Source organism: Mycobacterium sp. E2238 (genome assembly GCF_001672665.1).
Classification (GTDB): domain Bacteria; phylum Actinomycetota; class Actinomycetes; order Mycobacteriales; family Mycobacteriaceae; genus Mycobacterium.
In genome coordinates this window covers 1-56,027 of record NZ_LZKF01000165.1, presented here as the reverse complement: position 1 = coordinate 56,027, position 56,027 = coordinate 1, and the positions used below count along the sequence as shown (strand labels likewise).

At 68.5% G+C, this 56,027-nt stretch carries 57 protein-coding genes; 19 read left to right on the top strand and 38 right to left on the bottom strand.

Annotation, left to right across the window (positions count from 1 at the left end; translation table 11 throughout):
* Positions 1 to 163: 163 nt before the first annotated feature.
* Complete coding sequence (locus A5711_RS14850; RefSeq protein WP_067947708.1) at positions 164 to 1,660, top strand: DEAD/DEAH box helicase; 1,497 nt, start codon at positions 164 to 166, stop codon at positions 1,658 to 1,660.
* Positions 1,661 to 1,675: 15 nt separating this feature from the next.
* On the top strand, positions 1,676 to 2,896 hold the full coding sequence (locus A5711_RS14845; protein ID WP_067947706.1) for a hypothetical protein: 1,221 nt from the start codon (positions 1,676 to 1,678) through the stop codon (positions 2,894 to 2,896).
* A 7-nt stretch (positions 2,897 to 2,903) separates the two neighbouring features.
* On the opposite strand, the gene A5711_RS14840 is transcribed toward A5711_RS14845, so the two are convergent.
* Positions 2,904 to 3,707, bottom strand: a complete 804-nt coding sequence (locus A5711_RS14840) for a ParA family protein (RefSeq protein WP_067947703.1) — start codon at positions 3,705 to 3,707, stop codon at positions 2,904 to 2,906.
* A 119-nt stretch (positions 3,708 to 3,826) separates the two neighbouring features.
* Here A5711_RS14840 and A5711_RS14835 point away from each other — a divergent pair, with 119 nt between their 5' ends.
* The 3 genes from A5711_RS14835 to A5711_RS14825 are packed head-to-tail and all read left to right on the top strand — an operon-like array spanning position 3,827 to position 6,005.
* Positions 3,827 to 4,438 carry an acid phosphatase gene (locus tag A5711_RS14835; RefSeq protein ID WP_067947702.1) on the top strand — a complete coding sequence of 204 codons (612 nt, stop codon included), beginning with the start codon at positions 3,827 to 3,829 and terminating at the stop codon, positions 4,436 to 4,438.
* Positions 4,435 to 5,532 carry an isochorismate synthase MenF gene (locus tag A5711_RS14830; protein ID WP_067947701.1) on the top strand — a complete coding sequence of 366 codons (1,098 nt, stop codon included), beginning with the start codon at positions 4,435 to 4,437 and terminating at the stop codon, positions 5,530 to 5,532. The genes A5711_RS14835 and A5711_RS14830 overlap by 4 nt, the downstream gene beginning before the upstream one ends.
* Complete coding sequence (locus A5711_RS14825; RefSeq protein ID WP_067947700.1) at positions 5,529 to 6,005, top strand: GNAT family N-acetyltransferase; 477 nt, start codon at positions 5,529 to 5,531, stop codon at positions 6,003 to 6,005. The genes A5711_RS14830 and A5711_RS14825 overlap by 4 nt, the downstream gene beginning before the upstream one ends.
* Here A5711_RS14825 and A5711_RS14820 read toward each other — a convergent pair.
* Entirely contained in the window at positions 5,957 to 6,403 is a 447-nt protein-coding gene (locus A5711_RS14820; RefSeq protein ID WP_156673452.1) for a hypothetical protein, read from the bottom strand. The two genes, A5711_RS14825 and A5711_RS14820, sit on opposite strands and share 49 nt — an antisense overlap.
* 78 nt (positions 6,404 to 6,481) lie before the next feature.
* Here A5711_RS14820 and A5711_RS14815 point away from each other — a divergent pair, with 78 nt between their 5' ends.
* Positions 6,482 to 7,453: a diacylglycerol kinase family protein gene (locus A5711_RS14815; protein WP_067947696.1), complete on the top strand. Its 972-nt coding sequence runs from the start codon at positions 6,482 to 6,484 to the stop codon at positions 7,451 to 7,453.
* A 282-nt stretch (positions 7,454 to 7,735) separates the two neighbouring features.
* Positions 7,736 to 7,990 (top strand): transcriptional regulator WhiB1, encoded by a 255-nt coding sequence (gene whiB1 / locus A5711_RS14810; RefSeq protein WP_007168139.1) that lies wholly within the window; start codon positions 7,736 to 7,738, stop codon positions 7,988 to 7,990.
* 57 nt (positions 7,991 to 8,047) lie between these two features.
* Here the strand turns inward: whiB1 and A5711_RS14805 are convergent, their stop codons facing one another.
* A complete protein-coding gene (locus tag A5711_RS14805; RefSeq protein WP_067947694.1) occupies positions 8,048 to 9,547 on the bottom strand; it encodes a sensor histidine kinase in 1,500 nt (499 codons plus the stop codon).
* 57 nt (positions 9,548 to 9,604) lie between these two features.
* Positions 9,605 to 9,820 carry a biotin/lipoyl-binding carrier protein gene (locus A5711_RS14800; protein ID WP_066956294.1) on the bottom strand — a complete coding sequence of 72 codons (216 nt, stop codon included), beginning with the start codon at positions 9,818 to 9,820 and terminating at the stop codon, positions 9,605 to 9,607.
* A 200-nt stretch (positions 9,821 to 10,020) separates the two neighbouring features.
* Between A5711_RS14800 and A5711_RS28035 the strand changes: the two genes are divergently transcribed.
* Entirely contained in the window at positions 10,021 to 10,095 is a 75-nt protein-coding gene (locus tag A5711_RS28035; RefSeq protein ID WP_011728008.1) for a 50S ribosomal protein bL37, read from the top strand.
* A 6-nt stretch (positions 10,096 to 10,101) separates the two neighbouring features.
* On the opposite strand, the gene rsrA is transcribed toward A5711_RS28035, so the two are convergent.
* Positions 10,102 to 10,404: a mycothiol system anti-sigma-R factor gene (gene rsrA, locus A5711_RS14795; protein WP_067947692.1), complete on the bottom strand. Its 303-nt coding sequence runs from the start codon at positions 10,402 to 10,404 to the stop codon at positions 10,102 to 10,104.
* On the bottom strand, positions 10,401 to 11,048 hold the full coding sequence (locus A5711_RS14790) for a sigma-70 family RNA polymerase sigma factor (protein ID WP_066956169.1): 648 nt from the start codon (positions 11,046 to 11,048) through the stop codon (positions 10,401 to 10,403). The genes rsrA and A5711_RS14790 overlap by 4 nt, the downstream gene beginning before the upstream one ends.
* A 283-nt stretch (positions 11,049 to 11,331) precedes the next feature.
* Here A5711_RS14790 and A5711_RS14785 point away from each other — a divergent pair, with 283 nt between their 5' ends.
* The 3 genes from A5711_RS14785 to A5711_RS14775 are packed head-to-tail and all read left to right on the top strand — an operon-like array spanning position 11,332 to position 12,983.
* Complete coding sequence (locus A5711_RS14785) at positions 11,332 to 12,180, top strand: NAD(P)-dependent oxidoreductase (RefSeq protein ID WP_067205464.1); 849 nt, start codon at positions 11,332 to 11,334, stop codon at positions 12,178 to 12,180.
* 13 nt (positions 12,181 to 12,193) lie between these two features.
* On the top strand, positions 12,194 to 12,679 hold the full coding sequence (locus A5711_RS14780) for a YbaK/EbsC family protein (protein WP_067947691.1): 486 nt from the start codon (positions 12,194 to 12,196) through the stop codon (positions 12,677 to 12,679).
* 52 nt (positions 12,680 to 12,731) lie between these two features.
* A complete protein-coding gene (locus A5711_RS14775) occupies positions 12,732 to 12,983 on the top strand; it encodes a hypothetical protein (RefSeq protein WP_067947732.1) in 252 nt (83 codons plus the stop codon).
* On the opposite strand, the gene A5711_RS14770 is transcribed toward A5711_RS14775, so the two are convergent.
* Positions 12,980 to 13,741, bottom strand: coding sequence for an SOS response-associated peptidase (locus A5711_RS14770; RefSeq protein ID WP_067947689.1), 762 nt, complete (start codon positions 13,739 to 13,741; stop codon positions 12,980 to 12,982). The two genes, A5711_RS14775 and A5711_RS14770, sit on opposite strands and share 4 nt — an antisense overlap.
* A 44-nt stretch (positions 13,742 to 13,785) precedes the next feature.
* Between A5711_RS14770 and aroA the strand changes: the two genes are divergently transcribed.
* A complete protein-coding gene (gene aroA, locus A5711_RS14765) occupies positions 13,786 to 15,069 on the top strand; it encodes a 3-phosphoshikimate 1-carboxyvinyltransferase (protein WP_156673453.1) in 1,284 nt (427 codons plus the stop codon).
* On the top strand, positions 15,066 to 16,046 hold the full coding sequence (gene rsgA / locus A5711_RS14760; RefSeq protein WP_067947686.1) for a ribosome small subunit-dependent GTPase A: 981 nt from the start codon (positions 15,066 to 15,068) through the stop codon (positions 16,044 to 16,046). Before aroA ends, rsgA begins: the two co-directional genes overlap by 4 nt.
* Here rsgA and A5711_RS14755 read toward each other — a convergent pair.
* Positions 16,033 to 16,506, bottom strand: coding sequence for a helix-turn-helix domain-containing protein (locus A5711_RS14755; RefSeq protein ID WP_067947685.1), 474 nt, complete (start codon positions 16,504 to 16,506; stop codon positions 16,033 to 16,035). The genes rsgA and A5711_RS14755 overlap by 14 nt on opposite strands.
* Before the next feature lie 94 nt (positions 16,507 to 16,600).
* Here A5711_RS14755 and A5711_RS14750 point away from each other — a divergent pair, with 94 nt between their 5' ends.
* From A5711_RS14750 to A5711_RS14740, 3 genes are read left to right on the top strand one after another with little or no spacing between them, the layout of a single operon-like run.
* Positions 16,601 to 17,773, top strand: a complete 1,173-nt coding sequence (locus A5711_RS14750) for a thiolase family protein (RefSeq protein ID WP_067947684.1) — start codon at positions 16,601 to 16,603, stop codon at positions 17,771 to 17,773.
* Positions 17,773 to 18,855, top strand: a complete 1,083-nt coding sequence (locus A5711_RS14745) for an NmrA family NAD(P)-binding protein (RefSeq protein ID WP_067947683.1) — start codon at positions 17,773 to 17,775, stop codon at positions 18,853 to 18,855. The genes A5711_RS14750 and A5711_RS14745 overlap by 1 nt, the downstream gene beginning before the upstream one ends.
* A 5-nt stretch (positions 18,856 to 18,860) precedes the next feature.
* Positions 18,861 to 19,352 (top strand): DUF302 domain-containing protein, encoded by a 492-nt coding sequence (locus A5711_RS14740; protein WP_067947682.1) that lies wholly within the window; start codon positions 18,861 to 18,863, stop codon positions 19,350 to 19,352.
* A 42-nt stretch (positions 19,353 to 19,394) separates the two neighbouring features.
* Here the strand turns inward: A5711_RS14740 and A5711_RS14735 are convergent, their stop codons facing one another.
* The gene (locus A5711_RS14735; protein WP_067947681.1) at positions 19,395 to 20,744 is read right to left on the bottom strand and encodes an NAD(P)/FAD-dependent oxidoreductase; all 1,350 of its coding nucleotides are present in this window, start codon (positions 20,742 to 20,744) and stop codon (positions 19,395 to 19,397) included.
* Positions 20,745 to 20,968: 224 nt separating this feature from the next.
* On the opposite strand from A5711_RS14735, the gene A5711_RS14730 reads away from it, so the two are divergent.
* Positions 20,969 to 21,469 (top strand): nitroreductase/quinone reductase family protein, encoded by a 501-nt coding sequence (locus tag A5711_RS14730; RefSeq protein WP_067947680.1) that lies wholly within the window; start codon positions 20,969 to 20,971, stop codon positions 21,467 to 21,469.
* A gap of 28 nt (positions 21,470 to 21,497) precedes the next feature.
* Here the strand turns inward: A5711_RS14730 and A5711_RS14725 are convergent, their stop codons facing one another.
* The 8 genes from A5711_RS14725 to A5711_RS14690 form a co-directional block, all read right to left on the bottom strand.
* The gene (locus tag A5711_RS14725) at positions 21,498 to 22,034 is read right to left on the bottom strand and encodes a hypothetical protein (protein WP_067947673.1); all 537 of its coding nucleotides are present in this window, start codon (positions 22,032 to 22,034) and stop codon (positions 21,498 to 21,500) included.
* 33 nt (positions 22,035 to 22,067) lie between these two features.
* Positions 22,068 to 23,570, bottom strand: a complete 1,503-nt coding sequence (locus A5711_RS14720) for an NAD(P)/FAD-dependent oxidoreductase (protein ID WP_067947671.1) — start codon at positions 23,568 to 23,570, stop codon at positions 22,068 to 22,070.
* A gap of 75 nt (positions 23,571 to 23,645) precedes the next feature.
* Complete coding sequence (locus A5711_RS14715; protein WP_082975740.1) at positions 23,646 to 24,710, bottom strand: AraC family transcriptional regulator; 1,065 nt, start codon at positions 24,708 to 24,710, stop codon at positions 23,646 to 23,648.
* A gap of 51 nt (positions 24,711 to 24,761) precedes the next feature.
* A complete protein-coding gene (locus A5711_RS14710) occupies positions 24,762 to 26,057 on the bottom strand; it encodes a fatty acid desaturase (protein WP_067947669.1) in 1,296 nt (431 codons plus the stop codon).
* 97 nt (positions 26,058 to 26,154) lie between these two features.
* The gene (locus tag A5711_RS14705) at positions 26,155 to 27,351 is read right to left on the bottom strand and encodes a ferredoxin reductase (protein ID WP_369829940.1); all 1,197 of its coding nucleotides are present in this window, start codon (positions 27,349 to 27,351) and stop codon (positions 26,155 to 26,157) included.
* Positions 27,352 to 27,445: 94 nt separating this feature from the next.
* Positions 27,446 to 27,925: a hypothetical protein gene (locus A5711_RS14700; protein WP_067947667.1), complete on the bottom strand. Its 480-nt coding sequence runs from the start codon at positions 27,923 to 27,925 to the stop codon at positions 27,446 to 27,448.
* A 33-nt stretch (positions 27,926 to 27,958) separates the two neighbouring features.
* Entirely contained in the window at positions 27,959 to 28,825 is an 867-nt protein-coding gene (gene ppk2, locus A5711_RS14695; protein WP_067947666.1) for a polyphosphate kinase 2, read from the bottom strand.
* Between the two features lie 41 nt (positions 28,826 to 28,866).
* A complete protein-coding gene (locus A5711_RS14690) occupies positions 28,867 to 30,288 on the bottom strand; it encodes a wax ester/triacylglycerol synthase family O-acyltransferase (RefSeq protein ID WP_067947664.1) in 1,422 nt (473 codons plus the stop codon).
* Positions 30,289 to 30,471: 183 nt separating this feature from the next.
* Between A5711_RS14690 and A5711_RS14685 the strand changes: the two genes are divergently transcribed.
* Positions 30,472 to 31,014, top strand: coding sequence for an Rv3235 family protein (locus tag A5711_RS14685; RefSeq protein ID WP_197520089.1), 543 nt, complete (start codon positions 30,472 to 30,474; stop codon positions 31,012 to 31,014).
* A gap of 7 nt (positions 31,015 to 31,021) precedes the next feature.
* Here the strand turns inward: A5711_RS14685 and A5711_RS14680 are convergent, their stop codons facing one another.
* The 18 genes from A5711_RS14680 to A5711_RS14595 all read right to left on the bottom strand — a co-directional run bounded on the left by A5711_RS14680 (position 31,022) and on the right by A5711_RS14595 (position 51,212).
* Positions 31,022 to 32,179 (bottom strand): cation:proton antiporter, encoded by a 1,158-nt coding sequence (locus A5711_RS14680; protein WP_067947659.1) that lies wholly within the window; start codon positions 32,177 to 32,179, stop codon positions 31,022 to 31,024.
* Positions 32,180 to 32,183: 4 nt separating this feature from the next.
* Entirely contained in the window at positions 32,184 to 32,666 is a 483-nt protein-coding gene (locus A5711_RS14675; protein WP_067947657.1) for a cation:proton antiporter regulatory subunit, read from the bottom strand.
* A 71-nt stretch (positions 32,667 to 32,737) separates the two neighbouring features.
* The gene (gene mddA / locus A5711_RS14670; protein ID WP_067947655.1) at positions 32,738 to 33,493 is read right to left on the bottom strand and encodes a methanethiol S-methyltransferase; all 756 of its coding nucleotides are present in this window, start codon (positions 33,491 to 33,493) and stop codon (positions 32,738 to 32,740) included.
* 69 nt (positions 33,494 to 33,562) lie between these two features.
* Positions 33,563 to 35,113, bottom strand: a complete 1,551-nt coding sequence (locus A5711_RS14665) for an HD domain-containing phosphohydrolase (RefSeq protein WP_082975739.1) — start codon at positions 35,111 to 35,113, stop codon at positions 33,563 to 33,565.
* Positions 35,114 to 35,146: 33 nt separating this feature from the next.
* A complete protein-coding gene (locus tag A5711_RS14660) occupies positions 35,147 to 35,893 on the bottom strand; it encodes a hypothetical protein (RefSeq protein ID WP_067947651.1) in 747 nt (248 codons plus the stop codon).
* Positions 35,894 to 36,032: 139 nt separating this feature from the next.
* A complete protein-coding gene (gene secA, locus A5711_RS14655; RefSeq protein WP_067947649.1) occupies positions 36,033 to 38,855 on the bottom strand; it encodes a preprotein translocase subunit SecA in 2,823 nt (940 codons plus the stop codon).
* A gap of 97 nt (positions 38,856 to 38,952) precedes the next feature.
* The gene (hpf, locus tag A5711_RS14650) at positions 38,953 to 39,621 is read right to left on the bottom strand and encodes a ribosome hibernation-promoting factor, HPF/YfiA family (RefSeq protein ID WP_067947648.1); all 669 of its coding nucleotides are present in this window, start codon (positions 39,619 to 39,621) and stop codon (positions 38,953 to 38,955) included.
* Between the two features lie 323 nt (positions 39,622 to 39,944).
* Positions 39,945 to 40,586: a ComF family protein gene (locus tag A5711_RS14645; RefSeq protein ID WP_067947647.1), complete on the bottom strand. Its 642-nt coding sequence runs from the start codon at positions 40,584 to 40,586 to the stop codon at positions 39,945 to 39,947.
* Between the two features lie 96 nt (positions 40,587 to 40,682).
* Positions 40,683 to 42,440: an MtrAB system accessory lipoprotein LpqB gene (gene lpqB / locus A5711_RS14640; protein WP_197501119.1), complete on the bottom strand. Its 1,758-nt coding sequence runs from the start codon at positions 42,438 to 42,440 to the stop codon at positions 40,683 to 40,685.
* Positions 42,440 to 44,113 (bottom strand): MtrAB system histidine kinase MtrB, encoded by a 1,674-nt coding sequence (gene mtrB / locus A5711_RS14635; RefSeq protein ID WP_082953600.1) that lies wholly within the window; start codon positions 44,111 to 44,113, stop codon positions 42,440 to 42,442. The genes lpqB and mtrB overlap by 1 nt, the downstream gene beginning before the upstream one ends.
* A 49-nt stretch (positions 44,114 to 44,162) precedes the next feature.
* Positions 44,163 to 44,849 (bottom strand): two-component system response regulator MtrA, encoded by a 687-nt coding sequence (gene mtrA, locus A5711_RS14630; protein ID WP_046187325.1) that lies wholly within the window; start codon positions 44,847 to 44,849, stop codon positions 44,163 to 44,165.
* Between the two features lie 80 nt (positions 44,850 to 44,929).
* Complete coding sequence (locus tag A5711_RS14625) at positions 44,930 to 45,619, bottom strand: dTMP kinase (protein WP_067947644.1); 690 nt, start codon at positions 45,617 to 45,619, stop codon at positions 44,930 to 44,932.
* A gap of 92 nt (positions 45,620 to 45,711) precedes the next feature.
* Positions 45,712 to 47,184 (bottom strand): adenosylhomocysteinase, encoded by a 1,473-nt coding sequence (gene ahcY, locus A5711_RS14620; protein WP_067947643.1) that lies wholly within the window; start codon positions 47,182 to 47,184, stop codon positions 45,712 to 45,714.
* A 106-nt stretch (positions 47,185 to 47,290) separates the two neighbouring features.
* On the bottom strand, positions 47,291 to 47,887 hold the full coding sequence (locus A5711_RS14615) for a TetR family transcriptional regulator (RefSeq protein WP_156673457.1): 597 nt from the start codon (positions 47,885 to 47,887) through the stop codon (positions 47,291 to 47,293).
* 68 nt (positions 47,888 to 47,955) lie between these two features.
* Positions 47,956 to 48,138: a rubredoxin gene (locus A5711_RS14610; protein WP_066956259.1), complete on the bottom strand. Its 183-nt coding sequence runs from the start codon at positions 48,136 to 48,138 to the stop codon at positions 47,956 to 47,958.
* Positions 48,135 to 48,362 carry a rubredoxin gene (locus A5711_RS14605; RefSeq protein ID WP_067947642.1) on the bottom strand — a complete coding sequence of 76 codons (228 nt, stop codon included), beginning with the start codon at positions 48,360 to 48,362 and terminating at the stop codon, positions 48,135 to 48,137. The genes A5711_RS14610 and A5711_RS14605 overlap by 4 nt, the downstream gene beginning before the upstream one ends.
* Positions 48,359 to 49,600 carry an alkane 1-monooxygenase gene (locus tag A5711_RS14600; protein WP_067947641.1) on the bottom strand — a complete coding sequence of 414 codons (1,242 nt, stop codon included), beginning with the start codon at positions 49,598 to 49,600 and terminating at the stop codon, positions 48,359 to 48,361. Before A5711_RS14600 ends, A5711_RS14605 begins: the two co-directional genes overlap by 4 nt.
* A gap of 103 nt (positions 49,601 to 49,703) precedes the next feature.
* Complete coding sequence (locus A5711_RS14595) at positions 49,704 to 51,212, bottom strand: APC family permease (protein WP_067947640.1); 1,509 nt, start codon at positions 51,210 to 51,212, stop codon at positions 49,704 to 49,706.
* 99 nt (positions 51,213 to 51,311) lie between these two features.
* Here A5711_RS14595 and A5711_RS14590 point away from each other — a divergent pair, with 99 nt between their 5' ends.
* On the top strand, positions 51,312 to 52,688 hold the full coding sequence (locus A5711_RS14590; RefSeq protein WP_197520093.1) for an NAD(P)/FAD-dependent oxidoreductase: 1,377 nt from the start codon (positions 51,312 to 51,314) through the stop codon (positions 52,686 to 52,688).
* On the opposite strand, the gene manA is transcribed toward A5711_RS14590, so the two are convergent.
* The 3 genes from manA to manB all read right to left on the bottom strand — a co-directional run.
* Positions 52,666 to 53,892, bottom strand: a complete 1,227-nt coding sequence (gene manA, locus A5711_RS14585) for a mannose-6-phosphate isomerase, class I (protein WP_067947638.1) — start codon at positions 53,890 to 53,892, stop codon at positions 52,666 to 52,668. The two genes, A5711_RS14590 and manA, sit on opposite strands and share 23 nt — an antisense overlap.
* Before the next feature lie 8 nt (positions 53,893 to 53,900).
* Positions 53,901 to 55,001, bottom strand: coding sequence for a TobH protein (locus tag A5711_RS14580; RefSeq protein ID WP_067947637.1), 1,101 nt, complete (start codon positions 54,999 to 55,001; stop codon positions 53,901 to 53,903).
* A partial coding sequence (gene manB, locus A5711_RS14575; protein WP_067947629.1) for a phosphomannomutase/phosphoglucomutase occupies positions 54,998 to 56,027 on the bottom strand: 1,030 nt, incomplete at its 5' end. The genes A5711_RS14580 and manB, both read right to left, overlap by 4 nt.

Here is a 56,027-nt window from a genome sequence, read left to right as displayed (position 1 = left end):
CAAGCCGCTATCTGCGAAATGTGCGTGCACAGCTGGCCCGCCCAGATTGAGCAGGGGCCCGCGACTCGGCGACGTATTCGGAGTCGGAACTCGTGCGCGCGTGACCGCGACAGAGAAACACCGACACAACCCGATACGTCACCGAAAGGCTTACTAACCACGCATGAGCGAACTCACCAGCACAACTGAAATGACCTTTGCCAACCTCGGCGTCCGCGACGAAATCGTCCGCGCCCTCGCCGAAAAGGGCATCGAACGCCCCTTCGCCATCCAAGAACTGACCATGCCGCTGGCGCTCGCCGGCGACGACGTGATCGGCCAGGCCCGCACCGGCATGGGCAAGACCCTCGCCTTTGGCGTCCCGCTGCTGAACCGCATCACGTCCGGAGTCGGCGTGCGGGAGCTCAACGGCACACCACGGGCCCTGGTCGTGGTGCCGACCCGTGAACTGTGCCTGCAGGTCACCGAGGACCTGGCCGCCGCGGCCAAGTACCTCACCGCCGACGAGGGTCGCCGGCTGTCCGTCGTCTCGATCTACGGCGGGCGGGCCTACGAGCCGCAGCTCGAGGCGCTGCAGGCCGGCGCCGACGTCGTGGTCGGCACCCCCGGCCGGCTGCTCGACCTGGCCCAGCAGGGCCACCTGCAGCTGGGCGGGCTGTCCATGCTGGTCCTCGACGAGGCCGACGAGATGCTCGACCTGGGCTTTCTGCCCGACATCGAGCGCATCCTGCGCCAGATCCCCGAGGACCGGCAATCCATGCTGTTCTCGGCGACCATGCCGGGCCCGATCATCACGCTGGCCCGCACCTTCATGAACCAGCCCACCCACATCCGGGCGGAGGCGCCGCACTCGGCCGCCACGCACGACACCACCGAGCAGTTCGTCTACCGGGCCCACGCGCTGGACAAGGTCGAAATGGTCAGCCGAATTCTGCAGGCCGAGGGCCGCGGCGCGACGATGATCTTCACCCGCACCAAGCGCACCGCCCAGAAGGTCGCCGACGAGCTGGCCGAGCGCGGCTTCAAGGTCGGCGCCGTGCACGGCGACCTCGGGCAGATCGCCCGCGAGAAGGCGCTCAAAGCCTTCCGCAGCGGCGACATCGACGTCCTGGTCGCCACGGACGTGGCCGCCCGCGGCATCGACATCGACGACATCACCCACGTCATCAACTACCAGATCCCCGAGGACGAGCAGGCCTACGTGCACCGCATCGGCCGCACCGGCCGCGCCGGCAAGACGGGTATCGCCGTCACCCTGGTGGACTGGGACGAGCTGCCCCGGTGGTCGATGATCGACAAGGCGCTGGGCCTGGAGACCCCCGAGCCCGCCGAGACCTACTCGAACTCGCCGCACCTCTACGAAGAGATGGGCATCCCGGCCGGCGCGGGCGGCGCCATCGGCTCGCCGAAGAAGCCGCAGGGCCAGCGCCGCACCAGCGAGCGCGACGGCCAGAAGGCCGACCGGTCCGGGCGTGCCCGCTCCGGCGCGCCGCGGCGGCGCACCCGCGGCGGCCAGCCCACCACCGCACACCCGGGCGGGAATGCCGCGGCCGGCGTCCCCAGCGGCGAAGCCGCCGCGGAAGCTTCCGGTAACGGCGGGACCAGCCGCCGCCGCCGTCGGCGCCGCAAGCCCGCCGAAGCCGGCGCCAACGCCAGCTGAGTCGCCCGCCCGCGGATGGTCAGACCCGAACGCCGGACCAAGGGCGACGTCTTGGCCGCCGCGGCAATAGCGGTCGCGGTTGCCGCCGTCGCCTCGCTGATCTGGTGGACCAGCGACGCCCGGGCCACCATCAGCCGGCCGGCCGCCGTCCCGGCGCCCAACCCGAGCCCGGCCCGGCAGGTCCCGGCCACGCTCAAGGAGCTGTGGACCGCGTCCAGTCCGGCCACCACTGCACCCGTGGCGGTCGGCGGCACGGTCGTCACCGGCGACGGCCGCCGGGTCGACGGGCGCGACCCCGCCTCGGGCCAGTCCCGATGGAGCTATGCGCGCGACTCCGCCCTGTGCGGGGTCTCCTGGGTGTATCACTACGCCGTCGCCGTCTACCGGGACGATCGCGGGTGCGGGCAGGCGAGCACGCTTGACGGGTCCACCGGTCGCCGCGGGCCCGCCCGCAGCGGCTATGCCGACCCTCATGTGCAGCTGTCCTCCGACGGCACGACGGTGTTGGCGGCCGGCGACACCCGGCTGGAGCTGTGGCGCTCCGACATGGTCCGGATGGTGGCGTACGGCGAGACGGACGCCCGGGTCAAGCCCTCGGCACGCGGGTTGCACTCCGGCTGCAAGCTGGTCTCGGCGGCGGCCAGCTCCTCGGCGGTGTCGGTACTGGAGAGCTGCGTCAACCAGGCCGACCTGCGGCTAGTGCTGCTGCGGCCGGGCAAGGACGACGACGAACCCCAGCAGCGCATCGTGGCCGAACCCGGGATCACGGCGGATTCGGGCGCTCGGGTACTGGCCGTCTGGGAAAGCAACACCGCGGTGTACCTGCCGTCCCCGCAGCCGCGGGTGGACGTGATCGACGAGACCGGCACCACCGTGTCGAGTGCACTGCTGCCCAAGCCGCCGACGAGCCCCGGGGCCGTAACGCACGCGGGCAGCCTGATCACTTGGTGGACCGGCGATTCCGTCATGGTCTTCCAGACGAGCAACCTGTCGCTGCGCTACACGATCGCCGCCGGCTCCACGACGGCGCCGCTGGGGCCGGGCGCGATGATGGCGGGCCGCCTGCTGGTGCCGGTCACCGGCGCGATCGGGGTCTACGACCCGGTCAGCGGCGCCAACGAGCGCTACATCCCGGTCAACCGGGCGCAGAGTACGCCCGGACGGGCGGTGGTCCCGACCGTCGCGGGGTCCCAGGTGTTCGAGCAGCGGGGCGACACCGTGGCGGCCCTGGGCTGACGCCGAACTACACCTCGACGGCGAACGTCGGCAGCGGCTTGCCGGTCTTCCAGTGCTTGAGCAACGCCTTCGCCAGGTCGGCATAGGCCGACGCGCCCTTGTTCTTGCGCCCCGCCATCACGGACGATCCCGACGCGCTGGCCTCGGCGAAGCGCACGGTGCGGGGTATCGGCGGGGCGAGCACCGGCATTTCGTAACGGTCGGCGACGTCGAGCAACACGTCGCGGGTGTGGGTGGTGCGGGAGTCGTACAGCGTCGGCAGCGCGCCGAGGAGCCGCAGATCCGGGTTGGTGATCTGCTGGACGTCGGCGACCGTGCGCAGGAACTGGCCGACGCCGCGATGCGCGAGCGTCTCGCACTGCAGCGGCACAATCACCTCGTCGGCGGCGGTCAGTCCGTTGAGGGTGAGCACACCGAGCGACGGTGGGCAGTCGATGATGACCACGTCGAAGTCGTCGGAGAGCTTGGCCAGCGCGCGTTTGAGCGCGTACTCGCGACCCGCGCGCATCAGCAGCATCGCCTCGGCTCCCGCCAGGTCGATGTTGGCCGGCAGCAGCGTCATCCCTTCGATGGTCGTGACCAGCGCGGCGCTGGGCTCGACCTCACCGAGCAGCACCTCGTGCACCGACACCGGGAGTTTGTCAGGATCCTGGCCGAGCGAGAAGGTCAGGCAGCCCTGCGGATCCAGGTCGACCAGGAGCACGCGTTGTCCCTCGTCGGCCATCGCGGCGCCCAGCGAGGCGACCGTCGTCGTCTTGGCTACGCCGCCCTTCTGGTTGGCCACTGCCAGTACCCGGGTCTTAGCGGCCATAGGCGCGGCTCTCCCCTCTGCATTGTCGCCATGCGGTCAACAGTGCCCATCCTGGCACGTTCGCCCGCCGCGCGCTGCGGCCGACGTGCCCGGCATGTCGTCCGGCAGAATCGGTCGATATGGGCTTGCACAATCATCGACTGGTCCTCCTCCGCCACGGCGAGACCGAGTGGTCGAAGTCGGGCCAACACACGGGCCGGACCGACCTCGAGCTGACCGACACCGGCCGCGTCCAGGCCGAGCTCGCGGGCCGCGTCCTCAGAGAACTGAACCTCACCGACCCGTTGGTGATCAGCAGCCCGCGCATCCGTGCCCTGACCACAGCGAAGCTGGCCGGCCTCGCCGTCGACGAGGTCTCTCCCCTGCTCGCCGAATGGGATTACGGCTCCTACGAGGGGCTGACGACCCCGCAGATCCACGAAAAGGTGCCCGATTGGCTGGTCTGGACGCACGGCTGTCCCGGTGGCGAGAGCGTGCAGCAGGTCAGCGACCGCGCCGACCGTGCCGTCGCGTTCGCGCTGGAGCACATGAGCGACCGCGACGTGGTGTTCGTCGGGCACAGCCACTTCTCCCGCTCGGTCATCACCCGCTGGGTGGAGCTGCCGCTCGTCGAGGGCAGCCGTTTCTGGATGCTGGCCGGCTCCATCGCGGTGTGCGGTTTCGAGCATGGCGTGCGACAGCTCGCCGCCCTCGGATTGACCGCCCAGCCGCAGGCGATCAAACCCGGGTGAGCACCCAACCGCCGTTCGCGCTGTGTGGACCGAAGCAGACCCTCCTCGCCGAGGGCGTGCGAAAGCGCTACCGCGACGTGGCGGCGGCGCAGGACGCGCTGCGTTCGGGCTCCGCCGCAATAGTGTTGGGCGCGTTGCCTTTTGACGTGAACCGGCCCGCAGCGCTGCTGACGCCCGACGCGGTGCGGCGCACCGACGCGCCGCCCGACTGGCCGACCGGCCCGCTGCCGCGCGTGCGTGTCGCCGCCGCCGATCCGTCGCCGGCCGACTACCGCGGCCGCATCTGCCGGGCCCGCGACCAGCTCACCGACCCCGACAGCCTGCTGAGCAAGGTGGTGCTGTCCCGCGCGCTGCGGCTGGTCGCCGACGCCCCCCTGGACGCCCGCGTGATCCTGCGCCGGCTCATCGCCGCGGACCCGGCCGCCTACGGATATCTGGTCGACCTGACCGCTGCCGGCGAGGAGTACTCCGGTGTGGCGCTGGTGGGCGCCAGCCCGGAACTTCTGGTGGCGCGCAACGGAGATCGAGTCACGTGTCGGCCGTTCGCTGGTTCGGCGCCCCGCGCCGCCGACCCGGACGTCGACGCCGCCAACGGCGCCGCGCTGGCGGGTTCGGCCAAGGACCGGCACGAGCACCAGCTGGTCATCGAAGCCATTCGCGCCGCCCTCGAGCCGCTGTGCGACGAGTTGACGATCGCCGCCGAGCCCGAGTTGAGCCGCACCGCGGCAGTGTGGCACCTGTGCACCCCGATCAGCGCTCGGCTTCGCGATACGTCCACCACGGCAATCGATTTGGCCCTGGCGCTGCATCCCACCCCGGCGGTCGGCGGGGTGCCGACCAAGGCCGCGGTGGAGCTCATCGCCGAGTTGGAAGGCGACCGCGGGTTCTATGCGGGGGCGGTCGGTTGGTGTGACGCCCGGGGCGATGGCCGCTGGGTGGTCTCCATCCGCTGCGCGCAGCTGTCGGCGGACCGCCGCACCGCGCTCGCCCGCTCCGGCGGCGGCATCGTCGCCGAATCCGACCCCGACGAAGAAGTCGCGGAAACCACAACGAAATTCGCGACGATCCTGCGCGCATTGGACGTCGAGCAATGACCATTCGCCGCGCCACGCCGGAAGACGCCGCCGCAATCACCGCAATGATCCACGAATTGGCGGAATTCGAACACGCCGCCGAGCACTGCACGGTCACCGAAAAGCAAATTGCGGCAGCGCTTTTCGGAGCCGCCCCGACGGTGTATGGGCATGTCGCGGAAGTCGAGGGCGAGATCGCCGCGATGGCGCTGTGGTTCCTCAACTTCTCCACCTGGGACGGCGTGGCGGGCATCTACCTCGAAGACCTGTTCGTGCGGCCGGGATTTCGCCGCCGCGGCCTGGCCCGCGCGCTGCTGGCGACGCTGGCGGCCGAATGCGTCGACAACGGCTACTCGCGGTTGTCCTGGGCCGTGCTGAACTGGAACGCCGACGCCCTCACGCTGTACGACGGTGTCGGGGGCGAGCCCCAGCGCGAGTGGACCACCTATCGGCTGTCCGGCTCCCGGTTGGCCGAGCTGGCGGAATCGCGCTGATCGCCGGCGGCCCACCGGACTCCCGGGGGGCTGAAGAGCAGGCCCAACACGGTCAGCGCCGCGATGCCCGCGGGAATCCCGAAGCCGGGCCGGTGCGAGTCCACCGTTAGGTACCAGGCCACCGGCAGCAGCAGCAGCTGGGTGATCACGGCCAGCCCGCGGCCCCAGCGCTTGCCGGCCGTCAGCGCCCGTCCGGCGGCCAGCACAACCGCGCCGACCAGCACGAAGAACGCCGCCGTGCCCAACCCGTTGACCACGCGCTGGTCGGCGCCCGCGACGCCCCGCACCACCAGCACAGCCGCCACCACCAGCGCGGCCAACCCCTGCACCACCACGAGGAGGCCAGCGCCGCGCACGGCGGCCGGCGCGGCCCCCGGGTCGCGGCGGAAAGCTGTCACCCGCGTCAGCGTAGTCACCCGGCTGCCGGGGAGTTCCCCACAGCGTGGCCTTAACCGGCCCGCATAAGCTCGTGCTCCATGCGCGCCGTGCTGATCGTGAACCCCACCGCCACCACTACCACCCCGGCCGGTCGCGACCTGCTGGCGAACGCGCTCAAGAGCCGGCTGCAGCTCACCGTCGAACACACCAGCCACCGCGGACACGGCGCCGAACTCGCGGAGAAGGCGGTCGCGGACGGCGTCGACCTGGTGGTGGTGCACGGCGGCGACGGCACGGTGAGCGGGGTGGTCAACGGCCTGCTCGGCCGTCCCGGTGTGGTTTCCGGGCACACCGGCCCGGTGCCGGCGGTCGCGGTGGTCCCGGGCGGTTCGGCGAATGTGCTGGCACGGTCGCTGGGCATCTCGCGGGACCCGGTGGCCGCCACCAACCAGCTCATCCAGCTTCTCGACGACTATCGCCACCACCACACCTGGCGCCGCATCGGCCTGATCGACTGCGGCGAGCGCTGGGCGGTGTTCAACACCGGCATGGGGGTCGACGCCGAGGTGGTGGCCGCGGTCGAGGCCGAACGCGACAAGGGCGGCAAGGTCACGGCGTGGCGCTACATTCGCGCAGCGGTGCCCGCCGTGTGGGGCTACACGCGCCGCGAACCGATGCTCACGCTCGAACTGCCCGGCCGCGAACCTATCGCCGGGGTGAGTTTCGCGTTCGTGTCCAACTCCAGCCCGTGGACGTTCGCCAACGAGCGGCCGGTGTGGACCAATCCCGGCTGCACCTTCGAGTCGGGCCTGGGCGTGTTCGCGCCCAAGAGCATGAAGACAATCCCCACCCTTCGCATCGTGCGGCAGATGTTCGCCAAGCGGCCCAAGTTCGACTTCGACCACCTCATCACCGAGGACGACGTGCCCTGCTTGCGGGTCACCTCGACCGGCGGCCCGGTCGCCTGCCAGTTCGACGGGGATTACCTCGGCGTGCGCGAAAGTATGACGTTCAAAGCGGTGCCCGACGCGCTGGCGGTCGTAGCGCCTCCCCAGAAAAACACGCTCTGAGCTGCGCATACGAAGCGGCCGCGGGTCAGGCGGGGAAGATTTTCCCGGAGAGTGGCCAGTCAGTGTAGTACAACGGAGTAATGGCCCGACTACGGAACGATCAAAGTGAGATAGCCCACGAGCGAACTCGGGGCTATTGACATCTGTTGGGCCTGTGAAACGATCAAAAGGTTGCATGCAGAAATTTAGATAGGGGTACGGACCCTTTTCTTGTGCACGCGTTAACAGCCGAAGAAAATTGGCCGTGCGCCTTGCTGCGCACTCAGTGAGGAGTAACAACGTATGGATTGGCGCCACAAGGCGGTCTGTCGCGACGAAGACCCGGAGCTGTTCTTCCCGGTAGGGAACAGCGGCCCGGCGCTCGCGCAGATCGCTGACGCGAAACTGGTCTGCAATCGGTGCCCGGTGACCACGGATTGCCTGTCCTGGGCCCTGAACACCGGCCAGGACTCGGGCGTCTGGGGCGGCATGAGCGAAGACGAGCGGCGCGCACTCAAGCGTCGCAATGCCCGGACGAAGGCCCGTAGCGGAGTCTGACTCAGTTAGAGCAAACAGTGCGGCCTCGACGAAAGTCGGGGCCGCACTGTTGTGTGCCTAGATGACCAGTCGGGCCCGCCGGCCGATCGGCACCCGCAACACCACGTCGGTGCCGCGGGCCGGGGCCTGGCGCATGCCCAACGTGCCGTCGAGCTCCGCCGACACCAGCGTCCGCACGATCTGCAGACCCAGGCTGTCGGACGTCTCCAGGCTGAAGCCTTCCGGCAGCCCGCGCCCGTCGTCGTGGACAACGACGTCGAGCCAGCGCGCCGAACGCTCGGCGCGGATGGTCACCGATCCCTCTTCGACCGCCGGGTCGAATGCGTGCTCGATCGCGTTCTGAACCAGTTCGGTGATCACCATGATCAGGGCCGTCGCCCGGTCGGAGTCCAGCACGCCGAGGTCGCCGACCCGGTTGATCCGGATGGGCCGGTCGACCGACGCCACGTCGTTCATGATCGGCAGGATCCGGTCGATGACCTCGTCGAGGTTGACCTGTTCGTCGACGGACATCGACAGCGCGTCATGCACCAGCGCGATGGACGAGACCCGGCGCACCGACTCGATCAGGGCTTCGCGCCCTTCGGCGTTGACCGTCCGGCGGGCCTGCAGGCGCAGCAGCGCCGCCACGGTCTGCAGGTTGTTCTTCACCCGGTGGTGGATCTCCCGGATCGTGGCGTCCTTGGAGATCAGGGCCCGGTCGCGCCGCTTCACCTCGGTGACGTCGCGGATCAGCACGGCGGCACCGGCGCTAGCACCGTCGACCACCAACGGGAGCGTCCGCAGCAGCACCGTGGCACCGCCCGCGTCGACCTCCATGCGCATGCTCTTGCCGCCGGCCAGCAGGTCGAGCACGTGCTCGGCCAGCTCCTGCGCCTCGAAGGGGTCCGAGACCAGCGGCCGGGTCACCTTGACCAGGTTGCGGCCCTCCAGCTCGGAGGTCAGGCCCATCCGGTGGTAGGCCGACACCGCGTTGGGGCTGGCGTAGGCCACGACGCCGTTGACGTCCAATCGGATGAAGCCATCGCCCGCCCGCGGGGTGGAGCGGGACATGACCACGTCGCCCACATCGGGGAAGGTGCCGTCGGCGAGCATGTGAACCAGATCGCCGGCGCATTCCCGGTATGCCGTCTCCAGCTGGCCGGACGTGCGGTCGGCCGCGACGGCCGTCTGATGCCGGGTGAGAACGGCCACCACCTGGCCGCCGTACCGCACCGGTGTCGCCTCGACGTGCGGGCCGGGCAGCCACGAATCCTGTTGGCCCGCATCGCCATCCCGCTGCGCGGTGCCGGAGTCGAAGGTCTCGGCGACGAGCGCCAGCTGGTCGGCGGCGACGACACTGCCCACCGAGTCGGTGACGAGCACCGTGGGGGCGGTGTTCGGCCGGCACTGCGCCACACACACCAACATGCCGTCGTCGCGACGAACCCACATCAGGTAGTCGGCGAACGACAGGTCCGCCAGCAGCTGCCACTCCCCCACGACCGCGTGCAGGTGGTCCACCGCATTCCCCGGCAGCACGGTGTGTTCGGCAAGCAGATCACCGAGAGTCGACATCACTCACTCCCCGGGCCATTCCCCGGCAGCAGACAGAACGGTCCAACTTTTCCCGGGCTAGCTGATCACAGCAATGAGGTCGCCCGCCTGGATGACATCGCCCACCGCGACGCTCACCTTGCTGATGGTGCCGTCGACCTCAGCCAAGACGGGAATCTCCATCTTCATCGACTCCAGCAGCACCACGATGTCGCCTTTGCCGATCTGGTCACCCTCGTTCACTACGACTTCGAGCACGCTGGCCACGATCTCGGCGCGCACATCCTCGGCCATCTTCACCCCACTCGTTTCGGCCATTGCGCAGGCTGGCTGCTGGTCCATCCGTCAGGCTCACGTACATCGAACCATAGGAGGGGTCGGGACCGCGGCGCACGGGGCGTTGTGGCCGCGCGGGTCTTTCATGAGAGACTGTGCGGCAGGCTGACGGGCGCCGGGCGCCCGGATCAATGACCACATCAATGGAGGTTCGACCCATGGCCAAGCGTGGCCGTAAGAAGCGCGACCGCAAGCACAGCAAAGCCAACCACGGCAAGCGGCCCAACGCCTGAGGACCGCTACTGCGTCTCGCGGATGATGGTGGTCCGGCGGATCTCCAGCCGTAGCCGCTCGCGCAGGCCCTCGGGGGCCTTCTCGCCTTTGCACTTGGTGGCGATCAGCGCCTTGATCCGCTCCTCGAGGCCGTAGTGCTTGAAGCAACCGGGGCACGCCTCGAGGTGGCGGCGCAGCTGGTCCCGGGACTCCGGGGTGCATTCGCCGTCGAGCAGGAGCCAAACCTGGCGGATGACCTCGGCACAGCCGACCGCGCCGTGGTCGTCGTCGTTCGGGCAGGTGTCGCTGGGGCCGGAAAGCTCGCTCATGACGACACCTCCTCGTGCGCCTGGTGGCCGCGGTTGAAGCCCCGCTCCTTGGCCACGTCAGCCAGCAGCCCACGCAGTTGACGCCGGCCGCGGTGCAGCCGTGACATTACCGTCCCGATGGGCGTGTCCATGATCTCTGCGATTTCCTTGTACGGAAATCCCTCGACGTCGGCGTAGTAGACGGCCATCCGGAACTCTTCCGGCAACGCCTGCAGCGCTTCCTTGATCTCGTTGTCGGGCAGCGCCTCGAGCGCCTCGACCTCGGCCGAGCGCAGCCCGGTGGACGAGTGCTCGGCGTTGGAAGCGAGCTGCCAATCGGTGATCTCTTCGGTCGGGTATTCGGCCGGTTGGCGCTGCCTCTTGCGGTAGCTGTTGATGTAGGTGTTGGTCAGGATCCGGTACAGCCAGGCCTTGAGGTTGGTGCCGGCCCGAAACGAGCGAAACCCCGCGTAGGCCTTCACCATCGTCTCTTGCAGCAGGTCCTCGGCGTCGGCGGGATTGCGCGTCATGCGCAGCGCACCGCCGTAGAGCTGGTCGAGCAGCGGAATCGCGTCGCGCTCGAAGCGCGCCATCAGTTCGGCGTCCGTCTCCGGCGGGGCAGGATCGGGAATCTCCTGTGCTGTTGCGCCGTCCGTGTCGGCCATGTCGAGTACCCCGGTCCCCTTCTGCTGCGGTGTCGCCGGGCAGCACTGAAAGCGCCGCCGAGCTTGCCAGAAAGCAAGCCAACTGCTCGGCACCCGTTGGACTGTCCAACAGGCTCGTCGCCGCTGACACCAAACCGCTCCTCCCAATCTAGAGGCTGCCACCGACAGTGTCTGCCCGGGTGCGCCCACATAACATCAGAGACCGCCTCGTTTAACAGCGTTAACCGACGCGCTATTTCCGGGCCCCAGCCGGCCCGTGCCGGCAGGACGTTAATGTGACGCCATGTCCCTCAACGGCAAGACCATGTTCATCTCCGGCGCCAGCCGCGGAATCGGCCTGGCGATCGCCAAACGCGCCGCACAAGACGGCGCCAACATCGCCCTGATCGCCAAGACCGCCGAGCCGCACCCGAAGCTGCCGGGCACGGTGTACACCGCCGCCAAAGAGCTCGAGGAGGCCGGCGGTGCGGCCCTGCCGATCGTCGGGGACGTCCGCGACCCGGAGTCGGTCGAGTCGGCGGTGGCCAAGACCGTCGAGCAGTTCGGCGGCATCGACATCTGCGTCAACAACGCGTCCGCCATCAATTTGGGGTCCATCACCGAGGTGCCGATGAAGCGGTTCGACCTGATGAACGGCATCCAGGTGCGGGGCACCTATGCCGTCTCGCAGGCCTGCATCCCGCACCTGAAGGCCGCCCAGAACCCGCACATCTTGACGCTGTCCCCGCCCGTGCTGCTCGGCAAGGAGTGGCTGAAGCCGACCGCGTACATGATGGCCAAGTTCGGCATGACGCTGTGCGCGCTGGGAATCGCCGAGGAGATGCGCGAGGCGGGCATCGCGTCCAACACGTTGTGGCCGCGCACGCTGGTGGCCACCGCCGCGGTACAGAACCTGCTCGGCGGCGACGAGGCGATGGGACGCGCCCGCAAGCCCGAGGTGTACTCCGACGCGGCCTACGTCATCCTCAACAAGCCCGCCCGCGAATACACCGGGAACACCCTGCTGTGCGAGGACGTGCTGGTGGAGTCCGGCGTCACCGACCTGTCGGTCTACAACTGCGTGCCGGGCGGGCAGCTCGGCGTCGACTTCTGGGTGGACGGCGTCAACCCGCCGGGATACTCCGGGCCCTAGTCGGGCCCTTGTCGTGGCTCGCGCCGCCACGCCCGCGCTGACCGCGTTGACGAAAGCCGGTGTGCCGCATGAGATCGTCACCTTCGACCACGATCGGCGGGAACGTTCGTTCGGTGACGAAGCGGTGCACGCGCTGACCGAGCGCGGCATCGCGCCCGAGCAGATCTACAAGACCCTTGTCGTCGCGGTGCCGGGCGGGCTCGCGGTCGCGATACTGCCGGTGCCGGACCGGCTCTCGCTCAAGGCGGCCGCCGCGGCGCTGGGGGTGGTCAAGGCCGGCATGGCCGAGGCCGCCGCCGCCGAGCGCGCCACCGGCTACGTCGTCGGCGCCGTGTCGCCGTTCGGGCAGCGCAGGTCCCTGCCGACCGTCGTGGATGCGGGCGCCCTGGCCTGGGATCGGGTGTACTGCAGCGCCGGCCGGCGCGGCTGGGACGTCGGGGTTTCACCGCGGGACCTGATCCGGTTGACCGGCGCGATCACCGCCCACATCCGGGCGTAGCGGCATGGCGAAAACCGGGACCGATTCCTGGTCGTGGCATTACGCTCGCGCCATGACGACGAAGCGATCCCGCGGCGCGACGATGGTCGCCGCCGGTGTGCTGGCTTTCTCCGGACTGATGACGATCGGCGTGGGCACCGGCAACGCCGACACGATCCAAACCGAGGGCAACTACCCGACCCGGGCCGCTTGCCAGGACGCGGGGCCGGGCGTGAAGGCGTCAACCCCGGGAAACTGGAACAACTTCTGGTGCGTGCCGGATCGCAACGTCAACGGCAACTGGAAGCTGGTTCTCAGCAACTAAAGCAAGGTCGCCTGCTCGGGCTCCGGTCCGGCCGGCTCGACTAGCTGGGGCCCGTTGTTGCGGACATTGTTGACCAGCGTCGACACCTCGCGCATCCGGATGCCGCGCACGTCGGGCGCGTGAGCCAGCAGCTTCTCGTCGACCGGGGCGTCCGGGTCCAGCCAGCGGTCCCACTCCCGCTCCGGGACCACCAACGGCATCCGGTCGTGGATCTCCGCCAGCTCGCCGGGCGCGTCGGTGGTGATGATCGTGCAACTCAGCAGTGGCTGAGCGTCTTTGGCCGGTTTCCAGACCGACCACAGCCCGGCCATGAACAGCGGTTCGCCATCCTCGCGGTACATGAAGAACGGCGTCTTGCGGGACTTCTTGCCCGCGACGGCGTCGTTGACCCGCCATTCGTAGTAGCCGTCCATCGGGATCAGGCACCGCTTCGACTTGGCGCTCGACCGGAAGGCGGGCGAGGTGGTGACCTTGTCCGCGCGGGCGTTGATCAGCATCGGGCCCTTGGTTTCCGGCGCCCCGTCGGAACCGGCCTTGGCCCAGGGGGGCACCAGGCCCCAGCGCATGAGCCGCACCCGACGGGTGGGCTGGTCGTCGGGGTCGGTGTGCCGGCTCACGACGGTCGCGATGGTCGAGGTGGGGGCCACGTTGTAGTTGGGCGCCCCGGCACTCTCGGACGCGCCGGTGGCCTCGTCGATCGCCTTGATCTTCTGGGCCAGCAGCGCCGGATCGGTGGTGACCGCGAACCGTCCACACATAACTCCCATGGTGGCAGAACGCGGTGACACGCAATGATGGACCGGTGAGTATGTGGACGGCCCCCAGCGCGCCGAATCCGGTGCACGCGACCGTGACCGTTCCGGGCTCGAAGTCGCAGACCAATCGGGCGCTGGTGCTGGCGGCGCTGGCGGCCGCGCAGGGTAATGGCACCCCGACAATCAGCGGGGCGCTGCGCAGCCGGGACACCGACCTGATGATCGGCGCGCTGCGCACCCTGGGCCTGCGCGTCGAGGGCACCGGCTCCGAGCTGACGGTGAGCGGACGGATCGCTCCCGGGCCCGACGCGCGCGTGGATTGCGGGCTGGCCGGCACGGTCCTGCGGTTCGTCCCGCCGCTGGCGGCGCTGGCCGAAGCGGTGGTCGAGTTCGACGGGGACGAGCAGGCCCGGGTGCGGCCGATCGCGCCGCTGCTCGACGCGCTGCGCGGCCTGGGCGTGCCGATCGAGGGCGCGGGTCTGCCCTTCCGGGTGCACGGCGGCGGCTCGGTCGCCGGGGGCACCGTGGCCATCGACGCCTCGGCGTCGTCGCAGTTCGTGTCGGGGCTGCTGCTGTGCGCGGCGTCGTTCACCGACGGCCTGACCGTGCAGCACACCGGCGCGACGCTGCCGTCGGCGCCGCACATCGCGATGACCGTGGTGATGCTGCGGCAGGCCGGGGTCGACGTCGACGACTCGGAGCCCAACCGCTGGCGGGTGCGCCCCGGCCCGGTCGCGGCGCGACACTGGGAGGTGGAACCCGATCTGACGAACGCCGTTCCGTTCCTGGCGGCGGCCGTGGTCAGCGGCGGAACGGTGCGCATCACCGGCTGGCCGGCGGCCAGCGTGCAACCCGCCGACAACATCCTGACCGTGTTGGGCAAGCTGAACGCCGTTGTCACCCAAGGCGATTCGTTCCTCGAAGTGCAGGGATCCGCCGACTACGACGGCTTTGACGTCGACCTGCGCGCCGTCGGCGAGCTGACCCCGGCGGTGGCGGCGCTGGCCGCGCTCGCCAAGCCGGGATCGGTGTCCCGCCTCTCCGGCATCGGCCACCTGCGCGGGCACGAGACCGACCGGCTCGCCGCGCTGAGCGCCGAGATCAATCGCCTGGGCGGCGACTGCACCGAAACCGCCGACGGCCTGGTGATCACCGCGACACCGCTGCGCGCCGGCGTCTGGCGCGCCTACGCCGACCACCGGATGGCGATGGCGGGCGCGATCGTCGGGCTGCGGGTGCCCGGCGTTCAGGTGGACGACATCGGGTCCACTTCCAAGACGCTGCCGGAGTTTCCGCGGCTGTGGGCGCAGATGCTGGGGTCCGATATTTGAGGCCCGGCGATTACGACGAGTCCGACGTCAAGGTCCGCTCCGGAAGGGGCTCGCGACCGCGCACCAAGACTCGTCCCCAGCACGCCGACGCCGAGGCCGCGATGGTGGTGAGCGTCGATCGCGGCCGCTGGGGATGCGTGCTGGGCGGGGACCCCGATCGCCGGGTCACGGCGATGCGGGCCCGGGAACTGGGTCGCACCCCGATCGTGGTCGGTGACGACGTCGATGTGGTCGGCGACCTGTCCGGACGGCTGGACACCCTGGCGCGCATCGTGCGGCGCGGGGAACGGCGAACGGTGTTGCGGCGCACGGCCGATGACACCGATCCGACCGAACGCGTGGTGGTCGCCAACGCCGACCAGCTGTTGATCGTGGTGGCGCTGGCCGACCCGCCGCCGCGCACCGGCCTGGTCGACCGGGCGCTCATCGCGGCCTTCGCCGGCGGGCTGAAGCCGATTCTGTGCCTGACCAAGACCGACCTCGCCCCGCCGGAGCCGTTCGCGTCGCATTTCGTGGACCTGGACTTGACGGTGGTGGTCGCGGGCCGCGACGATCCGCTGCTCGCGGTCGCCGACCTGCTGGCCGGCAAGATCACCGTGCTGCTGGGGCATTCCGGGGTCGGCAAATCCACGTTGGTGAATCGCCTTGTCCCCGAGGCGGAACGGGCCGTCGGCGAGGTCACCGACATCGGCCGCGGACGGCACACCTCCACACAATCGGTCGCGCTGCCCCTGGCGACCTCCGGCTGGGTGATCGACACCCCGGGCATCCGCTCTTTCGGGCTGGCGCACATCGAGCCCGACGACGTGCTGATGGCCTTCTCGGATCTGGCCGGTGCGATCGAGGACTGCCCCCGCGGCTGCGGACACATGGGGCCGCCGGCCGACCCCGAATGCGCGCTCGACACCCTGTCCGGCCCCGCCGCCCGCCGCGTGGCCGCGGCCCGGCGGCTGCTGAAGGCGCTCAACCAGACTTAGCCAGCCGCATGCCGAGTTCGTCGGGCGGCACCTTATGGCCTTGGGCGCAACGGATTTCGACGCTCGCCTCGGCGCCACAGCCGAGATGGGTGAGCCGGAGGCGATTGTGCCCCGGCAAATGGCGCCGGCCCCACTCGAACATCGACCACACCACCGGCATGAAGTCGATGCCGGCCTCGGTGAGCACATACTCTTCCCGACGCCGCTGCCCGGGCTCGTGGTACGGCTGCCGCTTCAGCAGCCCGAGCTCGACCAGTTCGGACAGCCGCGCCGAGGTGGCGGCCTTGGTGATGCCCACCCGGCGGGCGAAGTCATCGAAGCGCGTTGTGCCGTAGTACGCCTCGCGCATGATGAGCATCGCGGACTTCGTGCCCACCACCCCCATCGTCTTCTCGATCGCGCACTGGCCCACGGCCGACCAGGCGTCGCGGTCGGCCAGCGGTCCTTGCAGCAGTGTCATAGATCACCTCCCGGGCTGGGTTGCTTTTAGTGTACCTAGATGTTTATCTGAGTACAGCGATCTATACCTAGATGGTGGGACTCAAGGAGGAGCCATGAACCGCGACGCCGTCATCGTCGGAGCCGTCCGCACCCCGATCGGCAAGGGCAAGCCCACCGGCGCGCTGCACGATGTGCTGCCCGCCGACCTGCTCGCGCACAGCCTGCGCGAAGTCGTGGCACGCACCGGGGTGGACCCCGCGCAGATCGACGACGTCATCGCCGGTGCCGTCGCCCAGGTCGGCGACCAGGCGGTCAACATCGCCCGCAACGCGTTGCTGGGCGCCGGCTTCCCCGAGTCGGTTCCCGGCGTCACGATCGACCGGCAGTGCGGCAGCAGCCAGCAGGCCATCAGCTTCGCCGCCCAGGGCGTGCTTTCCGGCGCCTACGACGTCGTCGTCGCCGCCGGCGTGGAATCCATGGGCCGCGTCCCAATGGGCACCTCGGTGCTGCCGGGCAGCAATCCCTTCGGTAACGACATGACCCGGCGCTACCCCGATGGCCTGGTGCCGCAAGGCATCAGCGCCGAACTGATCGCCGCGCGGTGGGGCTTCTCGCGCACCCAGCTCGACGAGTTCTCCGCCGGCAGCCACGACAAGGCCGCCCGCGCCACCAAGGACGGGCTGTTCGACAACGAGCTGATCCCGATCGCCGGCCTGTCCACCGACGAATTCATCCGGCCGGGCACGACGGTCGAGACGCTGGCCGGCTTGCGGCCGGCGTTCTACAGCGAAGCGATGAAAGACCGCTTCCCGCAGATCAATTGGTCGATCACGGCGGGCAACTCCTCGCCGCTCTCCGACGGCAGCGCCGCGGTCATGATCACCACCAGCGAAACCGCCAAGAAACTCGGCCTGCGTCCGCTGGCCCGCATCCACACCACCACCGTGGTGGGCTCCGACCCGCTCTACATGCTGACCGGGGTCATCCCGGCCACCGAGAAGGTGCTGCACCGCGCCGGGCTGACGCTGGCCGACATCGACCTGTTCGAGGTCAACGAGGCGTTCGCACCCGTGGTGCTGGCCTGGGCGCAGGACACCGGCGCCGACCTGGCGAAGACCAACGTCAACGGCGGCGCCATCGCGATCGGTCATCCGCTGGGCGCCAGCGGCGCCCGCATCATGACGACCCTGGTCAACGCTTTGGAACAGCGCGGCGGGCGGTACGGGCTGCAGACGATGTGCGAGGGCGGCGGCATGGCCAACGCGACCATCATCGAGCGGTTGTGATGTCCCCCGTCTCGGGAATCTTCGTCATCGGCGGCACCGGAGCCCAGGGCATTCCTGTCATTCGTGCCCTGGTCTCCGACCAGAAGTACTCGGTGCGATTCCTAAGCCGCGACCCCGCCTCGCGAAGAGCGGAGGACCTCCTCGCCCTCGACAACGTGTCCGTCCTGGAAGGCTCGTTCGCCGACGAGGCGGTCCTGCGGGAGGGATTTCGCGGTTGCGACGGAGCATTCGTCAACATCGACGGGTTCAACACGGGCGAGAAAACCGAGATGTATTGGGCTATCCGCAGTTACGAGATAGCCATCGAAGAAGGAGTGAAATTTTTCGTCTACGGGAACCTCGACTATGGGCTCAAGAAGTCGGGATTCGACTCCCGCTTCCGCACCGGCCACTATGACGGCAAGGGCCGGGTGGGTGAGTGGATCCTGTTCCAGAATCGGGTGAACGGTGATCGGATGGGCGCGGCGGTCTTCACGTCGGGTCCGTACATCGAGATGGTGATATCACCCGGGACACCCATGACGCCTGCCGTCGAGGACGGTGTCGTGACGTGGCGGGTTCCGCTCGGCGCGGGTGCCGTTCCCCATGTAGCTCTTGACGATTGCGGATATTACGTCCGCTGGCTCTTCGACCATCCCGAGCGCGCGAACGGCATGGATCTCGAAGCCGCGATCGACCACATCGCCTATGCGGATCTCGCCGCGGCGTTCGAGAAGGTCACCGGGCATCCGGCGCGGTACATCGATACCGATTTAGACGCGTACTGGAGGAAAGGCCCTCTCAGTAGGGCCGCGGATGCGCCAGCCGGATACAACGCCGACCCAAATGACAAGAGCACCATGAACATCCGCGACAACTTCACGGGGTTCTGGAATCTCTGGAAATTCGGCGTCGTCAAACGCGATTACGATCTGCTCGACGAGATTCACCCGAATCGGATCAGGAGCGCCGAGGAGTGGTTCCGCAGAGAAGACCAGTTGGGACGAGAGTTGGGCAAGGGCGGCCTGTGGGAGCGGATTCAACCGGAGAACCGGACTCCAATCCTCAAGATTGGCGAGGATCAAAGAACAGGGAAGCTGTGAGTGCGATGACCGAGATTCGATTCGACGGCGTGCGGGTGCGCTACGAGAGCGCCAAGAGCTTCGACGAGCTGCTAGCCGCGTTGCTCGACGATATCGGCGAGCGCCCCGTCCCGATCAACGACATCGCGACGACCAGCGAGAGCTGGGAGTCCTACCGGGAGCGCGTCGAACCCCAGGTCGGGCCAAGCGGATTCATGCTGTTCGGTGTCGTCGACCACGGCGCGTGGATCCCGAAGGCCGGCATCGACCGCAAGGCGATCCGCGTCATCCTCGGCAACCCGCTGATCGCGATCACGATGCTGCGCCACGACGTGACGGCGGGCCTATTCGCCCCCGTCGAGCTGCTGATCACCGACGAGCCGGCCGGAAGCAGCCTGACCTACGTCAAACCGTCATCGCTGATGGTCGTCGAACCCAACCCCGAATTGCTCAGCGCCGCGGAACAACTCGACGCCAAGCTGGCTGCGCTCGCCGAAAAGGTGACCAGCGGCTCCTAAGAGCGCGGTCTAATAACAGTAAGGATTGCGCCCCTACCCCGGTCACGCGCGCGTTGCCTTGAGTCGGTTGCCGGCGATCACCCTGCGTAACAGGGATGGCCGGAGAAGATCCGTGGGCTGCCCGAGGAGTTGCATCTGTCTGAACAGCGTCTCGGTGACTACTACGTCGGTCGCCGCCGCCAGGTAAAGCTTGCGCATGCCGAGACTGATTAACCGCTTTGGCGTCGACTGCCAATCATTTGACGGGATGATGGCGAAATCGAAGAACCGATTCGCCCACCACATCGGTGACAACTTCCTGGCGGAGGTGCGAAAGAAGCGGAAGCCTAACTCCTCATTACCATCGGTCAAGCACGTTCGGAGCACCGCTGCCTGCAACGCCGACGAGGTCATACCTTGGCCATACACGGGATTGAGGCTGCATAAGGCATCGCCCATGACCACCAAGCCCTTTGGAAACCGGGTGAGCTTGTGATAACAACGCCAAACGCTGGTGGGATACCGCTGAGTGGACACCTCGCCAATCGGTTCCGCGGCGCGCAGCACCGCAGAGACATGGTTCGGCATGGACCCGGAAACTGAATCAAGCAACCCGGGCAGGTCGGTTGGTGTCTTCCTGCCAGCGAAACCGATCACCGTGGCGATGGCGGTCCCGTCTTCGTAAGGCAACAACCCAAAACCCTCCGGGCTGTCGAGTGTGGGAATTCCCAACACGGCTCGCTCGGCGAGCGCCCCAGGTGCCAAGCGGAAGAATTGGCTTGAGTAGCTCAGGTCAATCGTGTACCGGCGTTCCGGGGGCCTTCGATAGCCGTTGGCCTCCAAGAACGCCGGGGTGCGGGCGGAGCGACCAGTCGCGTCGATAACGAGGTCGGTCGTCAGCACACGTTCCTGGCCGGTTTCACGTTCGACCACCCGTGCACCCGTGACCCGGCCAGTAGGGTCGATCACCGTCTCCGCCACTTCATGCCCGTCCATGAATATGACATTTGCGATCGAGCGCACCCGCCGTCGAATAAGTCCTTCCAGCAGCGGCCGGCTGGCCAAGAACACGACCATGCCCTCGGACCGTGTGAACCTCCCCGACCGGCAAAACACGATGTCACCGACGCCCAGATGGAACAGGCCAGGGTCATCGGGACTGTCAAGGACTATGGCCCCCGCCGCTTCGAGTTCCTCTACCAGGCCTGGAAACAAGTCCACGATGTACGGCACACCCCGGCCGAGCATCTGATGCAGATGGCGGCCTTGTGAAACCCCTCGCCGCTGAAATGTGCCATCGGGCAACTTGTCACGCTCGACCACGGTGACTGTGCCATAGAAATCCGACAACACCCTGGCAGCGAACAGGCCAGCGATGCTCGCGCCGCAGACCAATGCATGCTCACTGCCCATGTCGCTGGCCCCTCCCCACGACTGCCCGCCAACACCACACTGGCAGCGCGCTCCACCGCTGTCTACCGATGAGGCGGTCACATCTTCATGAGAAGACCTGGGGCGGAGACGCAATCGGCGCAAAGGGTGTTCGGGTCGGCGCATGGTCGGCGGGTCGGCCTGGCATAGTCGGCGGCGGAACCGCAATCCAAGGGCATTCGCCTCGTTAACGCTAGGAGTCATCCATGAGCGACGCCGACGCCGCATCGATCCGAGCGGCGCGCAGTGACTGGATCAGCGAGCACCTCGACACGTATCTGACCTCCGGCGGCGCGCGGGGCCACATCATGGACGTCAGCGCAGTCGGGGGCCGGGTACTGACCACCCACTGCTTGATCAGGTGTGTGGGCCGCAAATCGGGCAAGAGCTATATCAGGCCGTTGATCTACGGCAACGTCGGTGGCGAGATCGTGGTCGTCGCATCCAAGGGAGGCGCCGACACGCATCCGGAGTGGTACCTGAATGTTGTGCAGAGCAACACGATCGGCGTCCAGATCGCGACCCAAGCATTCGAGGCAACCTGGCGCGAGCCCGAAGCCGAGGAACGCCATCAGGTGTGGGCGTACATGTCTCACCTGTATCCGCCGTACCTCACCTATCAGAAGTCAACCAGTCGTCAGATCCCGTTGGTGATGTTGACGCCCGTGCGGGCAATCGACGTCTTTTCCGCGGAAGACTCCCGGTAGCCGTTGCTAGGCAACCGAACTCGAGAGCTCAGAGCCAGCCGGTGCGGGCGGCCGCCACTGGCTCGGGCGGCGCAGGCGCCAATGCCCCGTCGCGCACGCCGTCGAGCATCCGTTTGACCGCGGCGACGATCTCCGGTGCCGCCGCGGCGAGCCCGGCCTTGTCGGCCTCGGGAACCTCGTCCGGGTCGACGCCCGCCCGGGCCAGCACGGCGGCCGGGTCGGCCAGCTGACCGGCCAGCCAGGCGACCGGGTCGGCGGACAGCTCGGGAACGAAATGCCGGCGGCCGGGTTCCCACCCGTCGAAGCGGGGATGGTGATGCGCGCGGTCCAACGTCCCGGGCGGGCTCTCGGTGGAGCCGAACAGGTCTACCCGCCACACTGGCCGGTTGAAACCGATCGGGATGCCGGCGTAGATCGACCCGTGCGGCTCATCCCGGTCGACGAGGCGCAGTTCCAGCCTGACTCCCCGTTCCGGGGTTTCCTGACCCTCGTTGGGGTTCGGGTCGACGAAGAACATGTCCCCGACAACCACGCCCAGGGTTTCGAATCCAAACGCTGCGAGCATGTCTGCCAGCGTAGTCCCGGCCGTCGAATCGGGTCACGCACCGACCTTCGTGCCCGCGTGGTCGGGTAACACCACTTCGTAGTCCGCGAAAGCCACTGCCCTTGTGCGGCGCTGGTATTCGTGCACCAGCCCCGGCCAGTTGGTGGTGACCCGGCCGGATGCGGTGCGATACCAGGAGTCGCAGCTGGTCCAGACGCCGGAGTCCAGGCGGGACTGGATTTCCGCGTCGTACGCCTGCTCCACGTCGCGCCGGACCTCGAACGCGCGGACCACACCCCCGCGCGCGAGCTCTTCGGTGATCTGGCGGATGTAGCGGGCCTGCTGCTCCATCATCAGGATGATCGAGCTGCTGCCGAGATTGGTGTTCGGGCCGTAGATCAGGAACATGTTCGGGAAGCCGGGGACCGCCATACCGAGATGGGCGCGTGCCCCGGCGGCCCACTCGGACTGCAAATCCCGGCCGTCGCGGCCGGTGATCGTCATCGGCGCGAGGAATTCGGTGGCCTTGAATCCGGTGCCGTAGATGATGACGTCTACCTCATGCAAGACCTCGTGACCCTGGCCGTCGGCGGTGCGCACACCCGCGGACGTCACCTCGGTGATCGTGTCGGTCTCGACGTCGACGTTGTCGCAGGCCAGCGCCGGGTACCAGTCGCTGCTGAACAGCACGCGCTTGCAGCCGATCGGGTAGTCGGGCGTGAGCTTGGCCCGCAGCACCGGATCTTTGATGTGGCGCTTGAGGTTTGCCGACGCGGCGACACCCACCAGCCGGGCGAGCGGGGCGGCTTTGGTCAGCGCGAGGCCGAAGGACTCCGAGATCTCCCAGATCAGCCCGCGCATGGCGGCGGCGAAGCCGGGCACCGTGCGGAAGGCGGCGTGGTGCGCGTCGGTGTAGGCGCGATCCGGCTTGGGGATGATGTACGGGGCGGACCGCTGAAAGACGGTCACGTGCTTGGCGGTCTCGCGAATGCGCGGCACGAATTGGATCGCCGACGCGCCGGTGCCCAGGACGGCGACGCGCTTGCCGGCCAACTCGACGTCATGGCGCCACTGCGCGGAATGGAACGAGGGGCCCGCGAAGGTGTCGAGTCCCGGGATGTTCGGCAGCGCCGGACGCGACAACTGCCCGACCGCGGGCACCAGCACGTCGGCCTCGAACACGTCGCCGGTCGAGGTCTCCACCCGCCACGTGGTGGTTCCGTCGTCGTAGCGGGCCGAGGTTACCTCCACCCCGGTCCGCACCAGGTCGCGAAGGCCGAACCGGTCGGCGGTGTCGTGGATGTAGCCGAGAATGTCGGGCTGCTCCGCGTATCGCCGGCCCCAGTCGGACTTCCGGGCGAAGGAGTAGGAGTACAGGTTCGACGGGACGTCGCAGGCGGCGCCCGGGTAGGTGTTCTCCCGCCAGACGCCGCCGATGTCGTCGGCCTTTTCCAGCACCGTCACGTCGGCGAGACCATCCCTGGACAGCTCATAGGCGGCGGCCAGGCCGCCGAAGCCGGCCCCGATCACCAGCACGCGAGGACGAGTCGAAGTCATGACTCCAAAGTTAGGGGCGCGTTGCGCCTTGCCGACAGCCGATTGCGGTCGGCAAATCCATGATTCCGGCCACGATCAGACGGTCTGCAGCCGGGCCCGCGGCGCGACCGAACGCTGATAGCGCGCGGGTGTGGTGCCGGTCCACCGCTTGAACGCGGCGATGAAGCTCGTCGCCTCGGCGTAACCGAGCCGCAGCGCGACGTCGTCGACCGACAGCGCGCCCGTCGCCAACAGCTCCTCGGCGAGCACCCGGTGCACCTCTTCGACCAGGTCGCGAAAGCTCGTGTTTTCCTCGGCGAGCCGCCGCCGCAGCGTCCGCTCGCTCATCGCCAGCTGCCGGGCGACGGCCGCGATCGTGTGGGGTTCGCCGTCGACCGACGCCAGCCGGTCGCGGACCCGCCGGGCAACACCGGACCGCTCGCGGCGGCGTTCCAACAGGGCTAGGCACTGCTGCTCGCACATGGCCACGGTCATCTCGCTGGCCTGCGGGAGCGGGTTGTCCAGCAGGGCGGCGGGCCAGCGCGCCACGTTCGCCGGCGAGTCGTAACGGGGTGTCACGCCGAATGCCTTGCGGGCCAAGGCGTCTCCCGATGCGGGCGCCGGGCCCGCGAACTCGATCGAGGTGAACGGGACCGGGCGGCCCAGCATCTCCGCCATGACCCGGGCGATGGCCGCCAGGTCACGCCGCACCAGAAACTCCGCAACCGGCCCGGTCAAGTCGGGCAGGTCGAGCCGCATTGCCGCGACCGGTCCCTCGACCATGACGGTCGGCAGGCAGAAGCCGTAGCTGAGCTCGTAGAACCGGGCGGCGAACCGGACGGCGTCGCCCAGCGTCGAACTCGTCAGGCAGGCGAAACCGAAGATGCCCAACGACCCGACGTGATAGCTGGCGCCCACCCGCACCCCGAGGTCGGCCGGGTTCCCCAGCAGGTTCACCAGGTTCGTCACGACCGCCAGCTCCTGGCGTCCGACGATCATCCGGTTGTGGTCGTGCAGGTCGGCCTGCGTCAGGCCGGTTCCCTCGAGCAGGTCCGTCACGGCAAGGCCGTTCTCGCAACCGAACTCGGTCATCAACGCGACACTGGCGGTGCTACGCGGAAAATCCCAGTGCGACACCTGCGATCCGACGAACACCTGCACGTGTCCCAGTATGGCGAACGGCCGAAGCGCCGAACGTGCACGGCGGAAAGGCTAGGCGGCCAGGTCGTCCGCGCCGCCGACCGCGCGCTGCGCGTCACGCTGCGCACGCTTGGCGCGCCGCCAGCCACGCACGGTCGCGATGGCTGTCTTCAGCCCGCGCCGCCGGCCGGTCTCCGGGTCGGTGCCCGCGAAACCGGGCTCCAGGTCGGCGAACATGCGCTCGCTGCGGGTTTCCGGAGCGTCGTCGGCGTCGGCGCGCAGGTACTTGTTCGGCAGCGACAGCTTGGCCAGCGTGCGCCACGTCTTGCCGTACTGAACCAGGAACGACCCGGTGGTGTAGGGCAGGTCGTACTTGTCGCAGATCTCGCGCACCCGCACCGCGATCTCCGCATACCGGTTACTCGGCAGGTCCGGGAACAGGTGGTGCTCGATCTGGTGGGACAGGTTGCCGCTCATGAACCGCAGCGCCGGCCCGGCCTCGAAGTTGGCGCTGCCCAGCATCTGGCGCAGGTACCACTGCCCCTTGGTCTCGCCGATCATGTCGGTCTTGGTGAATTTCTCTGCGCCATCGGGGAAATGGCCGCAGAAGATGACGGCGTTGGCCCACACGTTGCGGATTATGTTCGCGACCGCGTTGGCCTTCAGCGTGGATCGGTAGGTGGCGCCGGGTGACAGCGCGGTCAGCGCCGGGAACGCGACGTAATCCTTGACCACCTGCCGGCCGGCCTTGGCCAGGAACTCGTCCACCCGCTGGCGGGCGTCGTCCTGCTCCATCCGCTTCTTGACGATCTTGCCGAGCTCCACGTGCTGCAGGCCGACGCCCCACTCGAAGAGCAGCGCAAGCAGGGTGTTGTAGACCAGGTTGAACAGGTTGAAGCGCTTCCAGCGCTGGTCCCGGGTGACGCGCAGCAAGCCGTAGCCGACGTCGTCGTCCATCCCGAGGATGTTCGTGTACTTGTGATGCACGAAGTTGTGGGTGTAGCGCCAGTGCTTCGACGACCCGCTCATGTCCCACTCCCACGTCGAGGAGTGGATCTCCGGGTCGTTCATCCAGTCCCACTGGCCGTGCATGACGTTGTGGCCGATCTCCATGTTTTCGATGATCTTGGCCACGCCCAGCGTGACGGTCCCGGCCCACCAGGCCGAGCGCTTCGAGCTGGCGGCCAGCGTCAGCCGGGCCGCCACCTCCAGCGCGCGCTGGGCCGCGATCGTGCGGCGGATGTAGCGGGCGTCGCGCGCGCCGCGAGAGTCTTCAATGTCCTGGCGGATGGCGTCCAGCTCAACGGCCAGGTTTTCAATGTCGGCGTCCGTCAAATGGGCGAATACGTCGACGTCGGTGATCGCCATCGTCTTTTTCTCCCTGCGGTCGATTTGTCCGTCCTAAACCAGGTCCAGACCTACGTTATCGTAACCTACGATTCCGTAGGTTACCTGTGAGTAGCCTTCAGATGTCGAGCACACAATCGCCGGAAGCGGCGGACACGCAGGTCTGAATCCGGGTGCCCGGATCGTGTTCCGCGCCGGTGCGCAGGTCACGGACGTGCCCCTCCACCAGGCCGACGACGCACGACTGGCATATACCCATTCGGCAGCCGAAGGGCATCTGCACGCCTGCACCCTCCCCCGCGTCCATCAACGACGTCGCCGCGTCGGCGACGACGGCGCGATCGCTCCGGGCGAAGGTGACCGTTCCGCCGGAGCCGGCCGGCGCGGCCTTGGACACGGCGAACCGTTCCAGGTGCAGCCGGTCACCGATGCCCGCCGCCGACCAGATCTTCTCGGCCTGGGTCAGCATGCCCTCCGGCCCGCAGGCCCAGGTGTGCCGGTCGCGCCAGTCCGGTACCTCGTGGTCGAGCCGGGCGAGGTCGAGACGGCCCTGGGTACGGGTCTCCCGCAGCAGTAGGCGATAGCCCGGATGGTCGGCCGCCAGCGCGGCCAACTCGGCCCGGAACATCACGTCGGATTCCGTCGGCGCCGAATGGACGTGCGCGATGTCGCCAATCTGGTTGCGGCGCACCAGCGTTCGCAGCATGGACATTACCGGCGTGATCCCGGATCCGGCGGTGAGGAACAAGATCGATGACGGCGCCGGGTCGGGCAACACGAAGTTGCCCTGCGGGGCGGCCAGCCGGACGATGGTCCCCCGCTCGACGCCCGCCACCAGGTGCGACGACAGAAACCCTTCGGGCATCGCCTTCACCGTGATGGTCACCGTGCGCGCCGAGCCGGACCCGGACGTCGCGGCGGGGCTGGACGTCAGCGAATACGACCGCCAGCGCCAGCGTCCGTCCATCAGCAGACCGATCCCGATGTACTGACCCGGCTGGTAGTCGAAGTTGAAGCCCCACCCCGGCTTGATCACCAGGGTCGCCGAATCCTCCGTCTCGCGGCGCACCTCGAGGATGCGGCCCCGCACTTCCCGCGCCGACCACAGGGGATTGGCCAGATGCAGGTAGTCGTCTGGCAACAGTGGTGTCGTGATGCGGGCGGCCAGCTTGCGCAGCGCGTGCCAACCGGGGTGCCGGTCGGCGCCGGCGACGACTGGCCGCGTGGTTTCGACGACGTTGCCCGTGATCGATGGGTTACGTCTGCCCAGGGGAGGCTCCTGCTCACTACGCGGCGTCTTACTTGCGCTGACCATTGTGGTCGATTCGGTGGGCCTCACGAAACCTACGGTACCGTAACCTACGGTGGCGTAGCTAGCGTCGTGGCCGAGAACACGCCACCCTTCGCCCCTACAGCAGCTCGAGCAGGAACGGCAGCTCCTGGTTGGCGTACCACGCCAAGTCATGGTCCTGCGCGTCGCCAACAATCAGTTCGGCGTCCTCATCGCCCAGGTCGGCGGCGTCGATGGCCTCGATCGCCTTCGTCACGGCCGGCTCGGCATCCGCATTGTCGACGTACGCGGCGATCACGTCCGCCAGCGCGACGGGCCCGCCGAGTCTCACCACCGCGTCGTCGAGGTCGGGACGGAAGGTGACGTCGCCCACCTCGGCGGCCAGCACCGCGCGCCGCGGCGGCAGGGATCCGGGCGCCCCTTCGGCTTCCGTGTCGGCCAGCAGGCGCAGCGACGCCAGCGCCGCCTCGCGCAGCGCGACCTCGGCGAGCTCGTCGTCGTCGCCCTCGGCGTACGCCTCACGCAACGTCGGCGTCAGGGCGAACGCGGTGCCGTTGACGGGCCGCAACGAGCCGTCGGCCACCAGGCCCTGCAACATGGCCAGCGTGGCCGGAATGTAGACCTGGATGGCTCAGTCCCCGATCAACGTGGCCGCGAAGTCGTCGACATACGTCGCCAGGTCGCGCGGCGGGCGCTGGTAACTCACGGCAGGCAGCGGAAGTTTCGGAAGTTTGATCTTCGGCCGTTCCACCTCGTGGTAGTCGATCGTCGACAGCAAATGGGCCATCATGTTCAGCCGCGCGTGCTTCTTGATGTCCGATTCCACCACATACCAAGGGCTGAACGAGGTATCGGTGTGCACCATCATCTCATCCTTGGCCCGCGAATATTCTTCCCACCGGTAAACCGATTGCAGATCCATCGTTGACAATTTCCATTGCCGCACAGGATCATTCAGCCGCGCCCTGAAGCGGCGCAGCTGTTCGGCCTCGGAAACCGAGAACCAATATTTGCGGAGCAGGATCCCCTCGTCGATCAGCAACTGCTCGAAGATCGGTGTCTGCCGCAAAAACAGCACGTACTCCTGCGGCGTGCAGAATCCCATCACCTTCTCGACACCGGCGCGGTTGTACCACGACCGATCGAACAGCACGATCTCCCCTTTGGCCGGCAGATGGGCGATATAGCGCTGGTAGTACCACTGTCCGCGCTCGCGCTCCGTCGGCGCGGGCAGCGCCGCGATGCGGACGGCCCGCGGGTTCAGGTATTCGGTGATCCGCTTGATGGTTCCACCCTTGCCCGCCCCGTCGCGGCCCTCGAAGATGACCACGACGCGGGCGCCGGTGTGCCGCACCCACTCCTGCAGCGTGACGAATTCCGTTTGCAGCCGGAACAATTCGGCTCGATAAATCTCGTCGGGCACCTTGCGCACGGGCGGCGAAGCCGACTTCTTGCTGTGCGCCTTCGCGGACTCGCCGTCTTTGGTCGCGATGCTCATATCAACGGATGATAGATCCAGGCAGCAAGGTTGACCTCCGACTACGACCGGGAAGCTTCCAGCAATTCCTCGAGCGATTGGTTCAACAGGCCCGGCAGCAGCTCGACGTCGCTCATCGCTTCGCGGTCGGCATTGATGCCGAAATACAGCATGCCGTTGTACGACGTCACGCTGATGGCCAGCGCCTGGTTGTGCAACAGCGGCGGGACGGCATAGGTCTCGAGCAATTTGGTGCCGGCGATGTACATCTGCGACTGGGCCCCGGGCGCGTTGGTGATCAGCAGGTTGAACGTCCGCCTGGAAAAGGTGGGGAAGCTGGTGGCGACCCGGATGCCCATGGCGTGCAACGTGGGTGGCGCAAACCCCGACAGCGTGACGATGGTCCTGGCGTCCACCAGGCGGGCGGCCGTCGGGTTCGACTCGGTGGCGTGCGCGATCTGCGAGAGGCGCACCACCGCGTTCGGCTCCCCCACCGGCAGGTCGACCAAGAACGGCATCACCTGGCTGATGGCCTGACCGGGCCCGGTCGCATCGAGCTGACCGTCGGCGTAGATGGACAGCGGCGCCATGGCCCGCACCGTCGCGGTCGGCGACACCGCCACCCCGCGTGACATCAGCCAGCTGCCCAGGGCGCCGGCGATCACCGCGAGCACCACGTCGTTGACGTCGCAGTCGTACCGGGCGCGCACCGTGCGGTAGTCGGCGAGGTTGCCGCACGCGACCGTGAACCGGCGGTGGCGCGAAACGGTCGCATTGAGCGGACTGCTGGGGGCCGTGCCGCGCGCCACGGTGCGCGCGAAATCGAGGATCCGCCGGCCGGCGGCGAGGAGTTCGCCGTTGTTGGTCACCAGCCCACCGATGGCCGAGCCGACGGCCTGCAGCTGGGTGCCCGGCCCCACGAACCAATCGCCGATGGCTCCGAAGATCAGCCGCGCGTCACCCGGGTCGCGTTCCGGCACCCAGATGTCTTCGGGAAAGGGCGGCGGTCGCTTGGTGCGATCGGCGATGACGTGATTGATTTCCAGCGCCGTCATGCCGTTGATGACGGCTTGATGCGACTTGGTGTACAGGGCCACCCGGTTCTTGGACAGGCCCTCGACCAGATACATCTCCCACAGCGGCCGCGACTTGTCCAGCGGCCGGGCGGCCAGCCGCGCGATCAGCTCGTGCAGTTGTTCGTCGCTGCCCGGGGAGGGCAGGGCGGAGCGCCGGACGTGATAGGTGATGTCGAAGTCGCCGTCGTCGACCCAGACCGGCCGGGCCGACCCGACCCGCACCTCCCGGACCTTTTGCCGATAGCGCGGAATTTGGGGCAGCCGCTGCTCGACGGTGGCCAGCAGCGTCTCGTAGCTCAGTCCGGCGCGCGGCCGGCGCAGGATCGACAGTGATCCGACGTACATCGGGGTGGCGGTGTTCTCCAGGCGAAAAAACGCCGCGTCCGATGGGGACAGCCGGGTCACCATAGGGCGCAGTCCTCCTCACCGAATGATCGCCCTGTTGCTGAAGGAGATTTGTCGCCCACGGTAATCGTCCGGCCGGGCGGCGTCCGAGCGCGGGTACGCGCGAGCCCGAGTTGTGCCATGATGACCACTGCCTGCCACTCTCCAGCGGGCTCCCGGTTCGGCCGAAGAGTTGGAGAGTGCGCGTTGAACATCAGTCCTGTCGCGGGTCCGCCCGGCGCGTTCGCCGTCCTGCCCGTCGTCGACTACGAGCCCCCGGCACAAGACGTGCCACGAAGCGTTCCCTCCTGCCTGCCGTCGTCCCGCGCACCGTTGCGCCGGCGCAGCGCCCACGCGCCGCACCGGCCCTGCCCGCCCGGCAATCAGCCGCCCGAGGAGCCGCGGGCCGCGCTGTCGGGGCCGATGCGGCAGGCGGCGGTGTTCGCCGACGCGGCGCTGCGCCGCGTGCTGGAGGTCATCGACCGCCGCCGCCCCGCCGCCCAGCTGCGCCCGTTGCTGACGCCAAGCCTCGTGGATTCCGTCGTCTCGGTGGGCCATGCGGCCGCCGGTCGGCAGGGCGCGGCGGTGCTTCGGCGGCTGCGCCTGCAGCCGTCCGGTCGGGACCCGGAGGCCGCGGCCGAGGTCTCAGGCTCGTACAGCCGCGGCAACCGGATCCACGCCATCGCCTGCCGCGTCGAGCGGGCGCCCGCCGGCGCCGGCTGGCTGGTGGTGGCCCTGCACATCGGTTGACCGCCCGTCACCGCGCGGGCCCGGCGGTCGGCGCCAGCGGGCCGCCCGTGTAGCGGGTCAGCACCGGCCCGACGATCGCCATGATGAACACGTACGCCGTCGCCAATGCGGCGACCGCCGGAATGGACGTGCCCGCCAATCCGATGATGATCAGCGAGAATTCGCCCCTGGCGACCAGCGCGGTACCCGCGCGCAGTTGCCCGCGCCGCGCCACGCCGTCGCGCCGGGCGGCGAAGATCCCGGTGGCCACCTTGGTCGCCGCGGTGACCGCGGCCAGGATCAGCGCCGCGGGAAGCATCGGGACCAGCGCGTGCGGATCGACCGAAAAGCCGATCGCCAGGAAGAAGATGGCGGCGAATAGATCCCGCAGCGGGCCCAGCACCCGGCGGGCCCGGTCCGCCGTTTCCCCGGTCAGCGTCAGCCCCACCAGAAACGCGCCGACCGCGGCCGACGCGTGCAGGGATTCGGCCAGCGCCGCCACGATCAAGGTGATGCCCAGCACCCGCAGCAGCAGCTGTTCGGAGTCCGGGTGCTCGACCAGCCGGCCGACGTGGTGGCCCCAGCGGTAGGACGCGGCGAACGCCGCCAACAGCGCGGCCACCGCCACCACCATGCCGACGACGGCGTGCAGCCAGCCGCCGCCGGATGCCAGGACGGCGAACAGGGGCAGGTAGGCCGCCATCGCGAAGTCCTCGAGGACCAGCACGGAGAGCACCGCCGGCGTCTCCCGGTTACCGAGCCGGTGCAAGTCCTCCAGCAGCCGCGCGATGACACCCGAGGAGGAGATGTAGGTGACGCCGGCCAGGCACAGGATCGCCACGCCGTCCAATCCCAGCAGCCAGCCGGCGATCGCACCGGGCGCCGCGTTGAGGACGACGTCGACACCCGCCGACGGCAGGTGGTGGCGGAGGCTGGCGGCGAACTCGGCGGCGGAGAACTCCAGGCCCAGGGTGAGCAGCAGCAGCACGACGCCGATGGGCGCGCTCGTGGTGATGAACTGGCCGCCGGCGTCCAGCGGTAGGATCCCGCCCTTACCCAGGGACAAGCCCGCCAGCAGGTACACCGGGATCGGAGACAGGGCGAATCGGCGTGCGATGGCGCCCACTACGGCCAGCGTGGCCAGGAGGGCGCCGAGTTGTAACAGCAGCGCCCACGAAACTTGCACCGGCTCAGCCCTTGTCGATGATCTGTTCGACGCCGGCGATGCCGTCCTGGGTGCCGATGACAATCAAAACGTCTCGGGCATAGAGCATTTCGGCCGGACCCGGCGAGGCCAGCACTTCCTCGTTTCGCACGATCGCGACGATGGAGGCGCCGGTGCGGGTGCGGGCGCGGGTGTCGCCCAGGGGATGGCCCACGAAGGGGCTATCGGCCAGGATGTGGACCTGCCCCGTCTCGAGTCCGGGTATTTCGCGGGCCAACTCGGTGAACCGCTCCGCGATGCGCGGTGCCCCCAGGATCTGGGCCACCGCCTCGGCCTCTTCGTCACTGAGGTGCAGGAGCGGCCGGGCCTCGTCGGGGTCCTCCCGGGCGTAGACGACGACCTCGAAATCGCCGCTGCGCCGCGCGATGATGCCGATGCGGTCGCCCTTGTGATCGGTGAATTCGTAGCGAAGGCCGACGCCCGGCAGCAGCACCTCCTTGACATCCATACCGTCAATCCTGACAGGTCGACCGCAGGCGCCGTCATCCGATCGCCGAGCCGCTAACCAATTACAAAGATTCAGCCCTGCCGGGCAACGCCCGTGGCCTGGCGGCGCGGAATCGGCAGCAGCATCGACACCTCGCGGCGGTACTCGCGGTAGGGGTGGCCGATCGACGCGACCAGGTCACGCTCTTCGAGCTGCGTGGCGATCAGGACGTAGGTCGTCATGCCGATCGAGAACAGCAGGTGTCCCGCCGTCATGGTCGGCGCCGCCCAGAACGCGATGAGCATCCCGAGCATCAGCGGGTGACGCACCACGCGGTAGAGCAGACGTACGCGGAATTCGACACTGGTGTAAGGCTTTTGGCGCGATGCCAGATACACCTGCCGGAGCCCGAACAAATCGAAATGGTTGATCAGGAACGTCGCCAGCAGCGCGATCGCCCAGCCGAGCCAGAAGAGCGCCCACAACGCCGCGCGGGCCGCCGGCATCCGCACATCCCAGAGGACCGTCGGCATCGTCCGCCACTGCCAGTACAGCAGGGCCAGCACCACGCTCGACAGCAGCACATAGGTGCTGCGCTCGATCGACGTCGGCACCAACCGCACCCACCATCGCTTGAACGCGGGCCGGGCCATCACGCTGTGCTGGAGGCCGAACAAGGCCACCAACGCCGCGTTGATGGGTATCGCCGCGGTGACTGGCGCGGTGAGCGCGTGATCGACGCTTCGCGGCACCGCGAGGTTGCCCACGAAACCAATGAGATACAGAAAGGCCGCGAGGAAGAGCAGGTACGCCGCGGCGCCGTAACCAAGCGTCAAGTATCGCTTCATGGGCTAAGTGTCCGCCGGCCACACACGTTCGGATATAGGTCGTTTGCCTCATCTTCGGCGGGCAGGGCCCTAGGCATTTTTGACTAGTCCGTTGCGCAGCGCGTACATGCTGGCGCCGATGCGGTTCGATACGCCGATCTTGGCGTAGGTCCGTTCGACATGGTTGCGGGCTGTTTTCTCGCTGATCACCAACGACGCGGCGATCTCCTTGTTCGAGGCGCCGCGCGCGACCAGGCACAGCACCTCGATCTCCCTGGGGGTCAACCCGTCCGGCCGCATGTGGGGCCGTTGCGCCGGCTGACCCGCCGCGTGCAGCACTGCTTCGACGGCGACCGATTCGAGTTCACCGGCTTGCACCCGCCCGCGCAGCCGCCGGGCTGCCGCGTCCGGCGACATCTGTTCGCGATACGGCCTCGGCTCGCAAGCGGACTGGTAGCAGACCGCCGCAGCCAGAATGCGGTCCGGCGGGCCGAGCGCCGGCCCGGCGAGCCCGCGGGGATATCCCGACCCGTCAAGGCATTCATGGTGATTGCCCGCGACTTCGGCAAGCTGCCGCAGGCCGGATACCTGGTTGAGGATGCGCACGGTCAAATACGGGTGCAGCCGAACGCGTTCGAACTCCGAGGCCGTCAACGATCCTTGCCTGGACCAGATCTGATTCGACACCCCGATGCGGCCCAGGTCGTGGACATGCCCCGCTCGCCGCGTCAGGGCCACCGCGTGGGCGTCGACACCCGCGGCTCGCGCGGCGTCCCCGGCGAGCCGGGCCACCGCACGCGAATGTCCAAGGGTGAACGGGCATTTCAGATCGACGAAGTCGCCGAGGGCGACGAGTAACGCGTCCAGCGATCGGTCGTCAAGCCGTCGATGCCGGTCGGGCGCCGCGGCCAGAGCCGCCGCCCACGCGTCGCCGGCCGGCGGGCCGGCCAGAACCTCCTCGCTGTGGCGAAGGAAGGCGTCGGCGACCTGGGGATCGAATTGTCCGCCGCGCCGGTCGCTCACCATGGCCACGGCCCCCGCAACGCCATAGGTCCGGTGGTGCACCTCGACCATGTCGGCCAGCTGGGCGATCCGCATCTGAATCGGGATCTCGTCGCCCCGGGCTCCGGCGGGCAGCCCACCGCCGTCGTAGCGCTCGAACGCAAACGCGACCGCCGCCTGCACGTTGGGGCCCAGGCCGATCCGGTCGGCCAGCACGGCCGCCGAGGTGCAATGCGAGTGGATCAACCGGGAGATATGGCCGCGCGCGTTGGCGAACAGCGTTGCCATCACGCTCAACCGGTGCGCCAGCGGGTGGCCGCGCCCCACGTTCCCGGCCAGGAACCGCAAGTACGGTAAGCCCGACCAATCAACAAGATACGAGTCGTGGCGCACGGCGATGTCGTCGCCGAACCACCGCGCGTACTCATGCGAGTCGGCGTGACAGCCGATCCACATGACCAAGGTCGTGTAGTAGGTGCAGTCCCGCTGTTCCGCGTCGAGCCCGAGCCGGTCGGCAAGTCTGGTCGCGATCAGCGCCGCCCGCAGCATGTGCTCGGCGGGCTGGCCCAGACCGAGGTCGATCGCCACCGACAGGGCCGCCAGCAGCTCCGCACGGGTCGGCAATTCGGGCTCCGACATGGGCCTCATTGTGCCCAGCTCATCGGCCCGCGGTCAGCCGATTGGCACAGTGCGCCCGACGGCATGATGTCGGTCGGCGTCGAACGTTTCGAAATGTCCCGAGCCCACCACGAACAGGCCCCGTTGCGGCGGCCGGAAACCGGCCAGCCGCGGTTGACGCGGCAGCGGACCGACAGGCCCGAGGTCCACGTCGCGCCATATGGCGCGCGACTGCATCACGGCCCATACCCGCGCGGGGGCGATCATGAATCGTTGCCCGTTGGGCGCTGTTCCCGAGAGCCGGACCCGGCCGGCGCGCAGGGTCGGGCCCGCGGCTCGGCCGATCGCGGCCAGCACCGCCCGGTTCGTCCACGCGCGCGCCGGCAACCGCCCGCCGACCACGCTCATCAGTCGCGTCGACGGAGTGGAACCGATATCGATCTGCCAAGCAAGCAATCCCGGGATCTCCACGAACAGCGACCACGGGGTGACCCAGGCGACGTCGATGTCGCACTGCACCGCGTCGTTGGGGGTCGCCGCGCTGAAGAAGCGAGCGCAGCTCTGCGGACCCGGCGTCGTCGCGTAGAAGGTCCACGCCCCGTCGGGGTCGCGATGCCACACCGACCGGTAGCCGGGCGAAAACGACGTGGCCGGAAAATGCCGCAGCGCCAGATAGTGGCCGCCGGCGAACGGAAGGCCCATGACACCGAAGCCGACGAATCGTTCGTCGTCTCCGGCGGGCAGGTCGGGCTTTTGCAGGACGGCCGTGGCGGCGTCCAGTGGGGTGCGTGCTTTGGTCATGCGTGAATGGTGCGCGCCCGCACGGCCACACCGCATGGGGCGGCTGCCTCAAATCTTCCGGCACCCGCCGGGTGTGAAGCCAGCCGCACGCTCGGCGCCGAGTGTGCAGCTAGCCGCACATTCGCGAAAAGGGGAGGGGTTAGCGCCGTTTCACCGATTTGGGCGGCTTGGCGCCGCGGCCCTGCCGGCGGGCGGCTTCCCGCCGCTCGCGCCGGCTCGCCCCGCCAGGAACCCCGGCCGGGGCCTTCCCGTCGCCGCCGTTGCGCTGCACCTGCGCCGAGCCGTCCTCCGACGGGCCGGAGTAGGTCATGGCGGGCGCCTCGTTGTCAATTCCCTTGGCGCGCAACTGGGTTGGCGGCTCTTCCCGCGGGGCCGGGGCGGCGTCGCCCTGGTCGGCGGCGGTTCCGAGGTCCTTGAGCCCCTCCGGCGTTTCCACCGGTGCGACCTGCGGTGACGGCACCGCCTCGACGGTGACGTTGAACAGGAAGCCGACCGACTCCTCTTTCATGCCGTCGAGCATGGCCATGAACATGTCGTAGCCCTCGCGCTGGTACTCCACCAGCGGATCGCGCTGCGCCATCGCGCGCAGCCCGATGCCCTCCTTGAGGTAGTCCATCTCGTAGAGGTGTTCGCGCCACTTGCGGTCGATGACGTTGAGCAGCACGTTGCGCTCCAGCTGCCGCATCGCGCCCTCGCCTGCGAGCTCCTCGAGCTCGGCTTCCCTTGCGGCATAAGCACGTTCGGCGTCCTTGAGCAGCTCGTCGAGCAACTCCTCGCGGGTGAGGTCGTCGCGGTCGGAGTCACCGTCCAGGCGCATCAACTTCTCGTGCTCGATGCCGACCGGGTACAGCGTCTTCAGCGCCGTCCACAGCGCCTCCAGGTCCCAATCCTCGGCGTAGCCGTCGGCGGTCGCGCCGTTGACGTACGCGGTGACCACGTCGCGGACCATGCCCAGCGCCTGGTCCTTGACGTTCTCGCCTTCCAGGATGCGGCGACGCTCGGCATAGATCACCTTGCGCTGCTGGTTCATCACCTCGTCGTACTTGAGGACGTTCTTTCTGACCTCGAAGTTCTGCTGCTCGACCTGGGTCTGCGCGCTCTTGATCGCCCGGGTGACCATCTTGGCTTCGATCGGCACGTCGTCGGGCAGGTTGAGCCGGTTCAGCATCGCCTCCAGCGCGGCTCCGTTGAACCGGCGCATCAGCTCGTCGCCCAGCGACAGGTAGAAGCGCGATTCGCCCGGGTCCCCCTGCCGGCCGGAGCGGCCGCGCAGCTGGTTGTCGATGCGTCGCGACTCGTGACGCTCGGTGCCCAGCACGTACAGGCCACCGGCCTCGACCACCTCGGCGGCCTCCTTGCCTGCTTCCTCCTTGACCAGCGGCAGCTCCTCGTGCCAGGCCGCCTCGTACTCCTCGGGGGTCTCGACCGGATCGAGGCCACGCTCGCGCAGCCGCTGGTCGGTGAGGAAGTCGACGTTGCCGCCCAGCACGATGTCGGTGCCGCGGCCGGCCATGTTGGTGGCCACCGTGACCCCGCCGCGGCGGCCGGCCACGGCGACGATCTGCGCCTCCTGCTCGTGGTACTTGGCGTTGAGCACGTTGTGCGGGACGCGCCGCTTCTGGAACTGCCGCGACAGGTACTCCGAGCGCTCGACGCTGGTGGTACCGATCAGGACGGGTTGGCCCTTCTCGTAACGTTCGACGACGTCGTCGACCACCGCGATGTACTTGGCTTCCTCGGTCTTGTAGATGAGGTCGGAGCAGTCGGTGCGGACCATCGGCTTGTTGGTCGGGATGGGCACCACGCCCAGCTTGTAGATCTCGTGCAGCTCGGCCGCCTCGGTCTGGGCGGTACCGGTCATGCCGGCGAGCTTGTCGTAGAGCCTGAAGTAGTTCTGCAGCGTGATGGTGGCCAGCGTCTGGTTCTCGGCCTTGATCTCGACGTGCTCCTTGGCCTCGATGGCCTGGTGCATGCCCTCGTTGTAGCGGCGGCCGTAGAGCACGCGGCCGGTGAATTCGTCGACGATGAGGACCTCGCCGTCGCGGACGATGTAGTCCTTGTCGCGGTTGAACAGCTCCTTGGCCTTCAGCGCGTTGTTGAGGTAGCTGACCAGCGGCGAGTTGGCGGCCTCGTAGAGGTTGTCGATGCCGAGCTGGTCCTCGACGAACTCCACCCCGAGCTCGTGCACGCCGACGGTGCGTTTGCGCAGGTCCACCTCGTAGTGGACGTCCTTTTCCATCAGCGGCGCCAGCCGGGCGAACTCGAGGTACCAGTTGGAGGCGCCGTCGGCGGGACCGGAGATGATCAGCGGGGTGCGGGCCTCGTCGATGAGGATGGAGTCGACCTCGTCGACGATGGCGAAGTTGTGCCCGCGCTGCACCAGGTCGTCGAGCGAGTGCGCCATGTTGTCGCGCAGGTAGTCGAAGCCGAACTCGTTGTTGGTGCCGTAGGTGATGTCGGCGTTGTAGGCCACGCGGCGCTCGTCGGGCGTCATCTGGGCGAGGATCACGCCGACGTCCAGGCCGAGGAAGCGGTGCACGCGGCCCATCCACTCGCTGTCGCGTTTGGCCAGGTAGTCGTTGACGGTGACGACGTGTACGCCCTTGCCGCCGATGCCGTTGAGGTAGGCGGGCAATACCGAGGTCAGGGTCTTGCCCTCACCGGTCTTCATCTCGGCGACGTTGCCGAAGTGCAGCGCCGCGGCGCCCATCACCTGTACGTCGAACGGGCGCTGGTCGAGCACCCGCCAGGCCGCCTCCCGGGCCACCGCGAACGCCTCGGGCAGCAGGTCGTCGAGGCTTTCACCGTCGGCGTGCCGCTTCTTGAACTCGTCGGTCTTGGCCCGCAGCTCGGCGTCGGTCAGCTTTTCGACCTCGTCGGACAGGGTGTTGACGTAGTCAGACACCCGCTTGAGACGCTTGAGCATGCGACCTTCGCCAAGGCGCAGCAACTTCGACAGCACGGTGTTGTCCCCTTTTGGGATGGTCCCCTGTTGGTAGGAGTCTCTTCTCTTGAGCGACTCCCATGGTAGGTGACAACCCCGCAGAGGCCGCCGAACCTTACGACAGCCTGATCAGCCCGTAGTCGTAGGCGTGCCTGCGGTAGACCACGCACGGCCGTTCGGTCTGCTTGTCGTGGAACAAGAAGAAGTCGTGCCCGACGAGCTCCATCTCGTAGAGCGCGTCGTCGACCGTCATCGGCGTGGCCGGGTGCTCCTTGGTTCGCACGATCCGCCCGGGCTCGTGGCCGGCGTCGGCGCCGTCATGGTCGGCGGGCGGCTCCGCCATGCGTTCCTGCCGCGGCGGCGGCACGACCGCGGTGGCGGCGGCCAGCGACACCGGCGTCTTGTCGCCGTAGTGGACCTTGCGCCGGTCCTTGACGCGGCGCAGCCGGTTCTCGAGTTTGTCCACCGCGGACTCGAACGCCGCATAGAAGCTGTCGGCGCAGGCCTCCGCCCGGCTGACCGGACCGCGGCCGCGGGCGGTGATCTCCACGCGTTGACATGATTTGCGCTGGCGCCGATTGGGCGCGTGTTTGAGCTCGACATCGAAGAGATAGATGGAGCGATCGAACCGCTCGAGGCGGGCAAGTTTCTGGGAGACGTACAGACGGTAGTGGTCGGGAATTTCTACATTGCGGCCCTTGAAAACGACTTCGGCAGTGGTCGTCGGTTGAGGTTGGCCGTCGGTTTGCGTCGGCGGTTGGTCGAGAATCTGACCGGAATCCACGGATAGCCTTGACATACGTGACAACTCGTTTCTCTTTCACGTCGCACGCGCCCTGCGTGCCCGGCTTGCTAACGACGCGCCGACGAGGTGGGAGAGCGGTCCTTAGAAGAAGTCACCGCCGCAGAGTGCTCGCCGATGCAAGGTGTCGAATACTCACCCCTTCCCGCGAGTGGGGTCTCAACTTTGGGAATGTCGCGACCAGTGAGGCAGACCAGTGAGTTGGTTAACGTTGTTCTCGACGTTAGCTCGTGTTCGCCTCGCCATGCCAGTAATTTCGCTGAGCTGTTGCGAGTTCTTCACATCCGCTTGGCGACCACACAGCCTCACGCGACAGCGACCGCCAGCACGGCGGTCACCCGGACGCCCGCGGCGTCCAGCACCCGCACCGACTCGCGGGCCGTCGCCCCGGTGGTGACGATGTCATCGACAATCAAGACCTCGGCGTCCGATGGGGGGCGCCGTGTTCCGCGCAGCACCACCCGGCCCGCGACGTTGCGCTCACGGGCCGCCACGTCGAGGCCCACCGAGTCGCGAACCAGCGCCCGCATCCGCAGCGCCGGGGCGACCGCGATGGCCGGGTGGCCGGCGAGCGCGGTGCGCGCCAGCCGGGTGACCGGGTCGCCGCCGCGCCGGCGCGCCGCCGAACGACGCGTGGGCGCCGGCACGACGGTCAGCGGCGTCTCGACGATCCCCCACGTCAGCAACCGGTGCACGCCGGTGGCCAGCGCAACCGCCAACGGCCCGACGAGGTCGCCGCGGCCCTGCTCCTTGAGCGCCAGGATGGCTTGCCGGCGCGCGCCGGCGTAGCGGCCGAGGGCGAACACCGGCACCTGCGGGTCGATCCGGGGGTTCACCACGTGCGGTTGGTCGGCGGCCACCGACAGCTCCCGCGCGCACGCGTCACACCAGCGGGTCGACGGCGCCCCGCAGCCGCCGCACTGCAGCGGCAGGATGAGGTCGAGCATGGGGCCAGTGTCGCGGCCGGGACCGACATGGCCTTGGCTGTCTCAGCCTATGGTGGCGACCCGCTTCGCCCGGCTACGCCGCGCTTGCGATCGCCACTAGCCCGGCAGCACCGGCGCCGCGCCGAACACCGTCAACCCCGGCACCTCCGACCAGCCCTGTTGGCTTTCGGCCGCCGCCGCCGAATACTGCAGCACCCCTTGCGGAGCGCCGACGTAAACCGTGGACGGGTTGGCCGCGACCGTGATCACGGGCATCTGCAGGCCCCGGGCGGGCGCGTCGGAGTTCACCCCGTCGAGGTTGACGTATGACACCGGATGGCTGGCGTCCGTGCGGGTCACCACGATGTCGTCGCCGGTTCGCCAGGACAGCGACACCACCGAGTTGCCCAGCCCGAAGCCGAGTCGCCGCGGGTAGGTCAGCGCGTACTGGCCGGCCTGGGTCTGCTCGACGCTGGCCAGGATCACCTGGCCGCCGATCACCATCGCGGCGCGCGTGCTGTCGCGGGACAGCTGCAGGTCGGTGATCGGCCCCGGGAAACGGGTGGCCACCGCGACGGAATCGACCGGGATGCGGGCGGGTTGGCCCGACGCCGGCTCCTGGATCGCGCGCAGCACGTTGTTGCCGTCCACCACCACCCAGACCGCGTCGTCCAACGACCAACTCGGCCGCGACAGGCTGTGCCCGTCGGCGGATTGAACCGCTTCGCCACCGAGGTCACCGATCCACAGCGACGCCGCCTCGTCCGGCGCGCCGCGGTGCAGCGTGACGACGGACGCCACCTGCCGCCCGCTGCGGGACAGCGCGGCCCCGGTCTGATCCCCCATCCGCCCGAAGGCCCCCGGCACGTTGCTGATGCGCTGTCCGTCCAGGCCGACCAGGGAGCCGTTCACCAGGGCATGCAGCCCGGCGCCCGCCCCGTCCGCCACGCCCGGGTCGGTGGCGGCGACGTCGGAGGTCGTCCACCCCTCGGCGAACCGGTCGTCCAGCGGTGCGCCGTCGGCGTTGATGACGTACGGCCCGCGGATATCGGCCCTGGCCAGGGTCCAAATGATCTGCGCGGCAAGCAATTGCCGGCTGTGCGGATCGGTGGTGGACAGCTTCTCCAGATCGATGCGCGCGCCGCCGTAGCCGCGCCCGATCCCGTTCTTGCCGCCGTCGGCCCGCGTCACCGGTCCACGCAGCCGCAGCGGCGGGGCGAGCAGGTTGCGCACCGTGTGGGCCATCTCCGGCCGCGGCCCGGCGATCATCTTGGAGACCAACTCGGTGGCCAACTGATCATGGTCGGCGACCGCGACGTAGCGCGGGTCGGGGACCACGGTCTTGCCGGTCGGATCGGCGAAGTACAGGGTGTTGCGCTTGTAGGTGGACTGAAACTGCTGCCAGTCCAGGAAGACTCCGTTGGGCAGGCGGTCGATCCGCCACCCGCCCGACGTCTTCACCAACTCGATCGGGCCCGGGTCGGGCAACACCCCCTCGGCGGTTTCGAACACCCCCATGTCCGACAGCGAGCCGAGGATATCCGCCCGCATGGTCGCCGAAACCCGTTCGGCGGCACGTGTTTCCACGAACACGACGTGGTCGATCAGCAGCGCGCTACCGGCGTCGTCCCACGCGTTGGATGCCGACTGGGTGAGGAACTGCCGGGCCGCCAGATGCCGGTTCGCGGGATCGGCTGTGGCCTTGAGGAATTCGCGCAGCAACACGTCGGGGTCCATGCCCGGCGTGGGCTTGGGCAGATTCGACGGTGCCGGCCGCTCGACGGTGCCGATGGCTTGGGGCGCCGACGAGCTGGGCACGCCCGCGCAGCCGCCCAGCAGCACCGCCAGCAGCAACAACCCGAGCAGGCGCCGCATCACCCGCTCCTCTCGGCGTGTTCACGTTGGTGCGAACGGTCTTTCGGCTGCGGGCCGGTGTTGGCGGTCGGCGGAATCGGCTTCATGGGCAGCGGGCTGGTGGTGACCTTGTGGCCGCGAACCAGCGGAAGTGTCAACCGGAAGCACGAGCCCTCGCCCGGCTCGCCCCACGCCTCGAGCCGGCCCTGGTGCAGGCGCGCGTCCTCCACGCTGATCGCCAGGCCGAGCCCGGTGCCGCCGGACCGGCGCACCCGCGACGGGTCGGCCCGCCAGAACCGGCTGAACACCAGCTTCTCCTCGCCGGGCCGCAGCCCGACCCCGTAGTCGCGGACGGTGACGGCGACGGTGTCCTCGTCGGCGCCCATCCTGATCTGCACGGGCTTGTGTTCGGCGTGGTCGATGGCGTTGGCGATCAGGTTGCGCAGGATCCGCTCCACCCGCCGGGTGTCGACCTCGGCGATCACCTCCTCGTCGGGCAGGTCGACGAGCAGCTCGATGCCGGCCTCTTCGGCCAGGTGGCCCACGTTGCTGAGCGCGCTCTGCACGGTGGTGCGCAGATCCACTGCCTCGACGGACAACTCGGCCACACCGGCGTCGTGCCGGGAGATTTCCAGCAGGTCGTTGAGCAGCGACTCGAACCGGTCCAGCTCGTTCACCATCAGCTCGGTGGACCGCGCCAGCGTGGGGTCGAGGTCGGCGCTGTGGTCATAGATGAGGTCGGCGGCCATCCGCACGGTGGTCAGCGGGGTGCGCAGTTCATGGCTGACGTCGGAGGTGAACCGGCGCTGCAGGTTGCCGAACTCTTCGAGCTGGGTGATCTGGCGGGACAGGCTCTCGGCCATGTCGTTGAACGACACCGCGAGCCGGGCCATGTCGTCCTCGCCGCGCACCGGCATCCGTTCGGACAGGTGGCCCTCGGCGAAGCGTTCGGCGATCCGCGACGCCGACCGCACCGGCACCACCACCTGGCGCGAGACCAGCAGCGCGATCCCGGCGAGCAGCACCAGCAGCACGGCGCCACCGGTGATCATGGTGCCGCGCACCAGCGTGATGGTGGCCTGCTCGTTCTTCAACGGGAAGATCAGGTACAGCTCCAAATTGGCCACCTGGGACGACGCCGGCGTGCCCATGACCAGCGCCGGACCGGAGAATCCGTCGGTGTGCACGGTGGCGTACTGGTACGACGCCTGCCCGGCCTTGACGAAGCCGCGCAGGGAATTCGGCACCTGGTCGACGGGCCCGGCCGTGGTCGCCGCGCGCGGCCCGTCGCCCGGCACGATCAGCACCGCGTCGAACGCGCCGGCCAGTCCGGCGCCCGACGCGGGGTCGGTCTTGGACGTCAACGTGTTGCGGGCCAGCTGCAGGCTGCTGTCCAGCGAGCGCGTCTCCTCGCCGCTAACGATCCCGCCGACGGTGGTGCGCGCGCGCTCGATCTGTTCGATGCCGGCCTTGACCTTGACGTCCAGCACACGATTGGTGACCTGAGAAGTCAACACGAAGCCGAGCGCCAAAATCACCGCCAGGGACAACCCGAGCGTCAGCGCCACGACGCGCAGCTGCAACGACCGGCGCCACGCAACCGCAACGGCTCGACTCACCGCACCCATGCCGCGAGTCATGGGACCGGAGCGCCCCCAACGGCTCCGAGTGCGTCGCCGGGAGCCCCAGATCAATGACGGCGCTCCTCAGCATCACTCCGTTCTGCATCGTCTCCGATGCGGATCACGGAGGTCCGGCCTTGTAACCCACTCCTCGAACGGTCAACACCACTGTCGGGTTCTCAGGGTCTTTCTCAACCTTGGCCCGCAGACGCTGGACATGCACGTTCACCAAGCGGGTGTCCGCTGGGTGACGGTAGCCCCACACCTGTTCGAGCAGCACATCACGAGTAAACACCTGCCGCGGTTTGCGCGCCAACGCGACCAGCAGGTCGAATTCCAGCGGCGTCAGGGAGATCTGCTCGCCGTTGCGGGTCACCTTGTGCGCCGGCACGTCGATCTCGACGTCGGCGATGGACAGCATCTCGGCCGGCTCGTCGTCGTTGCGCCGCAGCCGCGCCCGCACCCGGGCCACCAGCTCCTTGGGCTTGAACGGCTTCATGATGTAGTCGTCGGCGCCTGACTCGAGGCCGAGGACGACGTCCACGGTGTCGGTCTTGGCGGTGAGCATCACGATCGGCACGCCCGAATCGGAGCGCAGCACGCGACAGACGTCGATGCCGTTCATGCCCGGCAGCATCAGGTCCAACAACACCAGATCGGGGCGCAGTTCGCGCACCGCAGTCAGGGCCTGGGTGCCGTCACCGATGACCGCGGTGTCGAAACCCTCCCCACGCAACACGATGGTGAGCATCTCGGCCAGCGAAGCGTCGTCATCGACGACCAAAATCCTTTGCCTCATGGAGTCCATGGTGTCACCAGATCGGGACAAACCCGGCGCGCCACACGGGCGTTTCTTGCGCCGAGCCGCAAATATGGATGCAAATTCGGTCAAATTCCCGTGCTCGAGGCCCCCGCCGTGCCCTTCCGGGCGGTTGCGGGGACCTCTTTGGCGCCGGTGAGGCTGGCGGCCAGCCGGTCCGGGTCGACCTCCGCGTCGGCGACCAGCCAGGGTCCCCCCCAGCCCGCGGCTGCCAGTTCGGCGTAGACGGCGCCCGTGCGCAGCTGCAGCTCGTGGTCGCGTTCGTAGCTGTCGCGCGGCCGCCCCGGGTCGGACTGCGCCCGGCTGCGGGCGCGCTGCCCGGCCAGCTCGGCCGGCACCGCGAGCAGCACCTGCCAGTCGGGGGCGGGCAGCCCGAGCCGCCGGTACTCCAGCTCGAGCACCCAGGCGGCCGCCGCCCCGCCCGCGTCCTCGTGCAGGCGCGCGGCGCTGTAGGCCGCGTTGGATGCGACGTAGCGATCCATGATGACCACGTCGTGGTCGCGGCGCAGGGCCTCGATGTCCTCGACGGCGCCGGCCCGGTCGAGCGCGAACAGCAACGCCATCGCATACACCGACGACGCGAGATCACCGTGCTGGCCGTGCAGGGCCTCGGCCGCGACGTCGGCGGTCACCGATTTCCCGTAGCGCGGGAACGCCACGATCGCCACCGACTTTCCGGCCGCCTCGAAGGCTCTGCGCAGTCCGTCGGACAGCGTCCGCTTGCCCGCGCCGTCCACTCCCTCGATCGCGATCAGCACGGCGCCGAGCCTATCGGGCCGACGAGCGTGAAGTTATTTTCACACTCGCTGCCGAGCGTGAAACTAGTTTCACGTTCGGCAGCGGGGCACCCTCAGTAGCGGTAGTGGTCGGCCTTGTAGGGGCCGTCAACGTCGACGCCGATGTACTCGGCCTGCTCCTTGGTGAGCTTGGTCAGCTTGCCGCCGAGCGCCTCGACGTGGATGCGGGCCACCTTCTCGTCGAGGTGCTTGGGCAGCCGGTAGACCTCGTTGTCGTACTCGTCGTTCTTGGTCCACAGCTCGATCTGGGCGATCACCTGGTTGGAGAAGCTGTTGCTCATGACGAACGACGGGTGGCCGGTCGCGTTACCCAGGTTCAGCAGCCGCCCCTCGGAGAGCAGGATGATCGACTTGCCGCTGTCTTTGAACGTCCACACGTCCACCTGCGGGCGGATGTTGGTCTTCGTGGCGCCGGAGCGCTCCAGCTGCGCGACCTGGATCTCGTTGTCGAAGTGCCCGATGTTGCCCAGCACCGCGTAGTCCTTCATCGCCTTCATGTGCTCGAGGGTGATGATGTCCTTGTTACCGGTGGCGGTGATGACGATGTCCGCCTCGCCGATCGCGTCCTCGACCGTCGCGACGTCGTAGCCCTCCATCAGGGCCTGCAGGGCGTTGATCGGGTCGATCTCGGTGACGACGACGCGCGCCCCCTGGCCCTTGACCGACTCGGCGCAGCCCTTGCCCACGTCGCCGTAGCCGCAGACCAGCACCTTCTTGCCGCCGATCAGGACGTCGGTGCCGCGGTTAATGCCGTCGATCAGGGAGTGCCGGCAGCCGTACTTGTTGTCGAACTTGGACTTGGTCACCGAGTCGTTGACGTTGATCGCCGGGAAGGCCAGGTCGCCTGCCGCGGCGAACTGGTACAGGCGCAGCACGCCGGTGGTGGTCTCTTCGGTGACGCCCTTGACCGACTCGGAGATCTTGGTCCACTTGTCCTTGTCGGTCTCGAAGCGCTTGCGCAGCAGCTCCAGGAAGACCTTCCACTCGGTGGGGTCGTCATCCTCCGCCGGGGGCACCACGCCGGCCTTCTCGTACTGCGCGCCGCGCAGCACCAGCATGGTGGCGTCGCCGCCGTCGTCGAGGATCATGTTGGCCGGCTCGTCGGGCCAGGTCAGCATCTGCTCGGCGGCCCACCAGTACTCCTCCAGCGTCTCGCCCTTCCAGGCGAACACCGGGACGCCCTTGGGCTCCTCGGGCGTGCCGTGCGGGCCGACGACCACCGCGGCGGCGGCGTGGTCCTGGGTGGAGAAGATGTTGCAGGACGCCCACCGCACCTGCGCGCCCAGCGAGACGAGGGTCTCGATGAGCACCGCGGTCTGCACGGTCATGTGCAGCGAGCCCGAGATCCGCGCACCCTTGAGCGGTTGCACTTCGGCGTACTCGCGGCGCAGCGACATCAGACCCGGCATCTCCTGCTCGGAGAGCTCGATGTCCCGGCGACCGTAGTCCGCCAACGACAGGTCGGCGACCTTGAAATCGATGCCGTTGCGGACGTCGGCGGTCAGCGAACTTTCGGTCGTCGTCATAAATCTCATTCCTTCTGCGGCTTGGGGTCCAAGAGGATTACTTAGCTTAGGTATGCGCTATGCGCTCTTGCGCCACTGTAGTCGGGGGCCGCGGGGGCAGCAGGCGTCAGGGCACGTTGACGACGCCGTGACGCTCCGCGAACGGCGTCATCAGCCGCGCCAGGTCCGCCGCCACATCGTGGTCGGCTTCGGGCGGCATCGACACGTAGCTCATCGCCAGTCGCACGATGGCCCGCGCGAGCACGCCGGCGTCCTCGTCACTGGTGGCCACCCAGCTTTGGGTGAATGCCGCACTCAGCCGTTCGGACGCCCGCGTGATGATGGGTCCGCTGTCGGTGGTGATGATCTGCAGCAGGTCCGGCTTGGCGACACCGGTCAGCAGGGAGATCACCAACGGGTCGGCCGCCGACTCCGCGAAGAAGGCGCGAAAGCCTTGCAGGAACGCTTCGTAGATGTTGCCGACGTTGGCGTCGATCGCTGCCCCGACCGCGTCGACCAGGCGATCGGCCAGGCGCAGGGCGTAACCCTGCGCCAGGCCCTGCCGCGAGCCGAACTCGTTGTAGATGGTCTGCCGGCTGATGCCCGCCGCGCGGGCCACGTCCGAGAGCGTGATGGCCGACCAGTCGCGGGTGCCCAGCAGCTCGCGCATGGCGTCCAGCACCGAGTCGCGCAACAGGACGCGCGACGCCTCGGGGTACGGCATCCGCTTCACAGGCGCGACAATAGCCGCTTTCGCGACGGTTTCCGGTTCTTCGATCGCGTTCGTGGCGATCACGAACGGGCGATCTCCACCATCTCGAAGTCGGATTTCGCGGCGCCGCAATCCGGGCAGCTCCAGTCCTCCGGGATGTCGTCCCAGCGGGTCCCGGGGGCGATGCCGTCTTCCGGCCAGCCCTTGGCCTCGTCGTACTCGAAGCCGCACTGCACGCAGATGAAGAGCTTGTAGTCGGTCACTGATTCACTCCTATCCAATTGTCCGGCTCCTCCTCACCCGCTTGCGCGGCTGCATCGTCGCCGGACGACGTCTCGAAGTCGGCCTTCTCGCGCACCGCGCAATCGGGGCAACACCAGTCGTCGGGGATGTCGCTGAAAGGCGTGCCCGCGGGAAAGCCTTCCCGCGGGGCGCCTTTCGCCTCGTCGTAGATGTAGTCGCAACCTGGGCAGCGGTAGGCGATCATGCCGGCACCCCGTAGCGCGCCAGCACCTTGCCGCGCATCCGCGGGTGGATGTTGACCTTGGTGATGTCGCCGTCGTAGTGCTCCAGCACCCGGTGGTCCATCACCTTGCGCCACAGCGGCGGGATGTAGGTCAGCGAAATCATCGATGCGTACCCGCTCGGCAGGTTGGGCGCGCCCTCCATGCTGCGCAGCGTCTGGTAGCGGCGGGTCGGGTTGGCGTGGTGATCGCTGTGCCGCTGCAGGTGGTACAGGAACAGGTTGGTGACGATGTGGTCGGAATTCCAGCTGTGCACCGGAGCGCAGCGCTCGTAACGACCGTTGCCACTCTTCTGCCGCAGCAGCCCGTAGTGCTCCAGGTAGTTGACGGCCTCCAGCAGGCTGAAGCCGAAGACAGCCTGGATGATCACGAACGGGATCAGCGCCGGGCCGAAGACCGCGATCAACACCCCCCACAACACCACCGACATGAGCCAGGCGTTCAGCACGTCGTTGGACAGATATGTCTTGGGGTTCCACGGACTGCTCCCCTGCCGGCGGATTCGCTGGGCCTCCAGCCGCAGCGACGAGCGCAGGCTGCCGAACACGCTGCGCGGCAAGAACTCCCAGAACGTCTCCCCGAAGCGGGCCGACGCGGGGTCTTCCGGCGTGGACACCCGCACGTGGTGGCCGCGGTTGTGCTCGATGTAGAAGTGGCCGTAGCAGGTCTGCGCCAGGGTGATCTTGGACAGCCACCGCTCCAGCGCGTCCTTCTTGTGCCCCATCTCGTGGGCGGTGTTGATGCCCACGCCGCCGAGGACGCCGACCGACAGCGCCAGGCCCAGCTTGCCCGCCCAGCCCAGCGCGCCGTCAAAGCCGAGCCAGTGCAGGTTCGAGGCGGTGAACAGGTAGGCGCCGAAGACCACGCTGAGGTATTGGAACGGAACGTAGATATAGGTGCAGTAGCGGTAGTACTTGTCGTTCTCCAGCTGCTCCATCACCTCGTCGGGCGGGTTCTGCCCGTCGGGCCCGAACCGCAGGTCCAGAATCGGCAGCAGGATGTAGAGCAGGATCGGCCCGATCCACAGCGGCACCTGCGCGGCGGCGTGCCAGCCGAGCTGGTTGAGGCCCCAGACGATCGGCAGCATGACGAACAGCGCCGTCGGGGCGATCAGACCCATCAGCCAGAGGCGCCGCTTCTTGTCCCGCCAGACAGGCGGCTCGGCCGCTTCGGACGTCACCTGCGGTTCCAGTGTGGTCATATGCCAAACCTCCTTGTGAGTCACACCACGTTGGAGATTGACAATATCGCCATATGCGTCTCGTGTCTAGACACCAGACGTACTTTTGTAAAGGGCAATCCGCCTAGGGCACGGTGTCGGGCTCGGCGCCCGCGGGCGCTTCGACCCCCTCCGACTCGCGGCGGCCCTGGACCGAATGCCGGTATCCGTAGCCCACGTAGATCGCGGTTCCCACCACCAGCCAGACGCCGAACCGCACCCAGGTCAGCGCGGTGAGGTTGAGCATCAGCCACACGCACGCGCAGATCGAGGCGATCGGCAGGACCGGAACCCAGGGGGCCCGGAAGCCGCGCTCGAGGTCCGGGCGGGTGCGGCGCAGCACCATGACGCCGGCCGAGACCAGGATGAACGCGAACAGCGTTCCGACGTTGACCATCTCCTCGAGCTTGGCGATCGGGAACACCGACGCCGTGAGGGCCACCACCAGCGCGACGAGCACGGTGATCCGCACCGGGGTGCCGCGCGTGCCGGTCTTCGCCAGCTGCCGCGGCAACAGCCCGTCGCGCGCCATCGCGAACAGCACCCGGCACTGGCCGAGCATCAACACCATCACCACGGTGGTCAGCCCGGCCAGCGCCCCGATCGCGATGATCTTGCTGGCCCAGTGGATTCCGTTCTCCGTGAACGCCGTGGCCAGGTTCGCCGGCTTGTGGCCGGGGAGGGTCTTGAGCTGGGTGTAGGAGACCATCCCGGACAGCACCACCGAGACGGCCACGTAGAGCACGGTCACGATCGCAAGCGACGCCAGGATTCCCCGCGGGACGTCGCGCTGCGGCCGCTTGGTCTCCTCGGCCATGGTGGCGACGATGTCGAACCCGATGAACGCGAAGAACACGATCGATGCGCCGGCCAGCACGCCGTACCAGCCGTAGTGGCTGCTGTGCGCGCCGGTCATCAGCGAGAGCACCGACTGGTTCACGCCCGAGGCTTCGTGCCCGGCTTCGGGCTTGGGAATGAACGGCGAAAAGTTGGAGGTCTTGATGTAGAAGGCACCGACGACGACGACCAACAGCACCACCGAGACCTTGATGCCGGTGATGATGGCGGAGAACCTCGACGACAGCTTGGTGCCCAGGGCGATCAGGGTGGCCACCCCCGCGACGATCAGCAGCGCGCCCCAGTCCAGGTCGAAAGACCCGAGGCTGGTTGTGCCGCCGGCGAATCCGAACACGTTACCCAGGTAGCTCGACCAGCCCTTGGCGACGACGGCCGCGCCGATCGCCAGCTCCAGCAGCAGATTCCAGCCGATGATCCAGGCCAGAAACTCCCCGAAGGTGGCATACGAGAAGGTGTAGGCGCTGCCCGCGACGGGCAGCGTCGAGGCGAACTCCGCGTAACACAGTGCCGCCAACGCGCAGGTGACCGCGGCGATGATGAACGAAATCCAGATCGCGGGCCCGGTGATGTCGCCGGTCGTCGACGCGGTCACGGTGAAGATTCCGGCGCCGATCACCACGGCGACCCCGAAAACGACCAGGTCGAACCAGGTCAGCTCCTTGCGAAGCCGGGTGTCTGGCTCGTCGGTGTCGGCGATCGATTGTTCGACCGACTTCATGCGCCATCGGTTGGCCATCCGCCGCCCTTTCCCATTCACTGGGACCCATTGGTCCGTGACAGTACTGGGTACTCTGCCGAGATGCCGGACACCAAAGCAAACACCAGGGACCATGCTGTGGTCATCGGGGGAAGCATCGCCGGACTGTGCGCCGCGCGGGTGCTCTCGGATGCGTATTCGCGCGTCACCGTCTACGAACGCGACGACCTGCCGAGCACACCGACGAACCGCACGACGGTCCCGCAGGACCGGCACCTGCACATGCTGATGGCCCGCGGCGCAATGGAGTTCGAGAGCCTGTTCCCCGGGCTGCTGCAGGACATGGTGGCCGCGGGCGTGCCCATGCTGGAGAACCGGCCCGACTGCATCCACCTCGGCGCCGCCGGCCACGTGCTCGGCACGGGGCACACCCTGCGCGACGAATTCACCGCGTACGTGCCCAGCCGACCACACCTCGAGTGGCAGCTGCGCAAACGCGTCCGCGACACCGACAACGTCGCGATGATGCGCCGCTCCGTGGCCGAACCGCGGTTCGACCCGGCGCGCCAGCGGGTGACCGGGGTGCTGCTGGACCCCGTCGACGGCGGGGACCCGGAATTCGTCGCCGCGGACCTCGTCGTCGACGCGGCGGGCCGGGGCACCCGGCTGCCGACGTGGCTGACGCAGTGGGGATATGAGCGGCCGAGGGAAGACCTACTCGACATCGGCATCTACTACGCGACCCAGCAGTTCCGCATCCCCGACGGTCTCATCGCCGAGAAGGTGGTGGTCGCCGGCGCCTCGCACGACAAGTCGCTGGGGCTGGGCATGCTGTGTTACGAGGACGGGACCTGGGTGCTGACCACCTTCGGGGTGGCCAGCGTCAAACCGCCGCAGACCTTTCCCGAGATGCTGGAACTGGCTGAGGAGCTGGTCCCGCCCCATGTGAGCGCGGCGCTGAAGCAGGCCGACCCGATCGGGGAGCCGGCCTTCCACGCCTTCCCGGCCAGCAAGTGGCGCCGCTACGACAAGCTGGACCGCCTACCGGCAGGCATCATCCCCCTCGGCGACGCCGTCGCCAGCTTCAACCCCACCTTCGGGCAGGGCATGACGATGACCTCACTGCAGGCGGGTCACCTGCGCCGCGCCCTGCAACTGCCGGACGACGAGGTGGCCGCCGCGCTGAACCGAGCGACGGCCAAGAGCACGTTTCCGGTGTGGACGATGAACGCGATCGGCGACGTCACCTTCCACCACGCCGACACCAAGGGGCCCATCCCGTGGTGGTGGCGGCCCTCCGGCGCGCTGTTCGACCAGTTCCTGGGGGCCGCCGAAACCGATCCGGTTCTGGCGGAATGGTTTTTGCGCCGCTTTTCGCTACTCGACAGCCTCTATATGGTTCCGCCGCCGCGCATCGTCGGCCGGACCATCGCCCACAACCTGCGGCTGTGGCTGGGCGAGCGCCGTCAGGCCGCGAAGGACCGGCGGGCCGTTACAGCCCTACAGTCGCCCTGAACAGCTTGCTGGGCTCGCGCGCGACCAGCCGGATCGGGGCGTCGTCGGCCGCCACCCAGGCGGCCATCCCCCGTTGCAGCGTCAGCGATCCGGACTTGCCGTGCACGGTCGTGCAGCCCTCGGTGCACAGCAGAATCTGCGGACCCTCGTGGCTGCACGAGGCGTCGACCTCGTGGCCCAGATAGTCGCCGTCGAGCTCCAGCAACGCGACCGCGAACTCGTCGGCCGGGGTCTCGTAGATCAGGCCGAAGCCCTCGCGGTGAACGGGTGCTCGCACCTCCGCCTCGGTGGTCGGCGCGAAGTCGAGCACCCGCAGCAGCTCGGGGACGTCGACGTGCTTGGGGGTCAGGCCGCCCCGTAACACGTTGTCGGAGTTGGCCATGACCTCGACGGCGAAACCCCGCAGGTAGGTGTGCAGGCTGCCGGCCGACACGAAGATCGCCTCGCCCGGGGCCAGGGTGATGCGGTTCAGCAACAGGGCCGCCAGCACCCCGGCGTCGCCCGGATAGCGTTCCCCCAGCTCCAGCACCGTCTTGACCTCGCCGGCGAATTCCGTTGCGCCCGAGCTGATGTACTGGATGGCACCGTCTAGCACGGCCGGCACCAGCACGTCGATGTCGGGCTGCGGTGCGGTGATCCAGGTGGTGAACAGCGCGCGCAGTCCGTCGGCGTCGGACTGGTCGTTGAGCAACTCGATGTAGGGGTCGAGGTCGGAGACGGCCAGGGCCCGCAGCAGCTCGACGGTGCGCGACGCCGGCCGGAATCCGGCCAGCGCCTCGAACGGCTGGAGCGCCACCAGCAGCTCGGGTTTGTGAGAGGTGTCGCGGTAGTTGCGCACCGGGGAGGACAGCGGAATGCCCAGCCGCTCCTCGCGCAGGTAACCCTCGGCCGCCTGCGCCGCGCTCGGGTGGGCCTGCAGGGACAGCGGCTCGTCGGCCGCGAGGACCTTGACCAGAAACGGCAGCACGTCACCGAACCGGGCGCGCGCCCCCGGGCCGAGCTGCCCCTCCGGGTCGGCGACCAGCGCGTCGAGCAGGGACTCCGCGCCGGCGCCGGTTTCCAGCCAGGCAGGGTCGCCCGGATGCGCGCCGAACCAGAGCTCGGCCTCCGGATGGGCGGCCGGAACCGAACGCCCGGTGAACTCCGCTATGGCGGTACGCGATCCCCAGGCGTAGGTCCTCAAGGCTCCGCGAAGCAGTTCCACTGTTCTATCTATCCCCGCACCAGTCGCGCGTAAACCGCGGCCATCTCCAGTCGAACGGCCAATACTGCCAGTTGCTGCTCGGCGCTGATGGCGCCACCCAACGCCGGCGCGACCGTCGAACCCGCCGAGCCGCCGGGACCGTCGGGCACGTCTTCGGCGGCCAGCAGATAGACGTCGTCGAGCCCCGCGGTCCGGGCCGCCACGATCGGCTGTTCGGCAGACAGGGTGAGGGCCAGCACCAGCGGGCGCGGGGCCAGCGGCCCGTCGATCTGTTCGTCGTGGAAAAGCGCCTCGGCGGGATCCAGGAAGCCGCCGGAGATCCCGGCGCGCAGCGCGACGACGGCGTCCGACAATCCGGTGGCGCCGACCACCTGGTGGGCGATGCGCAGCAGGACCGAGCTGCCGTGCCGGGCCAGCGCCAGCGTCGCGGCGCAGTCCCCGGCCAGCGCGACCTGTCGGTCGGCGATGCGCGCGGCGATTGTCTTGGCCGGGTTGGTGAACAGCTCACGGCCCGCGCTGTTGCGCAGCGCCTCGGCGTCCAACTGGTCGGCCAGCGCACCCAGGTCGATGCTGGGCCGCTGGTCCACGCTTTGCACGACGGCCAGGCCGGCGGCCAGGTAGCGGCACAACCCGAATTCGTCGGGGAGCGGAAGCCGTGGCGCCAGCACCGCGGCCCGGCCGGCCGTGGCATCCCGCAGCGGGCCCTCGTACGGCGCGACGACCACGACCCGCGCCCCGCGGCGCGCCCCGGTCGCGGCGGCGCTGACCAGCGCCGGGTCGCCGGGATCGTCGCCCGCGACGATCAGCACATCGAGCGGGCCGATCCACGGCGGAACCTCGGCGGTCTGCACGATCGGCTCGGACGCCGCACCGCCCACCGTCGCGGCCACCATGGCGCCGGCGGTTTCGGCCGCCCCGCGGCCGGCGACCCAGATCAGGCTGCGCGGTCGGTCGTCGGCCCGCAACGGGTCCAGCGCGCCCTCGTCGACGGCGGCGGAAATCGCGCGCACCTGCGCGCCGGCCGACGACGCCGAGCGCAGCAGGCCATCCCGGTCGGCGGCCAGCAGGCCCTCGGTGTCCTCCAGATCGATCGCCCGGACCGCGCTCACGGCGCGGCCCCGGCGGGCGCCGACTGCGCGCGGATCTGCGCGCTGATCTGGGCGACCACCGCGTCGACATCCTCGGCGCTGCGCGCCTCCACGTTGAGCCGCAGCAACGGCTCGGTGTTGGAGCTGCGCAGGTTGAACCAGCTGCCGTCGCCCAGGTCGACCGTCACCCCGTCCACGTGGTCGATGGAGTGGATCCGGCTGCCGAAGGACTTCAGCACCGCCTCCGTGCACAGCGCGGCGTCCGCCACCGTGAAGTTGATTTCGCCCGACGATTCGTAGCGCTGGTAGTCGGCGGTCAGCTCCGACAACGGCCGGTCCTGCTCGCCGAGGGCGGCCAGCACGTACAGCGCGGCGAGCATTCCGGAGTCCGCGCCCCAGAAGTCGCGGAAGTAATAGTGCGCGGAGTGTTCGCCGCCGAAGATGGCGCCGGTGTCGGCCATCATCGCCTTGATATAGGAGTGTCCGACCCGCGAGCGCAGCGGCGTGCCGCCGCGTTCGGTGACCAGCTCGGGCACGGCCCGCGACGTGATCACGTTGTGGATGATGGTGGCGCCGATCTCGCGGCCCAGTTCCCGGGCGGCCACCAGGCTGGTCACCGTCGAGGGCGACACCGGCCGGCCGCGTTCGTCGACGACGAAGCATCGGTCGGCGTCCCCGTCGAAGGCCAGCCCGATGTCCGCACCGACGGCGCCGACGTATTTCTGCAGGTCGACCAGGTTGGCCGGGTCGAGCGGGTTGGCCTCGTGATTGGGAAACGTGCCGTCGAGCTCGAAGTACAACGGCAGCAAGGTGATTGAGTCGATCGCGCCGAGCACCGCGGGCGCGGTGAGGCCGGCCATGCCGTTGCCGGCGTCCACGGCCACCCGCAAGGGACGCAGCCCCGAGGTGTTCACCAGCGAACGCAGGAACGTCCCGTAGTCGTCCAGCACGTCGCGGTCGGTGACGGTTCCGGGTGGTCCGTCATAGCGCTCGACGCCGGCGATGACGTCCTCGCTGATGATGCGCAGGCCGCTCTCGGCGCCGACC

Coding starts and splice junctions, on each gene's coding strand:
- A5711_RS14850 (WP_067947708.1), top strand. CDS start 164: ATGAGCGAACTCACCAGCACAACTGAAATGACCTTTGCCAACCTCGGC.
- A5711_RS14845 (WP_067947706.1), top strand. CDS start 1,676: ATGGTCAGACCCGAACGCCGGACCAAGGGCGACGTCTTGGCCGCCGCG.
- A5711_RS14840 (WP_067947703.1), bottom strand. CDS start 3,707: ATGGCCGCTAAGACCCGGGTACTGGCAGTGGCCAACCAGAAGGGCGGC.
- A5711_RS14835 (WP_067947702.1), top strand. CDS start 3,827: ATGGGCTTGCACAATCATCGACTGGTCCTCCTCCGCCACGGCGAGACC.
- A5711_RS14825 (WP_067947700.1), top strand. CDS start 5,529: ATGACCATTCGCCGCGCCACGCCGGAAGACGCCGCCGCAATCACCGCA.
- A5711_RS14815 (WP_067947696.1), top strand. CDS start 6,482: ATGCGCGCCGTGCTGATCGTGAACCCCACCGCCACCACTACCACCCCG.
- whiB1 (WP_007168139.1), top strand. CDS start 7,736: ATGGATTGGCGCCACAAGGCGGTCTGTCGCGACGAAGACCCGGAGCTG.
- A5711_RS14805 (WP_067947694.1), bottom strand. CDS start 9,547: ATGTCGACTCTCGGTGATCTGCTTGCCGAACACACCGTGCTGCCGGGG.
- A5711_RS14800 (WP_066956294.1), bottom strand. CDS start 9,820: ATGGCCGAGGATGTGCGCGCCGAGATCGTGGCCAGCGTGCTCGAAGTC.
- rsrA (WP_067947692.1), bottom strand. CDS start 10,404: ATGAGCGAGCTTTCCGGCCCCAGCGACACCTGCCCGAACGACGACGAC.
- A5711_RS14790 (WP_066956169.1), bottom strand. CDS start 11,048: ATGGCCGACACGGACGGCGCAACAGCACAGGAGATTCCCGATCCTGCC.
- A5711_RS14785 (WP_067205464.1), top strand. CDS start 11,332: ATGTCCCTCAACGGCAAGACCATGTTCATCTCCGGCGCCAGCCGCGGA.
- A5711_RS14775 (WP_067947732.1), top strand. CDS start 12,732: ATGACGACGAAGCGATCCCGCGGCGCGACGATGGTCGCCGCCGGTGTG.
- A5711_RS14770 (WP_067947689.1), bottom strand. CDS start 13,741: ATGTGTGGACGGTTCGCGGTCACCACCGATCCGGCGCTGCTGGCCCAG.
- A5711_RS14755 (WP_067947685.1), bottom strand. CDS start 16,506: ATGACACTGCTGCAAGGACCGCTGGCCGACCGCGACGCCTGGTCGGCC.
- A5711_RS14750 (WP_067947684.1), top strand. CDS start 16,601: ATGAACCGCGACGCCGTCATCGTCGGAGCCGTCCGCACCCCGATCGGC.
- A5711_RS14745 (WP_067947683.1), top strand. CDS start 17,773: ATGTCCCCCGTCTCGGGAATCTTCGTCATCGGCGGCACCGGAGCCCAG.
- A5711_RS14740 (WP_067947682.1), top strand. CDS start 18,861: ATGACCGAGATTCGATTCGACGGCGTGCGGGTGCGCTACGAGAGCGCC.
- A5711_RS14735 (WP_067947681.1), bottom strand. CDS start 20,744: ATGGGCAGTGAGCATGCATTGGTCTGCGGCGCGAGCATCGCTGGCCTG.
- A5711_RS14730 (WP_067947680.1), top strand. CDS start 20,969: ATGAGCGACGCCGACGCCGCATCGATCCGAGCGGCGCGCAGTGACTGG.
- A5711_RS14725 (WP_067947673.1), bottom strand. CDS start 22,034: ATGCTCGCAGCGTTTGGATTCGAAACCCTGGGCGTGGTTGTCGGGGAC.
- A5711_RS14720 (WP_067947671.1), bottom strand. CDS start 23,570: ATGACTTCGACTCGTCCTCGCGTGCTGGTGATCGGGGCCGGCTTCGGC.
- A5711_RS14710 (WP_067947669.1), bottom strand. CDS start 26,057: ATGGCGATCACCGACGTCGACGTATTCGCCCATTTGACGGACGCCGAC.
- A5711_RS14705 (WP_369829940.1), bottom strand. CDS start 27,351: ATGGTCAGCGCAAGTAAGACGCCGCGTAGTGAGCAGGAGCCTCCCCTG.
- A5711_RS14700 (WP_067947667.1), bottom strand. CDS start 27,925: ATGTTGCAGGGCCTGGTGGCCGACGGCTCGTTGCGGCCCGTCAACGGC.
- ppk2 (WP_067947666.1), bottom strand. CDS start 28,825: ATGAGCATCGCGACCAAAGACGGCGAGTCCGCGAAGGCGCACAGCAAG.
- A5711_RS14690 (WP_067947664.1), bottom strand. CDS start 30,288: ATGGTGACCCGGCTGTCCCCATCGGACGCGGCGTTTTTTCGCCTGGAG.
- A5711_RS14675 (WP_067947657.1), bottom strand. CDS start 32,666: ATGGATGTCAAGGAGGTGCTGCTGCCGGGCGTCGGCCTTCGCTACGAA.
- mddA (WP_067947655.1), bottom strand. CDS start 33,493: ATGAAGCGATACTTGACGCTTGGTTACGGCGCCGCGGCGTACCTGCTC.
- A5711_RS14665 (WP_082975739.1), bottom strand. CDS start 35,113: ATGTCGGAGCCCGAATTGCCGACCCGTGCGGAGCTGCTGGCGGCCCTG.
- A5711_RS14660 (WP_067947651.1), bottom strand. CDS start 35,893: ATGACCAAAGCACGCACCCCACTGGACGCCGCCACGGCCGTCCTGCAA.
- A5711_RS14645 (WP_067947647.1), bottom strand. CDS start 40,586: ATGCTCGACCTCATCCTGCCGCTGCAGTGCGGCGGCTGCGGGGCGCCG.
- lpqB (WP_197501119.1), bottom strand. CDS start 42,440: ATGCGGCGCCTGCTCGGGTTGTTGCTGCTGGCGGTGCTGCTGGGCGGC.
- mtrA (WP_046187325.1), bottom strand. CDS start 44,849: ATGGACTCCATGAGGCAAAGGATTTTGGTCGTCGATGACGACGCTTCG.
- ahcY (WP_067947643.1), bottom strand. CDS start 47,184: ATGACGACGACCGAAAGTTCGCTGACCGCCGACGTCCGCAACGGCATC.
- A5711_RS14615 (WP_156673457.1), bottom strand. CDS start 47,887: ATGCCGTACCCCGAGGCGTCGCGCGTCCTGTTGCGCGACTCGGTGCTG.
- A5711_RS14605 (WP_067947642.1), bottom strand. CDS start 48,362: ATGATCGCCTACCGCTGCCCAGGTTGCGACTACATCTACGACGAGGCG.
- A5711_RS14600 (WP_067947641.1), bottom strand. CDS start 49,600: ATGACCACACTGGAACCGCAGGTGACGTCCGAAGCGGCCGAGCCGCCT.
- A5711_RS14595 (WP_067947640.1), bottom strand. CDS start 51,212: ATGGCCAACCGATGGCGCATGAAGTCGGTCGAACAATCGATCGCCGAC.